The sequence below is a fragment of the Reyranella sp. CPCC 100927 genome (genome assembly GCF_007859315.1).
GTDB lineage: Bacteria > Pseudomonadota > Alphaproteobacteria > Reyranellales > Reyranellaceae > Vineibacter.
In genome coordinates this window covers 56,275-113,720 of sequence record NZ_VOHA01000010.1, presented here as the reverse complement: position 1 = coordinate 113,720, position 57,446 = coordinate 56,275, and the positions used below count along the sequence as shown (strand labels likewise).

General features: G+C 64.2%; 51 protein-coding genes and 1 tRNA gene (2 of these 52 only partly in view). 40 read left to right on the top strand and 12 right to left on the bottom strand.

All coding sequences use genetic code 11. The features are described from left to right. Both FQU96_RS24670 and FQU96_RS24665 read left to right on the top strand, forming a co-directional pair. Window positions 1–185 carry the end of a DUF6065 family protein gene (locus tag FQU96_RS24670; RefSeq protein ID WP_146544017.1) on the top strand. The gene continues 562 nt to the left of window position 1, outside the view, so the window shows 185 of its 747 coding nt (coding positions 563–747); the start codon falls outside the window, past its left edge; its stop codon occupies window positions 183–185. A 187-nt stretch (window positions 186–372) separates the two neighbouring features. Continuing rightward, window positions 373–1,251 (top strand): DMT family transporter, encoded by an 879-nt coding sequence (locus tag FQU96_RS24665; RefSeq protein ID WP_178130687.1) that lies wholly within the window; start codon window positions 373–375, stop codon window positions 1,249–1,251. A gap of 27 nt (window positions 1,252–1,278) precedes the next feature. On the opposite strand, the gene FQU96_RS24660 is transcribed toward FQU96_RS24665, so the two are convergent. Together FQU96_RS24660 and FQU96_RS24655 are read right to left on the bottom strand one after the other, a co-directional pair. Next, window positions 1,279–2,937: a murein L,D-transpeptidase gene (locus FQU96_RS24660; protein WP_146544015.1), complete on the bottom strand. Its 1,659-nt coding sequence runs from the start codon at window positions 2,935–2,937 to the stop codon at window positions 1,279–1,281. A 104-nt stretch (window positions 2,938–3,041) separates the two neighbouring features. After that, the gene (locus FQU96_RS24655) at window positions 3,042–3,959 is read right to left on the bottom strand and encodes a dienelactone hydrolase family protein (RefSeq protein ID WP_146544014.1); all 918 of its coding nucleotides are present in this window, start codon (window positions 3,957–3,959) and stop codon (window positions 3,042–3,044) included. Between the two features lie 286 nt (window positions 3,960–4,245). Here FQU96_RS24655 and FQU96_RS24650 point away from each other — a divergent pair, with 286 nt between their 5' ends. The 10 genes from FQU96_RS24650 to FQU96_RS24605 all read left to right on the top strand — a co-directional run bounded on the left by FQU96_RS24650 (window position 4,246) and on the right by FQU96_RS24605 (window position 16,856). Next, window positions 4,246–5,247, top strand: coding sequence for an RluA family pseudouridine synthase (locus tag FQU96_RS24650; protein ID WP_255468503.1), 1,002 nt, complete (start codon window positions 4,246–4,248; stop codon window positions 5,245–5,247). A 54-nt stretch (window positions 5,248–5,301) separates the two neighbouring features. Continuing rightward, the gene (locus tag FQU96_RS24645) at window positions 5,302–7,443 is read left to right on the top strand and encodes an AsmA family protein (RefSeq protein ID WP_178130686.1); all 2,142 of its coding nucleotides are present in this window, start codon (window positions 5,302–5,304) and stop codon (window positions 7,441–7,443) included. An 18-nt stretch (window positions 7,444–7,461) separates the two neighbouring features. Beyond that, on the top strand, window positions 7,462–8,190 hold the full coding sequence (locus FQU96_RS24640; RefSeq protein ID WP_146544012.1) for an ATP12 family chaperone protein: 729 nt from the start codon (window positions 7,462–7,464) through the stop codon (window positions 8,188–8,190). A 45-nt stretch (window positions 8,191–8,235) separates the two neighbouring features. Next, complete coding sequence (locus FQU96_RS24635) at window positions 8,236–9,123, top strand: glycoside hydrolase family 25 protein (RefSeq protein WP_178130685.1); 888 nt, start codon at window positions 8,236–8,238, stop codon at window positions 9,121–9,123. Window positions 9,124–9,210: 87 nt separating this feature from the next. Then, window positions 9,211–9,777 carry a phasin family protein gene (locus tag FQU96_RS24630; RefSeq protein ID WP_146544010.1) on the top strand — a complete coding sequence of 189 codons (567 nt, stop codon included), beginning with the start codon at window positions 9,211–9,213 and terminating at the stop codon, window positions 9,775–9,777. A gap of 215 nt (window positions 9,778–9,992) precedes the next feature. Beyond that, a complete protein-coding gene (locus tag FQU96_RS24625; protein ID WP_146544009.1) occupies window positions 9,993–11,525 on the top strand; it encodes an acyl-CoA carboxylase subunit beta in 1,533 nt (510 codons plus the stop codon). Between the two features lie 14 nt (window positions 11,526–11,539). Beyond that, window positions 11,540–13,633, top strand: a complete 2,094-nt coding sequence (locus FQU96_RS24620) for a S9 family peptidase (RefSeq protein WP_146544008.1) — start codon at window positions 11,540–11,542, stop codon at window positions 13,631–13,633. Window positions 13,634–13,656: 23 nt separating this feature from the next. Next, window positions 13,657–15,777, top strand: a complete 2,121-nt coding sequence (locus tag FQU96_RS24615) for an acetyl/propionyl/methylcrotonyl-CoA carboxylase subunit alpha (protein WP_146544007.1) — start codon at window positions 13,657–13,659, stop codon at window positions 15,775–15,777. A gap of 21 nt (window positions 15,778–15,798) precedes the next feature. After that, window positions 15,799–16,554: a sulfite exporter TauE/SafE family protein gene (locus FQU96_RS24610; protein WP_146544006.1), complete on the top strand. Its 756-nt coding sequence runs from the start codon at window positions 15,799–15,801 to the stop codon at window positions 16,552–16,554. Window positions 16,555–16,565: 11 nt separating this feature from the next. Beyond that, window positions 16,566–16,856 (top strand): acylphosphatase, encoded by a 291-nt coding sequence (locus FQU96_RS24605; protein WP_146544005.1) that lies wholly within the window; start codon window positions 16,566–16,568, stop codon window positions 16,854–16,856. Window positions 16,857–16,900: 44 nt separating this feature from the next. On the opposite strand, the gene FQU96_RS24600 is transcribed toward FQU96_RS24605, so the two are convergent. Together FQU96_RS24600 and FQU96_RS24595 are read right to left on the bottom strand one after the other, a co-directional pair. Continuing rightward, complete coding sequence (locus tag FQU96_RS24600; protein WP_146544004.1) at window positions 16,901–18,526, bottom strand: glycosyltransferase; 1,626 nt, start codon at window positions 18,524–18,526, stop codon at window positions 16,901–16,903. Between the two features lie 96 nt (window positions 18,527–18,622). Beyond that, window positions 18,623–20,869 (bottom strand): glycosyltransferase family 4 protein, encoded by a 2,247-nt coding sequence (locus FQU96_RS24595; protein WP_146544003.1) that lies wholly within the window; start codon window positions 20,867–20,869, stop codon window positions 18,623–18,625. A 382-nt stretch (window positions 20,870–21,251) separates the two neighbouring features. Between FQU96_RS24595 and FQU96_RS24590 the strand changes: the two genes are divergently transcribed. The 5 genes from FQU96_RS24590 (at window position 21,252) to FQU96_RS24570 (ending at window position 26,909) form a co-directional block, all read left to right on the top strand. Further along, entirely contained in the window at window positions 21,252–22,022 is a 771-nt protein-coding gene (locus FQU96_RS24590; protein WP_146544002.1) for a class I SAM-dependent methyltransferase, read from the top strand. Between the two features lie 49 nt (window positions 22,023–22,071). Beyond that, window positions 22,072–23,229, top strand: a complete 1,158-nt coding sequence (gene gmd / locus FQU96_RS24585) for a GDP-mannose 4,6-dehydratase (RefSeq protein WP_146544001.1) — start codon at window positions 22,072–22,074, stop codon at window positions 23,227–23,229. Between the two features lie 99 nt (window positions 23,230–23,328). After that, a complete protein-coding gene (locus tag FQU96_RS24580; protein WP_146544000.1) occupies window positions 23,329–24,186 on the top strand; it encodes a bifunctional 2-polyprenyl-6-hydroxyphenol methylase/3-demethylubiquinol 3-O-methyltransferase UbiG in 858 nt (285 codons plus the stop codon). A gap of 69 nt (window positions 24,187–24,255) precedes the next feature. Beyond that, on the top strand, window positions 24,256–25,416 hold the full coding sequence (locus tag FQU96_RS24575; RefSeq protein WP_146543999.1) for a class I SAM-dependent methyltransferase: 1,161 nt from the start codon (window positions 24,256–24,258) through the stop codon (window positions 25,414–25,416). A 122-nt stretch (window positions 25,417–25,538) separates the two neighbouring features. Further along, window positions 25,539–26,909 (top strand): TMEM43 family protein, encoded by a 1,371-nt coding sequence (locus FQU96_RS24570; protein WP_146543998.1) that lies wholly within the window; start codon window positions 25,539–25,541, stop codon window positions 26,907–26,909. A 10-nt stretch (window positions 26,910–26,919) separates the two neighbouring features. Here FQU96_RS24570 and lipB read toward each other — a convergent pair whose 3' ends face one another. Further along, complete coding sequence (gene lipB, locus FQU96_RS24565) at window positions 26,920–27,627, bottom strand: lipoyl(octanoyl) transferase LipB (RefSeq protein ID WP_146544146.1); 708 nt, start codon at window positions 27,625–27,627, stop codon at window positions 26,920–26,922. Window positions 27,628–27,774: 147 nt separating this feature from the next. On the opposite strand from lipB, the gene FQU96_RS24560 reads away from it, so the two are divergent. After that, window positions 27,775–27,859, top strand: a tRNA-Leu gene (locus tag FQU96_RS24560). A gap of 88 nt (window positions 27,860–27,947) precedes the next feature. Continuing rightward, entirely contained in the window at window positions 27,948–30,230 is a 2,283-nt protein-coding gene (locus FQU96_RS24555; protein WP_146543997.1) for an NADP-dependent malic enzyme, read from the top strand. Between the two features lies 1 nt (window position 30,231). Here FQU96_RS24555 and FQU96_RS24550 read toward each other — a convergent pair whose 3' ends face one another. Then, a complete protein-coding gene (locus tag FQU96_RS24550) occupies window positions 30,232–30,570 on the bottom strand; it encodes a hypothetical protein (protein ID WP_146543996.1) in 339 nt (112 codons plus the stop codon). Between the two features lie 210 nt (window positions 30,571–30,780). On the opposite strand from FQU96_RS24550, the gene mgtE reads away from it, so the two are divergent. Together mgtE and FQU96_RS24540 are read left to right on the top strand one after the other, a co-directional pair. Beyond that, entirely contained in the window at window positions 30,781–32,163 is a 1,383-nt protein-coding gene (mgtE, locus tag FQU96_RS24545) for a magnesium transporter (protein WP_146543995.1), read from the top strand. Window positions 32,164–32,204: 41 nt separating this feature from the next. Beyond that, window positions 32,205–33,323, top strand: coding sequence for an esterase-like activity of phytase family protein (locus FQU96_RS24540; protein WP_146543994.1), 1,119 nt, complete (start codon window positions 32,205–32,207; stop codon window positions 33,321–33,323). 18 nt (window positions 33,324–33,341) lie between these two features. On the opposite strand, the gene FQU96_RS24535 is transcribed toward FQU96_RS24540, so the two are convergent. Then, window positions 33,342–34,220, bottom strand: coding sequence for a LysR family transcriptional regulator (locus tag FQU96_RS24535; RefSeq protein WP_146543993.1), 879 nt, complete (start codon window positions 34,218–34,220; stop codon window positions 33,342–33,344). Between the two features lie 104 nt (window positions 34,221–34,324). On the opposite strand from FQU96_RS24535, the gene FQU96_RS24530 reads away from it, so the two are divergent. The 3 genes from FQU96_RS24530 (at window position 34,325) to FQU96_RS24520 (ending at window position 36,914) form a co-directional block, all read left to right on the top strand. Beyond that, a complete protein-coding gene (locus FQU96_RS24530; RefSeq protein ID WP_146543992.1) occupies window positions 34,325–34,783 on the top strand; it encodes a PaaI family thioesterase in 459 nt (152 codons plus the stop codon). Between the two features lie 143 nt (window positions 34,784–34,926). Continuing rightward, on the top strand, window positions 34,927–36,099 hold the full coding sequence (locus FQU96_RS24525) for an isovaleryl-CoA dehydrogenase (protein WP_146543991.1): 1,173 nt from the start codon (window positions 34,927–34,929) through the stop codon (window positions 36,097–36,099). A 26-nt stretch (window positions 36,100–36,125) separates the two neighbouring features. Continuing rightward, entirely contained in the window at window positions 36,126–36,914 is a 789-nt protein-coding gene (locus tag FQU96_RS24520) for an enoyl-CoA hydratase/isomerase family protein (protein WP_146543990.1), read from the top strand. Window positions 36,915–37,062: 148 nt separating this feature from the next. On the opposite strand, the gene FQU96_RS24515 is transcribed toward FQU96_RS24520, so the two are convergent. Further along, on the bottom strand, window positions 37,063–37,491 hold the full coding sequence (locus FQU96_RS24515) for a VOC family protein (RefSeq protein ID WP_146543989.1): 429 nt from the start codon (window positions 37,489–37,491) through the stop codon (window positions 37,063–37,065). A 168-nt stretch (window positions 37,492–37,659) separates the two neighbouring features. On the opposite strand from FQU96_RS24515, the gene FQU96_RS24510 reads away from it, so the two are divergent. The 7 genes from FQU96_RS24510 to FQU96_RS24480 all read left to right on the top strand — a co-directional run bounded on the left by FQU96_RS24510 (window position 37,660) and on the right by FQU96_RS24480 (window position 44,663). Then, window positions 37,660–38,829 (top strand): acyl-CoA desaturase, encoded by a 1,170-nt coding sequence (locus tag FQU96_RS24510; RefSeq protein ID WP_146543988.1) that lies wholly within the window; start codon window positions 37,660–37,662, stop codon window positions 38,827–38,829. A 29-nt stretch (window positions 38,830–38,858) separates the two neighbouring features. After that, window positions 38,859–39,515 carry a TetR/AcrR family transcriptional regulator gene (locus FQU96_RS24505; protein ID WP_146543987.1) on the top strand — a complete coding sequence of 219 codons (657 nt, stop codon included), beginning with the start codon at window positions 38,859–38,861 and terminating at the stop codon, window positions 39,513–39,515. Window positions 39,516–39,523: 8 nt separating this feature from the next. Then, on the top strand, window positions 39,524–40,741 hold the full coding sequence (locus FQU96_RS24500) for an ABC transporter substrate-binding protein (RefSeq protein WP_146543986.1): 1,218 nt from the start codon (window positions 39,524–39,526) through the stop codon (window positions 40,739–40,741). A gap of 56 nt (window positions 40,742–40,797) precedes the next feature. Further along, window positions 40,798–42,327: an acyl-CoA synthetase gene (locus FQU96_RS24495; protein ID WP_255468499.1), complete on the top strand. Its 1,530-nt coding sequence runs from the start codon at window positions 40,798–40,800 to the stop codon at window positions 42,325–42,327. A 91-nt stretch (window positions 42,328–42,418) separates the two neighbouring features. Continuing rightward, on the top strand, window positions 42,419–43,093 hold the full coding sequence (locus tag FQU96_RS24490; protein WP_146543985.1) for a sulfite oxidase-like oxidoreductase: 675 nt from the start codon (window positions 42,419–42,421) through the stop codon (window positions 43,091–43,093). A gap of 44 nt (window positions 43,094–43,137) precedes the next feature. Next, window positions 43,138–43,542, top strand: coding sequence for a DoxX family protein (locus FQU96_RS24485; RefSeq protein WP_146543984.1), 405 nt, complete (start codon window positions 43,138–43,140; stop codon window positions 43,540–43,542). Window positions 43,543–43,691: 149 nt separating this feature from the next. Next, on the top strand, window positions 43,692–44,663 hold the full coding sequence (locus tag FQU96_RS24480; RefSeq protein ID WP_146543983.1) for an SDR family oxidoreductase: 972 nt from the start codon (window positions 43,692–43,694) through the stop codon (window positions 44,661–44,663). 89 nt (window positions 44,664–44,752) lie between these two features. Here the strand turns inward: FQU96_RS24480 and FQU96_RS24475 are convergent, their stop codons facing one another. After that, entirely contained in the window at window positions 44,753–46,240 is a 1,488-nt protein-coding gene (locus FQU96_RS24475) for an AMP nucleosidase (protein ID WP_146543982.1), read from the bottom strand. 122 nt (window positions 46,241–46,362) lie between these two features. Here FQU96_RS24475 and FQU96_RS24470 point away from each other — a divergent pair, with 122 nt between their 5' ends. The 4 genes from FQU96_RS24470 to FQU96_RS24455 all read left to right on the top strand — a co-directional run bounded on the left by FQU96_RS24470 (window position 46,363) and on the right by FQU96_RS24455 (window position 49,897). Beyond that, entirely contained in the window at window positions 46,363–47,262 is a 900-nt protein-coding gene (locus tag FQU96_RS24470; RefSeq protein WP_146543981.1) for a LysR substrate-binding domain-containing protein, read from the top strand. A gap of 208 nt (window positions 47,263–47,470) precedes the next feature. Further along, entirely contained in the window at window positions 47,471–48,460 is a 990-nt protein-coding gene (locus FQU96_RS24465) for an alpha/beta fold hydrolase (RefSeq protein WP_255468497.1), read from the top strand. A 65-nt stretch (window positions 48,461–48,525) separates the two neighbouring features. After that, window positions 48,526–49,350 carry an SDR family NAD(P)-dependent oxidoreductase gene (locus tag FQU96_RS24460; RefSeq protein WP_146543980.1) on the top strand — a complete coding sequence of 275 codons (825 nt, stop codon included), beginning with the start codon at window positions 48,526–48,528 and terminating at the stop codon, window positions 49,348–49,350. Between the two features lie 139 nt (window positions 49,351–49,489). Continuing rightward, on the top strand, window positions 49,490–49,897 hold the full coding sequence (locus FQU96_RS24455; RefSeq protein WP_146543979.1) for a hypothetical protein: 408 nt from the start codon (window positions 49,490–49,492) through the stop codon (window positions 49,895–49,897). Between the two features lie 93 nt (window positions 49,898–49,990). Here FQU96_RS24455 and FQU96_RS24450 read toward each other — a convergent pair whose 3' ends face one another. After that, a complete protein-coding gene (locus FQU96_RS24450) occupies window positions 49,991–50,917 on the bottom strand; it encodes an IclR family transcriptional regulator (RefSeq protein ID WP_146543978.1) in 927 nt (308 codons plus the stop codon). A gap of 276 nt (window positions 50,918–51,193) precedes the next feature. Here FQU96_RS24450 and FQU96_RS24445 point away from each other — a divergent pair, with 276 nt between their 5' ends. The 5 genes from FQU96_RS24445 to FQU96_RS24425 all read left to right on the top strand — a co-directional run bounded on the left by FQU96_RS24445 (window position 51,194) and on the right by FQU96_RS24425 (window position 56,831). Next, window positions 51,194–52,120: a histone deacetylase family protein gene (locus FQU96_RS24445; RefSeq protein WP_146543977.1), complete on the top strand. Its 927-nt coding sequence runs from the start codon at window positions 51,194–51,196 to the stop codon at window positions 52,118–52,120. A 20-nt stretch (window positions 52,121–52,140) separates the two neighbouring features. After that, on the top strand, window positions 52,141–52,398 hold the full coding sequence (locus FQU96_RS24440; RefSeq protein WP_146543976.1) for an exodeoxyribonuclease VII small subunit: 258 nt from the start codon (window positions 52,141–52,143) through the stop codon (window positions 52,396–52,398). A 13-nt stretch (window positions 52,399–52,411) separates the two neighbouring features. Next, on the top strand, window positions 52,412–53,344 hold the full coding sequence (locus tag FQU96_RS24435) for a polyprenyl synthetase family protein (protein ID WP_255468495.1): 933 nt from the start codon (window positions 52,412–52,414) through the stop codon (window positions 53,342–53,344). Between the two features lie 17 nt (window positions 53,345–53,361). Continuing rightward, window positions 53,362–55,308 (top strand): 1-deoxy-D-xylulose-5-phosphate synthase, encoded by a 1,947-nt coding sequence (gene dxs, locus FQU96_RS24430; RefSeq protein WP_146543975.1) that lies wholly within the window; start codon window positions 53,362–53,364, stop codon window positions 55,306–55,308. A 155-nt stretch (window positions 55,309–55,463) separates the two neighbouring features. Further along, window positions 55,464–56,831 carry an MATE family efflux transporter gene (locus FQU96_RS24425; protein WP_146543974.1) on the top strand — a complete coding sequence of 456 codons (1,368 nt, stop codon included), beginning with the start codon at window positions 55,464–55,466 and terminating at the stop codon, window positions 56,829–56,831. Window positions 56,832–56,836: 5 nt separating this feature from the next. On the opposite strand, the gene FQU96_RS24420 is transcribed toward FQU96_RS24425, so the two are convergent. Together FQU96_RS24420 and FQU96_RS24415 are read right to left on the bottom strand one after the other, a co-directional pair. Continuing rightward, a complete protein-coding gene (locus FQU96_RS24420) occupies window positions 56,837–57,106 on the bottom strand; it encodes a hypothetical protein (protein WP_146543973.1) in 270 nt (89 codons plus the stop codon). 11 nt (window positions 57,107–57,117) lie between these two features. Next, window positions 57,118–57,446 carry the final stretch of an MBOAT family protein gene (locus FQU96_RS24415; RefSeq protein ID WP_146543972.1) on the bottom strand. Its footprint extends 1,099 nt past the window's final position, so the window shows 329 of its 1,428 coding nt (coding positions 1,100–1,428); its start codon lies off the right edge, out of view; its stop codon occupies window positions 57,118–57,120.

The window sequence follows — 57,446 nt, the reverse complement described above, 5'->3', positions numbered from 1 at the left end:
ATCGCCAGCACTATGCCGACGATTTTTTGAACGCGATGCAGGTCGAGTCGGGGCTTCAATCGTTGTCGCCGGACGATTGGCACGCTTACGATCAGGCGGTTGTCGGGCCTAACAAGGACCCCAACCGTCCGCTCGGCAAGTACGCGGTCGCGGCACGAAAACGGCGGACCAAGGAAGGACTATGAAGAGCCCGTGCTGTGCTGGTTTGTGATGACCGTGCAGCAGCTTCTATTCGCAATAGAAACAGCAACGCTTCACACGTGACGGTGCCATCGTGTTGCAGCCCTCATCGCTGGGTGGAGTCAGGGGCGCACGGTCGATGGCGGGCGACGCCATAGTTTTGGGCGAGCGATGGCGTGGTGGAGCGAGGCGATGAACGGTCTCCGCCTCGCCGGTCTCCTGATGGTGGCGCAGAGCGTACTCTTCACAATCGAAACCGCCATGATCCATCACATCGGCAGTGGCGCGAGTGTGATGCAATTGGCGTTGATGCGTGGCATCGGGGGCGTTTTGCTGGTTGTGGTGTTAGCCAGAACCGTGGGGTGGGCTGTCGTCAGAACCAATCAGCTCGGCCTGCAGTTGCTGCGTGGCGTCGTGGCGATCTGCTACGGCTGGGTTTTGATGTATTCGTTCGGTCAGCTGCCCTTCGCCGATGCAACGGCGATTTCCTTTACGGTGGTGCCGTACATCACGATGTTCTCGGCGCTGATCCTCCATGAACGCATTACGGCGCTGCGCTGGATGGCTAGTGCCGCCGGCATGATCGGGGCGTTGCTGATCATCAAGCCGGCGTTTGCTGAGTGGAACACCGTCTATGTCGTTGCTCTCGTCGGGACCAGCCTGAACGGTCTTGCGTTCGTCCTGAACAAGTACGTTCAGCGACCGGGCGGTGATAGCGAGCTGACGACCATGTTTTATGCCAACGCGGTGATGATCGTGGGGAACTTGCCCACTGTGATCCTGGAAGACCTGCCCGCGCAGTCGGTCTGGCCCTGGTTGTCCAGTGTCCTCGTGTTTGGGCCGATCGGCATGTATGTCGGCATTGTCGCGTTAAGACATGCCAGTGCCTCGTCGCTGGGACCGCTGACGCTGCTCCGCTTGGTGTTCGCCATGATCGGCGGTGTCGTTGTGTTCAACGAGATTCCCGACCTGGTGACCGGTATCGGCGCGGTTTTGATCCTCGCAAGCTGCTGGGTGGCCATGCAGCCGGCATCGCCGGAAGTCGCGCAGGATCCCAAGCCCACGTCATAAGCGGTGTCAGCATCGACTGGGCTGTGTTCACTTCGCCCGCTCGAACATGCGCGTCTTGCGCATGGCGGCGAAGACCTTGCGGTCGCGGCCGTAGATATCGTCGCGGAACTGGATCTTGCCGTGATCGTCGGCGAACACCGTCTGATAGGTGACCTGGATCGTGATTGGGGCCGGGAAGCCGAAGTTGGCCCGCTGACCGGAGTTCGCCAGCGTCTCGACGCGGGCGCGGCTGACGCTGCTGGAGCCCTTGACGGCGGCTTCGATGAAAGCGAACGGGTTCTGCAGGCGGATGCAGCCATGGCTGAAGTTGCGGCTGCCCTCGGTGAACAGGAAGCGGCTCGACGTGTCGTGCACGTAGATGCCGTACTTGTTGGAGAACGGAAAGAAGATGTAGCCCAGGGCGTTGCTGGCGCCGGGTTCCTGGCGGATGCGATAGGGGAACGCCTTGGGGTTGACGCTGGCCCAGTCGACCGTGCCCGGGTCGAGTTCGGTGTCGCTGCTCCAGTCGGCGAAGATCTTCATGTTCGACTTCTGCAGCGCGTAGGGGTCCCGGCGCAGCAGCGGCAGGTATTCCTCGCCCGCGATCGATGTCGGCACCGTCCAGTACGGGTTGGTCTGGAAGCTGTGCATCGTGCTGGTGATCTCGGGCGTCTGGTCCTTGGCCGTGCCGACGATCACCTTGGTCCGGAACGCCACCCGCCCGTCGTCCACGAAGACGGCTGAATAGTCGGCGGCGTTGATCAGCAGGTAGCGGTTGCCCGGCGCTTCCGGCGCCCAGCGCCGGCGCTCCAGATTGACGATGATCTGCTGCACCTTCTCTTCGATGGGGATGTTCAGTGACGCCGTGAACCGTGGGCCCACGACACCGTCGACACTCAGGTTGTGCGCCTCCTGGAAGCGCTTCACTGCCGCCACCAGGCCATCGTCATAGCAGTTGGCATCGCCGGCGGCCTTGGGCACGTCGGCCTCGGTCTCCGATAGCCGCTTGCGGATCAGCGGGACACGCGCGTCGCAGTTGCCGGGCCGCAGCAGATCGCCGCGCGGCACCTTGGTGTAGGTCTCGGTCTTGATGCGCTCGCGCCACTGCGCCAGGGCCTTTTTCAGCGCCGGATACTGTGTGCCCGCGGGCGCCATCGACTGGATGAAGTCCCTCGGATCGGACGCCGTCAGGCCCTCGCGCGCCAGCGCGCCGTAGTCAGGCCGGCGCTGGACGGGCGACATGTCCTTGTCGATGGCGGTGGCGTTGACACGGCCGCTCGACACGTCGGCGCCGGCCAGGATCAAGGCGCGGCTCATCAGGAAGTCGGCGCGCGCTTGATCGGCCGGCGCGTCGGAGCCCAACAGCTTCTCGATCAGCGAGACGTCGTAGTCCTCGGGCTCAAGGCCCTCGTCCTGCATCGATTTCAGCGCCTCGAGCAGCGCCTTGCCGCGGCGCGTCGGCCTGCCGCCGTCAAGCCACAGCAGCGCGTGCTCGCGCTCTGCATAGACCTTGCCGAGTGCCGCCAGCATCGGTTCGGAGCCGTCTGTCGCCGTCTGGATGGCGGCCCGGATCCTGTCCTTCAGGGCGACGATGACGGCATCGCCCTGCGCCTGGGCGGGAGCAAGGCCACCCAGGAGGGAGATTGCGAGAACACCACATACGCCCGTGCGATGAAGCCACGTTCTGCGAAGGACAGCCCTTAACACCAGCAATCTCCCAACTTTGTCCGCCTGTATAAGAAAAAATGAGCGGTTGCGGTAGTTGCATTGCTGCCACACTTGGGACAGTCAGCCCACGCGTTCGTGATCGGTCAGAACCCGTGGGTGCGCAGAAAGGCCATCAGGTCACCCGTCGCGCGTTGCTTGAGCGCGGCCGTGCCGCCACCGGCATGGGCGCCGTATCGCAGAAGGCCGGCCTCTCGCACCCAGGCCCGATAGTCGGCCTCGCTCATGGCATGGCCGGCCGCAGGGACATAGTGGCGACCGTCATCCTCGATCAGGTTGGTGCAGCCGGAGAAATTCTGCGCTTTGGGAATGTGATAAAGCGGCCCGATCGACTCCCAGCCGTGGTGGGCCTTGTAGACCTTGATCCGGATCTGCCGGTTGCCGGTCGCACGCATGCGGCCGGCATAGCTGAGGGCGAAATGGGCCGGTGTGTAGTCGTCGTACTCGGCCAGCATCATGAACAGGGGCACGCCCGTTGTGGTCGCGTCGCGATGCTGCGCCACGCAACCGGGGCAGATGGCGACGTGCAGGGCAAAGATGTCGTCGATGCCGCGCCATCGGCGGCGGACCGCGATGGCGCTGTTGACCACCGCGACACCGCCCTTGGAGACGCCCATGACGCCGATCCGCGTCGGGTCGATCCGATCGTCGCGTTGCAGCCACTGCAGGGCGGCGTGCGCGTCGCACTCCATCTGAAAGGCGCTCACCAGACTTTGGTCGGCGACGGTCGAGCGCACGCCGCGGGGCCCGAAACTGTCCACGACACAAGCTGCGACACCCGCCCGCGCCAGCGCATCGGCATAGAACAGTTCACGGTGCTTCTGGATGCCGGCGCTGCTCGACAAGATCACCATCGCCGGCGCCGGTGAACCCGTCGCCGGTCGAAAGAGCTGCGCGCACACAGTCTGCGCCGGCACCGCGATCGGCGACAGCGGCGACAAGGAGGGCAGGGCTATCGCCTCTACCGTCACATCGGCAGGGCTCTGGAAGAGTGTAGCGGACATCGCCAGCGGGCTGGTTTTACTATGAGGAGCCGGAATTCACCGCTGATTTGTTGAGGCTCGAACACGCGAAATATCTTGTTCTCGATACGAGAATTCGTTACATTGCTTGTGAGCCATGCGAACGGTCGGCGACTTGCGGACGGCGTGTGTTTCATGACCCAGGGGCCGGACATTCTGTCGGATTTTGTCGCTTATCTGTCAGTGGAGATATATATCATAATCTATTGTAATAATGAAGAAATTGTCTTTTTGTCGTTTTTGTCATGCCAGACACTGATAGCGTGCGATGATGAATGAGACGATGGTCGTGGCCGTGGTCGCCGTACAGGACGACGAGGCTGGGCTGAGGCTGGATCGCTGGTTCCATCGGCGCTATCCGATGCTTTCTCACGGCCGGCTGGAGAAGCTGCTGCGCACCGGCCAGGTCCGGGTCGATGGCAGGCGCGCCCAGGCGGGCGATCGTCTGGCTGGCGGCGAACAGATCCGGGTGCCGCCGCTGCCGGCGGGCCAGGGGGCCGCCAAACCCGCGGCGGATCCAGCGCTCGATCCGCGGGCGGCGGCGGCGCTCGTTGCCAGTGTGATCTACCGGGACGACTTCGTCCTGGCGCTGAACAAGGAGCCAGGTCTCGCCGTACAGGGCGGCAGCGGTACGCAACGCCACGTCGACGGGCTGCTCGATGCGCTGCGCTTCGGGGCGTCGGAGCGGCCGCGCCTCGTGCACCGGTTGGACAAGGATACCAGCGGCCTGCTGGTGCTGGGGCGCACCGCCTCGGCGGCCGCCCAACTGGCGGCGGCATTTCGCGAACGGGCGACCCTCAAGGAGTACTGGGCCGTGGTGGTCGGTGTGCCCAAGGTGTCCCAGGGAACCATCGATCTGCCGCTGGCCAAGGCAACGGGCGGCGCCTACGGCCGCGAGCAGATGGTGGTCGACAAGGCAGCCGGCGATCGGGCGATCACAGACTATGAAACGGTCGACGTGGCCGGCAAGAAAGCGGCACTGCTCATTTTGCGGCCGCTGACCGGTCGTACGCACCAGCTGCGGGTGCATTGTACCGCGCTTGGAACGCCGATCCTGGGTGACGGCAAGTATGGCGGCGATCGCGCCGTCATCGATGCGCCGGGTATCGCCCGGCGTCTCCACTTGCATGCGGCGCGCCTGGCCCTGCCGCGCCTGGATGGCGGCAAGGGCACGCTGCGCCTGGTTGCCCCGCCGCCGCCGCATTTTGCGGCGACGGTCACCGCATTGGGATTTGAGATGCCGCGCGACGGGCAGGCGCATTCTCGGTAAAAGGGGCCACCGCCCATCTGATTGGCGGCAAGGCTTGCGACGTCAGGTGAAAGAGTGAAGCGTTTCCTGTGGATCACGGTAGGGACATTGGCAGTGCTGCTGTTGGCACCGGCCGGGCTCTATCTGTGGGCCAGCAGTCGCGATCTCAGCCGCTACCAGAGTCAGATTGCCGAGCAGGTACGCAAGGCCACGGGCCGCGAACTGGTGATGAAGGGCGGCCTGCGAGTCAACTTCACGCTCTCGCCGTCGGCCGTGGCCGAAGATGTCGTGCTGGCCAACGCCGCCGGCGGATCGCGGCCCGAGATGGCGCGCATCAAGCGCCTGGTGCTGCACCTGGACCCGTTCTCGCTGCTGCTGGGCGAGATCCGCATTGGCCGCCTGCAGCTGTTCGGCGCCGATATCCTGATCGAGCGCGATGGCGAGGGACGCAGCAATCTGGCGATGGAGGCACCGGTCGAAGGCTCAGGTCCGCATCCCAGCGAGCATCAGTCGCTGCGCATCAAGAACACGCCGAGCCTGCCCTGGATCAGCCGCATCGAGGTTGAAGGGTCGACCGTGACCTTGAAGGAGACGGCTGAACGGCCGGCCGTTGTGATTGTCGTCGATCGCTTCATCGGCACCGCCACACAGGCAACAGCCCCGATCAGCGGCGAGTTCCTGGGCCGGATCAACAGCAGCGAGGCCCTGGCACTGAGCCTGAAGAAGGCTGGAACATTCGATGGCTGGCTCAAGGGTGTGCCGGGCGATCTCGACATGCAGGGAACCCTTGGCGGGTTGCCGGTCGCCGTCACGGGGCAGGTCGCGGCGCGACGGCTCGAGATGGGGGTTGAGGTCGAAGGCCGCAGCCTGGTGGCGCTGGGGCATATTCTCAACCTGCCGCTGCCGGAAACGGCGCCCTACGGGTTGAAGCTCAAGCTGACCAATCCGCGAACGGGCCCCAAGCTGGATATCGCCGAACTCAAGATCGGTGACAGTGTTCTGCGTGGTGATATGGTCTTCCGCACCACCAAGGCCGGCAAATCGGTCATCGTGGCCAACCTCGCGGCCGACAAGTTCGACCTCGCCGATCTCAAGCCGCGGCCGGCCGCGCCCCCACCGCCATCCAACGGCGGTACGGCGCCCGCGGCGTCAGGGCCATCGGGCACGGCCCAAGCGGCTGCACCGCCGGCGGCGCCACCACCACCCGCGCCGCCGCCCGCTCCCGCATCCCACCCGGCGGCGAGCGATGGGCGGGTCATTCCCGGCGATCCCTATCCGATCGAGGCGATCAAGAAGTGGAACGGCTCTTTCACGCTGCGCGTCGCCGAAGTGGTCGGCGCGGCCGTGAAGATGCAGGGCCTGTCGGTGACCTTGACGCTCAACGACGGCAAGCTGACGCTGCGGCCGGCTGCCACCATCGGCTCGGGCCAGCTCGGCATCGACGCCCAGATCGACGCCAGCGGAGCAGGTCCGGTGCTGACCCTGACGGCGACGGCCGCCAAGGTGCCTCTGGAAGACATGATGACATTGCTGGGCATATCGACCGGCGTGAAAGGCGCGTCGATCGATATGGAGGTGAAGCTGCGTGGTTCCGGTCGATCGCTGCGCGAGTCGCTGGGGCTGGCCGTGGGCAACATGGATTTTGTCATCGGTTCGGCGCAGATCACGAAGGAAGCAGCCCACCTGCTGACGCCGGAGTGGATCCGCATGCTGGGCCTGGGTGATCGTCCGGCGACGCTGAACTGTGCCGCCGGCAAGATCGAGTTCGGCGGCCGGCCCGAAGGTGAGCGTGGCGCCGCCAACATCCGGAAGCTGGTCATCGATGCCCAGCGCTTCACCGCGATCGGTGGTGGCTATATTCACCTGCGCAACGAGCAGATTGGCCTCCTGATGTGGCCCGAACCGCGCGATCTCGCCCTGATCGGCGCGGCAGTGCCTCTGCGGCTGAAAGGATCGCTGGCCCAGGCCAGTGCCGAGTCCGATGCTGCCGCGGCCCGGTCGGCAGCGGGCGCGGTCCCCGGTACCCGCGTGGCGAGCCTGACAGCAGCCATCACCACCGCGGGGCGGGCTGCCGCTTCCGCGTCGCTCAACGCCTGCGGTACCGTGCTGGCGCGCCTCGACAGTCTGCGTCCCAATCTGCGGGCGCAGCTGCCGCAGCCGCCGTCGGTGCAGCCGGAATATCGGCCGCCGCGGGCCGCGCCGCGTAGGGGCCGCTAGGAATCGTCTGAGTTTCCCATGTCCGTCAGTGTCCTGAAGCGCTTCTACAAGACCGTTGCCATCGAGCCCGCCGACGGCGGCTTCGAGGTACGGTTGGATGGCCGTCCGATCCGCACCCCGGCCGGCCGGCCGTTGACGGTGCCCACGGAAGTCCTGGCGGCAGCCATCGCGCGCGAGTGGGCCGAACAACCCGAGAAAGGGGAGATCAAGCCGCTCGACATGGCCATGATGCGCCTGGCGGCGACGGCGATCGACCGCGTCACGGTGCAGCGGCGCAAGGTGATTGACGATACGGCCAAATACGCCGGCTCTGATCTGCTGTGCTATCGCGCCGATGCACCCACCGACCTCGTGGTGCGCCAGGTGCGAGTCTGGCAGCCGCTGCTCGATTGGGCCGCCATGCATTATGGCGCACGGCTGGAGGTGACGGCAGGTGTGCAGCATCGGCCGCAGCCGGCGTCATCGCTGACGGCCCTGACCGAAGCCGTCGCCGGCCATAGCGATTTCGGCCTGGCGGGGTTGTTCAACCTGACGGCGGCCATGGGGTCGGTGGTGCTGGCGTTGGCAGTGTCGGAGCGGCACCTCGCGCCATCCGATGCCTTCGCGGCAGCGGAACTCGATGCCCTGTATGAGATCGAGAAATGGGGTGAGGATTCCGAGGCAACGCTGCGCCTCCAGCGCCTGCGCCGTGATGTCGACGCCGGCGCGCGTTTCCTGGACCTCCTGGGAAGAGCGCGCCTTCTGTAGTATAGAGCTCGCAGTTCGCGTTCAGCGTGAGTACAGGAGATGCCGGTGGTCGGCAGAGTAGTGACCTTGTTTGTCGCATTGCTCGCCAGCCTGCCGGCCCTTGCACAACAGCGTCCCGTCGCCGCGCCACGGCCGGTTGCCGCGGCGCCCTTGCACCCGCGGGACTACCCGTCGGTCGTGCTCGATCTGTCCAGCCACAACACCATCCCGATCGATAACACCCTGAAGAGCCGGCACGGCATCGGCTTGGTGATTCATCGCGCGACCCTGGGCCGTGACACGGGTAGCCCCAACGACATCGATACCGTCTTTCCGGATCGCGCGCTGCAGGTTGCCCGCGCTGGCCTGCGCCTGGGTGCGTATCATTGGGCGACACCGACCGACACCGGCGATCGGCAGGCCGATGATTTCCTGCGCGTGGTGAAGGCGATGTGCGACATGCTGGCACCATCGCAGCGGCGCGTGGTGCTGGCGATCGACTGGGAGCCGCACGGCAACAATCCCGACCATTATATGCGGGCGGCCGAGGTCGACCGGTTTCTGCGCCGGGCCATGGCGCGCACCGGCCGTAGCGTGCTGGTCTATGCCTATGAGAACTTCATCCACGAGCAGCGTGACGAGATCGCCAACACGCCGGGCCTGTGGAGCCTTCTGGGCCGCAACCCGCTGTGGATCGCCAACTACAAGGTCAGCACCGACGCCATGGGCAACCCCCTGCGCGGTGGCATGATCCTGCCTCGGCTGGCCGGCTCGCCGTGGGCCAACTGGAGCCTGTGGCAGTACACCAGCGGCGACAACGGCCCGATCGCCGACTATCCCGCGGGTAAGATCGCGGGTGAACTGGTCGACCGCAGTGTGTTCCGCGGCGCCCGGGCCGACTTCGATCGGTTCCTGAATAACCACAGCTGGGACTGTGCCTATCGCAAATCCTGATGCTCGTCGGGCTTGACTTCTTGCGGCGCAGCATTCAAATGCTGCGATGCAACATAATATGCCCATCCAGCAAGAAGGAAGTCAGCCATGAGCCCGTTTCAAACTGCCTGGGTTGATTTCAAGGTGCCGTCGTTCAACGTCGAGGCCTTGCTCGAAACGCACCGCAAGAATGCGGCCGCCCTCAGCGCTGCGCATCAGATTGCGTTCGATAGCCTGAAGGCCCTGGCGCAGCGGCAGAGCGAGCTGATCAAGGCGACGGTCGATGACTACAGTCGGGTTGCCAACGACGTGCTGACCGCCGTCTCCCTTGAGGAGCGGGCGGCCAAGCAGGCTGATGCGGCGCGGCACGCCTACGTCGCGACGGTGAGCAATGTGCGCGAGCTGTCCGATATGGCGCTGAAGGCCAATGTCGCGGCCGCCGATATCCTGAACGCCCGCGTCACCGAAGCCTTCGACGAGGTCAAGGCGTTGTTCGCGGTACCGCTCGCCGCCGCCCCCGTGGCGTTGGCCGCGCCCGTCGCGGTTGTCGTCGAGTCCCCCGCCGTGGTTGAGCCGGTCGCCGTGGTGGTAGAGCCGGTGCCGGCGGCCGAGGATGCACCCGTCGTCGCTGCACCCAAGCCGCGGACGCCCCGGCGCACACCGCCGCGCCGCTGATACGGCGTTCGTACTGCGAAAACGAAGCCGCTTAAGGGTGATCGACCGGGGACAAAGCGCCGCTTTTGTCGCGTGATCCTCAGAATCCTGCTTAGCAACCTGTCCAGCCAAGTGCTATGGGCAACGGCCGTTTCGACGGACTGTGCCGCGCCCCCGGCGTTCACCGGGCGGCCGGCCTTTTGCGTGAACCGACCGACCTGTGCGGGGACAACACGATGCAGGAAATCCTCCAGCTCCTGGAGAACAAGCGCGCCGCGGCGCGACTGGGTGGCGGCGAGCGCCGCATCGAGGCGCAGCATGCCAAGGGCAAGCTCACCGCGCGCGAGCGGCTGGAGGTCCTGCTTGACGAGGGCTCCTTCGAGGAGTTCGACATGTTCGTCGAGCACGGCTGCACCGATTTCGGTATGGAGAACCAGCGGATCCCCGGTGACGGGGTGGTCACCGGCCACGGCACGATCAACGGCCGGCCGGTCATGGTCTTCAGCCAGGACTTCACCGTGTTCGGCGGCGCGCTGTCGGATGCGCATGCCCAGAAGATCTGCAAGGTCATGGATACGGCGGTGAAGAACGGCCTGCCCGTGATCGGCATCAACGACTCCGGCGGTGCACGCATCCAGGAAGGTGTCGACAGCCTGGCGGGCTACGCCGATGTCTTCCAGCGCAACGTCACCAGCTCGGGCGTGATCCCGCAGATCTCGATGATCATGGGTCCGTGCGCCGGCGGTGCGGTCTATTCGCCGGCCATGACCGACTTCATCTTCATGGTGAAGGACAGCTCCTACATGTTCGTCACCGGACCTGACGTGGTGAAGACGGTCACCCACGAGACAGTCACGCAGGAGGACCTGGGCGGCGCGGTCACCCACACCACCAAGTCGGGTGTCGCGGACCTGGCGTTCGAGAACGACGTCGAGGCGCTGCTGCAGCTGCGTCGCTTCTACGACTTCCTGCCGCTCAACAACCGTGAGAAGGCGCCGCCACGGCCGACCGCCGACGGCACGGCGCGCGATGACTATTCGCTCGACACCCTGGTGCCGGCCAACCCCAACAAGCCGTACGACATCAAGGAGCTGATCATCAAGGTCGCCGACGAGGGTGACTTCTTCGAGCTGCAGCCCGACTATGCCGGCAACATCGTGATCGGCTTCGGCCGCATAGGCGGCGACACCGTGGGCTTCGTCGCCAATCAGCCGATGGTGCTGGCTGGCTGTCTCGATATCGATTCGTCCAAGAAGGCGGCGCGCTTCGTGCGCTTCTGCGACGCCTTCAACATTCCGATCGTGACGTTCGTCGACGTCCCGGGGTTCCTGCCGGGCACGGCGCAGGAATTCGGCGGCATCATCAAGCACGGCGCCAAGCTGCTCTATGCCTATGCTGAGGCCACCGTGCCCAAGGTCACGGTGATCACGCGCAAGGCCTATGGCGGCGCCTATGACGTCATGGCCTCCAAGCACCTGCGTGGCGATGTGAACTATGCCTGGCCGGGCGCCGAGATCGCCGTGATGGGTGCCAAGGGCGCGGTGGAAATCATCTTCCGATCCGACATCGGTGATGCCGACAAGATCGCGGCACGCGAGAAGGAATATCGCGAGAAGTTCGCCAACCCATTCGTGGCGGCCAACCGCGGCTTCATCGACGACGTGATCATGCCGCACGGGACGCGCCGACGCGTCTGCAAGGCGCTGGCGCTGTTGAAGAACAAGAAGCTCGACAACCCGTGGCGCAAGCACGGCAACATCCCGCTTTGAACCGGGCGACCGGCATGTCTTCCCAGCGCGCTTTCCGTCAGTCGGCCTTCACGCCACCGCCGCGTGCGCGGCAGATGCCGTTCCGGCATGCCGACGGGCGCGACGATCCGTTCCAGTGGCTGCGCGATCCGGGCTATCCCGATGTGCGTGACCAGGCGGTGCTGGATTATCTCAAGAGCGAGAACGCCTACGTCGATTCCGTGCTGGGCGGTTCGGATGATCTGCGGCCGGCGCTGCTGGAAGAATTCAAGGCGCTGGTCATTCCCGACGAAAGCCCGCCGGCGGAGTGGGTCCACGGCCGCTGGTATGGTGTTCGCTACGAACCGGGACGGGAATACCCGTTGTGGTACAGCAAGACCGCACCCGATGCGCCGGAGACGACCATCCTCGATGCCAATCGCGAGGCCGAGGGGCAGGGCTTCTACGCGGTGCGCGATTGGGCTGTCTCGCCGGACCATCGCTTTCTGGCCATCCTCGACGACATCGATGGTTCGGAGCGCCTGCGTCTGCGCATCCGCACCCTCGCCGACGGCAAGGACGTGCACACCGCGACGGCGCACTGCTCGCCGGGCCTCGGCTGGTCGAGCGATTCGAGCACGCTCTTTTATACCCGGCAGGACGACAAGCAGCGCCCGCGCTGGGTGCATCGTCACCGCGTCGGTACGGCCGGCGATGACCCGCTGATCTACGAGGAAACCGACCCGGTCTACTTCCTCGGCATCGGCGAGGGCGCCTCGGGACGCTTTCTGCACATCGAGTCGGCGGCCAAGAACAGCAGCGAAACCCGCCTGCTGTCGCTCGCCGAGCCCGATGGCGCACCGCGGCTGGTGCTGGCGCGCCGACCAGATCATGAATACGACGTCGTCGATCGCGGCGAGGACCTGCTGATCCGCACCAACGATCGGCACCCCAACTTCCGTATCGTGCGCGCGCCGCTGGATGATCCGCGCGAGTCGCGATGGCAGGAGGTCGTCGCGCCGTCGGACCTGGCCCTGATCAGCGGACTGGGCGTCGCACGTGACTTCTGGTGGCTGGTCGAGCGCTTCGAGGCGCAGAAGCGCGTGCGCGTCGTGCCGGGCCACCACCGGGATGCCGCGGCGGGGCAAGTCATCACCTTCCCCGATCCCGCCTATACGATCTCGGCGTTGGACGGGCATCAGTGGGATCGCCGCGCGCTGCGTCTGATCTACGAATCGCCGGCGCGGCCACGGACCTGGTACGACTACGATGTGGCGGCAGCCCGCCTGGACGCCGTGCAGCACACCAGCGTGCCCACCCACACACCTGATGACTATGTCGTGGAACGGCATTGGGCCACGGCCAGGGATGGCGTGCGGGTGCCGATCTCCCTTGTGCGTCATCGCGCGGCGGCAGGCAGTTCGGCAGCGCCGGTGGTGTTGTACGGTTATGGCGCCTACGGCATGTCGATGGATGCCGGCTTCTCCGCCAACCGCATACCGTTCCTGCGTCGCGGCATGATCTGGGCGATCGCCCACATCCGCGGCGGCCAGGAGATGGGGCGCGCCTGGTACGATGACGGCAAGCTGCTGAACAAGCGCAACACCTTCGACGACTTCATCGCCTGTGCCGAATACCTGGTCGATGCCGGTATCGCGGCGCCCGACAAGATCGCGGCGATGGGTGGCAGCGCCGGCGGCATGCTGATGGGCGCGGTTGCCAATCAGCGACCGGACCTCTTTGCCGCCATCCTGGCGATGGTGCCCTTCGTCGATGTGCTGTCGACCATGCTGGATGCCAGCCTGCCGCTGACGCCGCCCGAGTATGTCGAATGGGGCAATCCGGCTGAGCCGGTGTTTCGCGATTACATGGCAAGCTATAGCCCGTACGACAACGTTGCCGCCAAGGCTTATCCGGCGATGCTGATCAGTGCCGGATTGTACGATCCGCGGGTGACCTACTGGGAGCCGGCGAAGTGGGCAGCGAAGCTTCGCGCGGTGAAAACGGATGATAACGTGCTGCTGCTGCACACCGAGATGGAAGCCGGGCATGGCGGCGCGTCCGGGCGCTACAAGGCGCTGGTCGAGGTCGCCGAGCGCCTGGCATTCGTGATCCGCGCCCTTGGCCTGCCGGCACAGCCGGCGCATTGATGATGTCTGTGAAGGAGAGTGGGATGGCCACCGCCCGCAAAGAGGAAGTCGCAAAGAAACCAGCCGCCAAGGCCAGCAAGCCGGCTTCCGCGAAGGCAACGAACGGCCAGCACTCCACCGCGGCCGCGGCCAAGGCGGCCGCGACCCGTCCGGACAAGCCACCGTTCAACAAGATCCTGATCGCCAACCGCGGCGAGATCGCCTGCCGCGTGATCCGCACGGCGCGCCAGCTGGGCATCAAGACGGTCGCCGTCTATTCCGAGGCCGACGCCGACGCGCTGCATGTGCGTGAGGCCGACGAGGCCGTATTCATCGGCCCACCGCCGTCGGCGCAGAGCTACCTGCTCGTCGATCGCATCGTCGAGGCGTGCAAGAGTACCGGCGCCCAGGCGGTTCATCCGGGTTATGGCTTCCTGTCGGAGAAACAGGAGTTCCAGGCGGCGCTGGCCAAGGCGGGCATCGTCTTCATCGGCCCCGACTCGCATGCCATCCACGCCATGGGTGACAAGATCGAGTCCAAGATCCTGGCGAAGAACGCCAAGGTCAGCACGGTGCCAGGTCACCTCGAGGTGATTCCCAACGCCGACGAGGCGGTGAAGATCGCCCGCAGCATCGGCTATCCCGTGATGATCAAGGCCTCGGCCGGTGGCGGCGGCAAGGGCATGCGCCTGGCGTGGAACGATGCCGAGGCGAAGGAAGGTTTCGTCTCGGCTACCAACGAAGCCAAGTCGAGCTTTGCCGACGATCGTGTCTTCATCGAGAAGTACGTCGAGGAACCGCGCCACATCGAGATCCAGGTGCTGGCCGACGGCCATGGTAACTGCGTCTATCTCGGCGAGCGCGAATGCTCGATCCAGCGCCGGCACCAGAAGGTGATCGAGGAGGCGCCGAGTCCCTTCCTCGACGCCAAGACCCGCAAGGCGATGGGTGAGCAGGCCGTGTCGCTGGCCAAGGCGGTGAATTACAAGTCGGCCGGCACGGTCGAGTTCATCGTCGACAAGGATCGCAACTTCTACTTCCTGGAGATGAACACGCGCCTGCAGGTCGAGCATCCGGTGACCGAACTGGTGACCGGCCTTGACCTGGTGGAGCTGATGATCCGCGTGGCGGCGGGCGAGAAGCTGCCCTTCACGCAGGACGACGTCGAACTCAAGGGCTGGGCGATCGAGGCGCGTGTGTACGCCGAGGATCCGTTCCGCAATTTCCTGCCGTCGACCGGCCGCGTCGTGAAGTACAGGCCGCCCGATGTTTCGTCCGGCGATGTGCGCGTCGATACCGGCGTGTACGAGGGCGGCGAGATCAGCATGTTCTACGATCCGATGATCGCCAAGCTGTGCGCCTATGGTCCCGACCGCGCGGCGGCCACCGATCGCATGCTGCGGGCGCTCGACGAGTTCTATATCCGCGGCCTGAACCACAACATCAGCTTCCTGTCGGCGCTGATGGCGCATCCCCGCTTCGCGTCGGGCAAGCTCACCACCAATTTCATCGCCGAGGAGTTCAAGGGCGGTTTCTCGGCCAAGGACCTGCCGCCGAAGGATCCGGCGATTCTTGCCGCGATCGCGGCCACGATCGACCAGATCACGACGCTGCGCGCCGCCCATGGCCGCGCCGCGGGCGATACACCCTCGTTGGAGGAGGACGTCGTCGTGGCGCTCAACAAGGAGCACCATCGCGTCCATGTCGCCGGCGGCGGCAGTTCGTTCACGGTGCGCGCCGGCGACCGTACGCTGGATGTGGAGACCAGCTGGAACCCCGGTGACCCGCTGTTCCGCGGTCGCGTCGATGGCAAGCATGTCGTGGCGCAGGTCGATGCCAAGGGCGCCGGCCTGTCGCTGTTCCACGCCGGCGGCCAGGCCGATGCGCTGGTGCTGACCGTGCGTCGTGCCGAACTGCTGAAGCTGATGCCGGAGAAGGCGCCACCCGACACCTCGAAGTTCCTGCTGTCGCCGATGCCCGGCCTGTTGGTCGCGCTCGAGGTCCAGGAAGGCCAGGACGTCAAGGCCGGCGAGGCGCTGGCCAAGGTCGAGGCCATGAAGATGGAGAACGTGCTGCGCGCCACGCGCGACGGCGTCGTGCTGAAGGTGCATGCCAAGCCCGGCGACAGCCTGCGGGTCGACCAGAAGATCCTGGAGTTCGCCTGACGCCTGTTGTGATGCGTCGTCATGGCATCGATCGACCTGATCTTTCTGGTGGTCGGGGCCCTCGTCGCGGCCTTCGTGTCCGGCCTGTCAGGCTTTGCCTTTGGGCTGGTCTCGCTGTCGTTCTGGATCTGGCGTTTTCCGCTGGCTGAGGTGTCGGCGCTGGTGATCTTCGGGTCGCTGGTATCGCAGGCCACGGCGATGCCGAGCGTCCTGCGTCACCTCGACGTCAAGCTGCTGACGCCATTCATCCTGGGCGCCATTGTCGGTCTGCCGATGGGCACGGTGCTGATCGCCCATATCGACCTCGGCTGGTTCCGGCTGGGCGTCGGTTTGCTGCTCATGGCCTTCGCGTTCTTTCAGCTTGTGATCGGTCCGCGGTTGCGGCCTCTTCAAGGGGGTGGTTTCGCCATTGAAACGGCGATCGGCTGGATCAGCGGCGTCCTGGGTGGTCTGGTGGGTCTCAGCGGTGTGGCACCGGCCATGTGGGCGGTGGTGCGCGGCTGGGGCAAGGACCGCCAGCGCGGCCTGTTCTTGGCCTTCAATAGCTTTTGCCACGTCGTGGCGCTCATTGGCCTCGCCGTCGCCGGTTACATCACCGCAACGACGCTGCAGCGGTTCGCACTCCTGCTGCCTTGCCTCATCGGCGGCGCCTGGCTTGGCACCCGGGCCTACGGGCGGGTATCCCCCGAGCAGTTTCGCCGCATCGTGCTGATGCTGTTGGCGGCTTCCGGTATCGTGCTGACGGTGCAGAACGGCTGGCAGGCGCTGTCGGGCTAGGAGGCGCGGCAATGACAGACAGTGACATCGTTGCCGTCCGGGTGCGCATTCGTGGTCGCGTGCAAGGCGTAGGGTATCGCGACTGGACGCAGCGGCGGGCCGTTGGGCTGACGTTGCGTGGCTGGGTGCGCAACCGCACGGATGGCTCGGTCGAGGCATTGTTCATCGGCGCGCGCAGCGCCGTCGACCGCATGGTCGCCGATTGTTGGCATGGACCGTCGTTGGCGCGTGTTCAGGTAATTGATACTGATCCGGAGGCCGTGCCGGCTTGTGATAGCTTCACACGTAGACCGACCACATGACGACATCGGCGCGCACGGGTTAGCCTTCAGTACCTTTTGAAGGCTTACCATATGTCGAGCGCGCAATCATTCCGGTCTCGTGGCAGATGCGGACTGTAGTGAGGGTCGGCGTCAATTTCGCTGGCCCAACGGGCCCTGAATGATTGCGCGTCGGCCTCATTGGGGGCGTTGCGAGTCAAGCTGGACGCCTCGAAGTGATAGAGCTCGGCAAAAGGTGTGTAAACGACCCGATAGCCGGCCTTGCGCACCTTCAAGCAAAAGTCGATATCATTGTAGTCAATGGCAAAGCCTTCATCGAAACCGCCGACCTCACGGATTACCCCTAAGCGGGTGGCGAGCACTGCAGCGGTTACGGCAGAATAATTTCGCACTATGTGCGAAAATCCGCAGTAGGCAATGTGATCACCCGGCCAGTGGTGAAAAATGTGACTTGCGGCGCCCTGGACGCCAAGAACAACGCCGGCGTGCTGAACGGAACCACTCGCAAAGAGGAGGCGAGCGCCGGCAGCGCCGATCTCTGGCCGGCGTGACTGTTCAAGCAATGCTTCAACCCAATCCGGCGAGATAACTTCCAGATCGTCATTGAGAATGATGACGTCCTCGGTTTCCACCAGTGTCAGTGAATAGTTCAGCTTATGAGGAAAGTTGAAGGTCCCCTCGAGAGGGTACTGCCGCACGACGACGCCGCGCGCAATCAGGTCGCTGCGAACGTCCGACGGCATCTTTCCATCGTCAACAACGAGGATCCGAATGCTCGGATAGGTTGTCTTGGCCAAGATGCTGTGAATGAAGTTCTCAACGAGCAGAATCCGCCCGCGTCCCTCGATGTCGCGGAAGCGGCTGTTGGTGAGAATCAGCAGCGTAACGGGCCGCTCATTGTTGATTGGCCAGCGCACGCGAAAGCTGCCCGCAAACAAACCACCCTCGACTGTCGCGTCGTATGGTTTGACGAAATCAGCAAGTGCCGCGCCTGCTTTGACGAGAGCCTGCGGCTTGGCTTCGAGTGCCGCTGCTGCCGACCCTTCGATCTTCCGCCAATGATAGAGAACACGTGGAATATGAACTACACGGCGTGCCCGAGTTGTAGCGCGCAGAGCCAGATCGTAGTCCTGTGCACCCGAATAGGCGCTTCGCACACCGCCAAGATCGAGAAACAGCGATTTGCGTAGCACAAACATGTGCAGCAGGTACATCACGGACATCAGATGCTCAGGTGACCAGTCCGGCTTCATATATGGCTCTGAGTACGAGCCGTTCGGCTCGATCTTGTCTTCGTCGGTATAGAGCACATCAGCGTCAGGATTGGCGTGAATCGCCATGACAATCTGTGCAATGGCATCAGGATCGATCGTGTCGTCGTGATCAAGGAAGGCGACGAAGTCGCCAGTTGCAAGTTCTGCGGCGGTGTTGGTTGCCTCGGCGATGCCGAGGTTTACAGATGCCTTAAGTATTTTGATGCGGTGGTCGAAGCCTTTGAATTTCTCAAGGCTGCGATGGGTTTGCGGAGATGTTGATGCGTCGTCGCATATGCAGAGCTCCCAGTCGGCGTACGTTTGACACAAAACTGAACGTATCGCGGCCTCCAATACATCTGGTGGCGTATTGTAAACAGGCATAAGGATTGAAACTGAAGTATTGACTAAATTATGTCTTGAATTCAATGCAATCACGCTCGCCCCCAAAAGCTAGATCGTTTAGTAAGGGTCCGCGACGGTTGGCTATTGTTTTCCGCTAGCGGCAGATAATCGCCCTTACAATTTTGATGCCTATTCCCTGATGTTGGCGGACACGCGCCCGAGTTCGGCCGCAAGCGCTTCGCCAGTTCGCGTGGGCGAGAACAGGCGGTCAATAATTGCGCGACCTTGCATACCCTTCACCTGCGCAGCTCGCCGGTCCTCAAAAGCAGCGCGCATGCACTGCCGCAGCGAGGACTGAATTGGGTCAGCCCAGATGTAGCGTGGCCGATAGGGAGCATTACCTTCGCCGACCTCGATCAGTTTATGGTCGACGATGAAGCTCGTGTCCGGAGTCACAAAATCGGTAACCCCGCCGTACCGCACGGCAATGACTGGCTTTGCGGCGGCCATTGCTTCGATAATCGTCAAGCCTAGTCCTTCGGAACGGTGCGGTGATACATAGCAATCGATGTGATTGAATAGATCGGCGATCTCATCGGAAGCGAATATGCGCTCTACGAGGATAATATCCGGTCGTCTCTCGGCAAGTGATCTTATAGCCTCTATCGCGGGCAAACCGGCGGGCGCATAGCCAATTTTGACGAAGCACACGGCCCCTTCTTGTGCATGAAATTCCTCGATGTAGGCCTTGACGAAAGCGAGAGGATTCTTGCGCCCGACAACGCTGCCAACGTCAAACATGTAGGCGAAAATATACTTGTCTTCCGGTAACCCGAAGTGATGCCGAGCTCGTTGCGGTGGGTCGGACGAGAAAGCGATTGCCGGTCGAACGACCCGAACCGGCTTGGCTGAAATGGCCTCGAAGGTGCGGGCCATGAAAGAGCTGGCGCACCAGATCTCGTCGAACTGTGTGATGGTCTCAAACCACTCAGGTGCGATGGCAGCGAGTTCCCAGTAGACGATTGCGATATTATATCTATCGGCCGTGACGAGTTGCGGCAGGACCGACATGTCAATCAAATGGGATTGCGTAATCAGGTCGAGATTCAAGTGAACAAGATTGATCGGCAAGGGCTCGCACTGGTCAAACGTCAAGGTGTCAATCTTATCAACGCGTTCGAAGCCGATAGTCCACGGCACGACATTGACGGTAATGTTGGCGCACTTCATGGCCTTCAGATAACCGCGAGCACTCGTTCCGAGGCCGTTGACGCAAGCGACAGGGCCGATGAAGTTGGCTCCGGGTGCTGATCCGCGGGAGCGTTTCTCGTGTGGCGCTGGTGAACGCCTGCTACTGATGGGTGGTGGGCTGGTGCGACGGCCTTCAGCACTACCCCGAAGAACGTAATGGACCAATGGATTGAGATTGGCCGCGGCAACCTCCGGGTATTCCCGCAGATACCAAGCCGTATCGAAAGATGGGCTTGGGTTGCATCCGCTGGCAGCACCGCGGCGCATGAAGTGCTCCAACGGATTTGCGCCGGGTTCGACGTCACGTCCGTACTGTTGGACATACCAGCGCGTGTTGAACAGCGGATGCGGGCTACGCCCTTCGGCAGCGCCGTGGGCTACAAAGTGGCACAACGGATTCATGCCGTTGGCAGCCACATCCGGGTATGTCGCTAGATACCATGCGGTCTCGAAGAGCGGATGCGGCTTGCATCCGCTCTCGGCACCACTTTGCAGGAAATGCTCCAATGGATTTTTGTCGTCGGCAAGTTCGTGGCGGTACTGTTGAACATACCAGCTGGTGTTGAACAGTGGATGTGGATTGCGTCCTTCGGCGGCGCCGTATGCCATGAAATGCCACAGTGGATTGATGCCAGATGCGGCGACGTCTGGATTGTTAACCAGATACCAATGCGTGCCGAAAAGAAGGTGGGGGTTACTACGGTTTCCAATGCCCGAGAGCAGATAGTGGGTAAGCTCGGTTTGCGCACCTGAGCGATCGATGGCTGGATTCTGTGTGAGATAATACTCGGTCTCGAAAAGTGTGCTCGGATTTCGTCTCTCGATCGCTCCCCATTGCACGTAGTGATACAGGGGGTTTGTCCCGCTTGTTCGCACGTCCGGATAGCGTGCGAGATAGAAGAAGCTATCGAATATTGGGTTTGGTCGCAGTCCTTCGTAGGCACCTATGGTCAAATAATGATGCAATGGCTTTTTGTAATACCGATGCGACTTCAGATATAGATCGGCATACCATCTGGCAGCGAAAAGTCCGGATCGGCGGACAACAGACGTCTGGTGTCCTACCGAAGTGCTGCGAGTGCCGAATGACATGAACCGGATGAAGGAGTTTCTTGCTCCGAAACGCGCATGCGGACGGGGCGACGAACTTACCGCTGGCGTGCCATGCTGAGATTCGGAAGTCACCAAGGACGCTCCTCGTTACCAATCCGATTGATCCGTCATTCTCGCGATGAAGCGACCCGCACTCTCACGCGAAAGCTATGCCCTTCGACTACAATAACGTTCAATGAATTGGTTCACTGTGAACTGAACCTGCGGGAAATTCATTGTGTGTGCACGCCACAGAAATTCTACTGGAGATAGCTGAGGGGTAAATCCGGCCACTATTGTCGATGAACTGCATGCGCCGAGAATATCTGCCTATGTGGCGCGCCGTTCTTTGCGGCGTTTGAATTGCGTCTGGATAAAGGAGCTGGGCGGCCAGTGCTCACTCAGGCTGGTCAGGCGTATTCTGGTGCCGTCGTTCTAACGACGGGCAAGAGTTCCGGTTGCGCGCGAGAGTTCGATGATGAGGGATGCTGACGTAGGCATTGCGACACTTTCGCTTGGGCCGCTTCCGCCGTCCGCGCTGCGTGAGCGTGTCGCGGGAACCAGTGATGCCAAATGGTTCGACGAGTCGGGAGCGAGAACCGTCGAGGAATGGCGCCAAGCACTTGCTGTTGCAGGCCGCCGTTTGAGCGATTTTGGAACGATCCTCGACTTTGGTTGTGGCTGTGGGCGCGCGCTTCGGCATCTTGAAGCAAATCTTCTGCCCACGCAGCGTTTGATCGGGCTGGATGTCGATGCCCAGGCAATTGCGTGGCTTGCGGCGTCATACCCACGTGTGACCAGTCTGCCGCTTGAGGCGATGCCACCCACGTCACTCGCTACTGGCAGCGTAGATCTGATTGTCGCGCACAGTGTATTCACACACTTGCCTGAGGACATTCAATTCAAGTGGCTTGGCGAACTCTCGCGCGTGCTGCGAAGCGACGGTGTTTTCGTGACGTCTGTGCACGGCGCGAAAGTGATTCGCGAATACCGGCACGCTCTGCAGTCACAGGGCCGACACAACGAAGGCGGAAGCTTTGATGCCACAATGTATCTGAAGGGTTTCTGCCATGTTCGGGGCCGGACCCAGGCCGAGATGACTCTGCCCGAGTACTATGGTGCTGCTTTTCACGATATCCGCTACATCGTGGATCACTGGCAGCAAGCCTTTGAGCTTCTGGCATGGCTGCCGACATTTGCCCTCGGTCATCAGGATGTGGTCGTTCTGCGTCGTAGGGCCGGCTAATTACCCGAGCAGTGGAGTAGACGGGAGTTGTCTATTGGGGGGTATTTTGATGAAAACGGCCTTTGTTTCGGGTGTTACGGGCCAAGATGGCGCGTATCTTGCAAAATTTCTCCTGGAAAAAGGGTACACTGTTTATGGAGGGTGCCGCAGGACATCGACGCCGAATTTTTGGCGTCTCGATGAACTGCGGATCCGTGACTCCGTGAAATGCGTGGCGTTTGATTTGGCCGACGCCAGCAACGTTCAATGGGCAGTTTCCACGATTAAACCAGACGAATTCTATAATCTCGCAGCTCAAAGCTTCGTCAGTACGTCATTCGATCAGCCGATCTACACGGGCGACGTCGATGGGTTGGGAGTGGCGCGTATCCTGGACGCGATCCGCCAAAGCTCGCCGGCGACTAAATTCTATCAGGCGTCTACGTCCGAGATGTTCGGTAAGGTTCAAGAGACGCCACAGACTGAACGAACGATGTTTTATCCGCGCAGCCCCTATGGGGTGGCGAAACTGTATGCTCACTGGATGACCGTCAATTATCGTGAATCTTACAATCTTTTCGCTGTCTCAGGCATCGCCTTCAATCACGAATCCCCTTTGCGTGGCGTAGAGTTTGTCACGCGCAAAATCACCTACAATCTGGCTCGCATCAAGATCGGCCTTGAGGAGAGGCCTCTGCGGTTGGGTAACCTGGATGCACGCCGCGATTGGGGATACGCCAAGGATTACGTGAAGGGCATGTGGCTCATGCTGCAACAGGACAAGCCGGTTGACTGCATCCTGTCGACAGGGGAAACGCACCCGGTTCGATCGTTTGCCGAGAAGGCGGCGGCGGCCATGCACATGAAGATCGAGTGGATCGGCAAAGGCAGAGATGAAGTTGGAGTGGATCAAGCGTCTGGTAGAAAGGTAATTGTCATAGATCGCGAATACTATCGACCGGCAGAGGTTGATCTACTGCTGGGCAGCGCTGACGTCGCGCGCACTCAGCTCGGCTGGGCATCCGAAATGTCTTTCGAAGGGTTGGTGCAGTTGATGGCAGCTGAAGACTTGTCGCGGGCACACAAGGCACTGGCGAGGCGCCAGTCTGTCGTCCAGCAGGATGACAGGGACGTCGAAAGCGAAGAGCCGGAAGTGCACGGATGCGGAAATTTAAACCATGCATCCATGAGTTGCCCGCCGGCAAACGGACTTGTCCGCCCGACATGAAGCTGTAAGGCAGTGGTGACGCTTATTGCATCAATCTGAATTGTTCTTGGATCGACCCAGCATCAGCGCTGCGGTGGCAGAGCAATAGGATCAGCGTATATGATTAACTTGGTAGATTATTATCAGAAACATCCAGGCCAGCTTGCGGCCTGTATGGGGCAATGTAGTGCTGCCTTCCAGGCAGCACTTGAAAATCACCATCATGGCCTTACGCCAGAGGCTTGCGATTTCTACCACACGATAGAGACACGTGATGGAATCTATCAAGGTGATTGGGATTTGCGCGGGCACGAGGATGAGTATCTTGGTCATCAGGTTTTTGAGGGTCGCAGAGTCGTTGAACTCGGTCCTGCCAGCGGCTGGCTTTCGGCGTACATGGCGCGCCGGGCGGCAGACCTGGTTGTTTTCGACTTGCCGTTCGGTGCCGGCCCCGAACTTGTACCTCACCCTGATGCCGACATGGATCAGGTCACCGCGAGCGGCATTCGCTCAGTAACACGCCTTCGCAACAGTTGGTGGTTTACCAAACGTGCGCTCGGATTTCGAGCGACCGCAGTGTATGGTGACATATACAATCCTCCAGCGGATATCGGACGGTTCGATATCGCCGTTTTCGGTGCCATCCTGTTACACCTCTCGAATCCGTTCCGCGCATTGCAGCAGATTGCTGAGATCACATCCGAGACAATAGTCGTAACCGACGTTCATTCGGCATCTGTGGCCGCGGGAATGCCGACTGCTGTGGCTTTCAATCCAACGCCGCCACCGAACGGTCACGTTCATTGGTGGGCACTGTCACCTTCGGTGGTGGTGCACATGTTGGCGTTGTGCGGGTTTACAGATGCGGTTGTAACACATCACACCCCGGAACGAATGAGCGAGAGGCCTCCGATGTTTACCGTGGTAGCTCGACGGCGAGCCAAGCTTCTGTCCGGGACGCAACGGCAGTCTATGTAACGTGCGGCCGCGAGGCATAGCAAAAGGCATTACACGGGGCGGTTGCGGTCTGTATTGGAGATATGCTGCATGCCGTTGTTTCTGGACCTTCCTGAATCACAAGTAGAACAGCCGGTTTTTAAGATTGCAGGGTGGGTAGCGGGAGGATCGCCCGATATCCCGATCAACGTGAGCATCAACGGCTGCTCCGTGGCGCATGAGGTGGAGGAATCGTCCGAACTTGCGGCTGCTTTGCCAGGATTTGCCTATGTACGGCGCGTAATTGCGCACGGAGACATCAGCGATTGTGGCGCGGCGGCCGGTGGCGAGATCACCCTTCGATTTGGCGACGAGGTGATACGAAAGCGGATCAGCTTCGCACCAACCGTACGCGATGCTGCATCACAAGAAGTAAAACTGCGAGATAAGGCCAGGGCTTGGTGCTTGATCAACTTGCAGTGTCCGTTGTGCTCTTCGAGAGAGATGCGCGCCGCAGCCGATCTAGTGAGTTGTTGCTCGTGTGGAGCGGAATTTCCTCAGGCAAGCCAGGCTCTCAATCTCATTGCGCCGGAGTTGCGGCTGCGATCGAGCATCGTTGAAACGGCGAATATATCGAACAATCCGTACACTCCCCTGGCACGGGAGCTGATCGACAATACTGTTCGAAGGAATGGCTGGGTTCTCGACTGCGGGGCAGGGGCGAGAGCGGAGCGTATTGAGAACGTAGTCAATGTCGAGGTCGTTGACTACTTGTCCACGGACGTCCTGGCAGTGGGGGAGGCTCTTCCGTTTGCCAGTGAGAGTTTTGATGCTGTGTTGTCACTGGCGGTCCTGGAGCACGTGAGGGATCCCTTCACCTGTGCTCGGGAATTGATGCGCGTCCTTAAACCGGGCGGAAGCATCGTTGCCGACGTTCCCTTCCTTCAGCCGGTGCATGGCTACCCCAATCACTTCTTCAACATGACGCGATCAGGCCTGTCCAGCTTGTTCGATACCAATGGCGAGATCATTGCCTGCTATACGCCAGCCCATGGACACCCGATCTGGGCGTTGCAGTGGTTTGCCGGCGCTTATTTGCGTGGACTGCCTGCAGACATTCGCGAGCGGTTTGGAAATCGCACGCTGTTCGATCTGGCTAGACCAATTGACCCGTCTGACTTGGGGAAGCCGGAGGTAACTGAACTCGATTCCAGTACCCTAGAAACTCTGGCGTGCGTGAACACGGTTGTTGTTCGCAAGCATCTTCGGTGACGTTTGGCCGCACTTCTTAGTATAGTATGCGAGTGGTCACTTTATTGTGGACAATAGCAGGGGACAATGTAGAACCGTGTGGGGTGGAATCATGACGCCCGCATGGGATGGGGGATTCGACGATGGCCGACGACCAGTCGTCAGGATTTGATCCGGGCAGTTACAGCGGCGACAGCTTTACCGAGACCAGCCAGACCTCGTGGTTCGAGCGGCTGAAAGGGGCGATCGTCGGCGTTCTGATCGGGCTGCTGATGATCCCGGGCGCCGTCGGCCTGCTGTTCTGGAACGAGGGGCGGGCCGTGACCACGGCGCGATCGCTGACGGAGGGCGCCGGCCTGGTGCGGCCCGTGGCGGCGGAGCGCGTCGATCCGGCCAACCAGGACAAGCTGGTGCATGTTGCCGGGCCGCTGACCCTGGGCGGCTCGGTGTCCGATAGCGACTTCGGTGTTACCACCCAGGCCGTGCGCCTGATCCGCCGCGTCGAGATGTATCAGTGGAAGGAAGAGAGCAAGAGCGAGACCCGCAAGAAGATCGGCGGCGGCGAAGAGACGGTGACGACGTATAGCTACGTCCGCGAATGGAGCGAGCGCGTCCATGATTCCGCGCGCTTCAAGCAGCCCGGCAATCATCACAATCCGCAACCGCGCTATAGCGGCCGCAGTGTCACGGTGGCGAAAGCGACGTTGGGGGCATTCGAGGCATCGCCCGACGTTTTGGGACATCTGGGCGGCACCGAACCCCTGCCGGTCGACGCTTCAGCGGAGGCGCGGGCGCGCCAGACGGTCGGGGGACCGACGCGCGTCGTCGATGGTCGGATCTATGTCGGACGCGACCCGGACAGCCCGCAGATCGGCGATCTGCGGATTTCCTACGACGTGGTGAAAGCGTCGCAGATCAGCGTTGTGGCCCGGCAGGCCGGCAATGGTTTCGGCCCTTACCAGACGGCGGCAGGCGACCGGTTGCTGATGGTGGAAAAGGGGCTGGTGCCGGCAGCACAGATGTTCCAGGCAGCCCAGCAGGCCAACACGGTGCTGACCTGGATCCTGCGTGGCGTGGGCGCCCTGGTCATGTTCATCGGCTTCGTTCTGTTCTTCCGGCCCTTGAGCGTGCTGGGCGATGTGATCCCGTTCCTCGGCGACATCATCGGCCTGGGCACCGGTGCGATCGGACTGGCGATGACCGCCGTGCTGTCGGCCATCACCATTGCGCTGGCCTGGCTCTACTACCGCCCGGTCGTGGGCATCCTGGTGCTGGTTGCCGGCATCGGTATCGCGGTCGGCCTGTGGTGGCTTGGCCGCAAGCGGCGCGGTGCCCGCCAGATGGCAGCGCCGGCGGGCATGGCACCTGCGGCACCGGGCGGCTACACCATGCCGCCCCAAATGCCCATGGGGCAGATGCCATCCCCAGGACAATGGTCACAGCCGCAGATGCCGCCAGGACAATGGCAGCAAGCGCCGCAACAGCAGATGCCTCAGGGTCCGGTACAGCGATAGCCGGCTGTGCTCAGGCCGGCACCAGCGCGGCCTCGACCGGTTCCGCTGCGAACACCGAGTCGAACGTCGCGCGCAAGGCTGCGTCGACATCGTCCAGGCTGGCCGTCAGGCCGAGGTCGGCCAGCGATGTCACGCCGTGCTCGGCAATGCCGCACGGCACAATGCCCTCGAAGTGCGACAGATCGGGATCGACGTTGATCGAGATGCCATGGAACGCCACCCAGTGGCGCACCCGCACGCCCAGGGCCGCGATCTTGTCTTCCGCCGGATAGATCGTGCCGTCCGGCGCCCGTCGCGGCGGTTTGTCCGGTCGCGCGACCCAGACACCGATGCGCCCCTCGCGCCGCTCGCCCCTGACATTGAGCTCGGCCAGGGAGCGGATGATCCACTCCTCGAGGTGCCGCACGTAGCGGTGCACGCCGATCCGTCGGCGGCGGAGGTCCAGCATCGCGTAGGCCACGCGCTGTCCAGGGCCATGGTAGGTGTACTGACCGCCGCGCCCGGTTGCGTAGACCGGAAATCTCTCCGGCGTGAGGAGATCAGCACGCTTGGCGCTGGTGCCGGCTGTATAGAGCGGCGGATGCTCCAGCAGCCAGACCAGCTCGGGCGCGGTACCGGCCCGGATGGCCGCGACGCGTGCATCCATGGCCGCTAGCGCCTCGGGATAGGGCACCGAACGGTCCTCGGTCCGCCATTCCGGCTCGGTCGATAGCACCATGGTGCCAATATGGGCCGATGTTCGCCGTGCGTCCACGGTATTGCCAGGAGGTCGTGCCCAGCCTTGCCCTTGCCGGGTCGATTTGCTATTTCCCGCGCCGGCTCGTTGGATTCGCTCCAAGAGCCGCCCAAGCCGGCCGATCGGAATGCGGCCGTGGCGGAATTGGTAGACGCACTAGCTTGAGGTGCTAGCGGGTAACACCGTGGAAGTTCGAGTCTTCTCGGCCGCACCAATCCGGTCAACGCCGGCGCAGGGACAGTGACGAACGGGGCCGCCCATCGGGCGGCCCTTTCGTTCCCGCCGGCAAGGGGGAAACGACGATGACGGAAGATCTTGCCGACAGTGCCCTGCGGTACCATCGCCTGCCGAGGCCAGGCAAGATCGAGGTCGTCCCCACCAAGCCGCTCGCCACCCAGCGCGACCTGTCTCTGGCCTACTCGCCGGGCGTGGCGGCCGCCTGCAACGCCATCGTTGCCGATCCCGCTGCGGCGGCCGAGATGACGTCGCGCGCCAACCTGGTGGCCGTTGTCACCAACGGTACCGCGGTGCTGGGGTTGGGCGCGATCGGCCCGCTGGCCGCCAAGCCGGTCATGGAAGGCAAGGGCGTCCTCTTCAAGAAGTTCGCCGGCATCGATGTCTTCGACATCGAGATCGCCCAGAACGATCCCGACAAGCTGATCGAGATCGTGGCGGCCCTGGAGCCCACCTTCGGCGGCATCAACCTGGAAGACATCAAGGCGCCGGAATGCTTCGCCGTTGAACGCGCGTTGCGCGAGCGGATGAAGATTCCGGTCTTTCATGACGACCAGCACGGGACGGCGATCATCGTCGGCGCCGCCGTGCTGAATGCCCTGCAGCTGGTCGGCAAGGAGATCGGCCAGGTCAAGCTCGTCTGCTCGGGCGCCGGTGCTGCCGCCCTGTCGTGCCTGGACGTTCTGGTGAAGCTCGGCCTCGCGCTGGAGAACATCTGGGTCAGCGATATCGAAGGCGTGGTCTTCAAGGGGCGTACCGTCCTGATGGACCCCTGGAAGGAGCGCTACGCGCGCGACACCGCCCAGCGCACCCTGGGCGAGATCATTGACGGGGCCGACATTTTCCTGGGCCTGTCGGCCGGCGGCGTGCTGCGCCGGGAGATGGTGGCGCGCATGGCGCCCAAGCCGCTGATCCTGGCGCTGGCCAACCCGACACCGGAAATCCTGCCGGAAGACGTGAAGGCGGTGCGGGATGACGCCATCGTGGCCACCGGCCGCAGCGACTATCCCAACCAGGTCAACAACGTCCTGTGCTTTCCCTTCATCTTTCGCGGCGCGCTCGACGTCGGCGCAACCACCGTCAATGACGAGATGAAGATCGCCTGCGTGCGCGCACTGGCCCGCCTGGCGCACCAGGAGACGTCGGAGGTCGTGGCCAAGGCTTTCGGCCAGCACGCCGACGATTTCGGCGCCGAGCAGATCATCCCGCGGCCCTTCGATCCGCGCCTGATCGTCGAACTGGCGCCGGCTGTTGCCCAGGCGGCGATGGATAGCGGCGTGGCGACGCGTCCGATCGCGGACTTTGCGGCCTATCGCGACCGGCTGGGCCAGTTCGTCTTCCGCTCCGGCCTGATCATGCGGCCGGTGTTCGATCAGGCGCGGCGCGAAACCAAGCGCGTGATCTTCAGCGCCGGCGAGGATGACCGCGTGCTACGCGCCACTCAGGTGCTGCTCGACGAGAAGCTTTGCCAGCCGATCCTGATCGGGCGTCCCGACATCATCCGCCGCCGCATGGCGCGACTTGGGCTTCGCTTTCGTCCCGGCGTCGATGTCGATCTGGTCGACCCGTCGAGCGATCCGCGGTTCGACGCCTACTGGGGCCTGTATCACCAGTTGATGGAGCGGCGGGGCGTTACCGAGCCGACGGCGCGCAATCTCGTGCGTTCCAGCCCGACCCTGATCGGCGCCCTGGCCGTGCGCCGCGGCGATGCCGACGCCCTGATCGCTGGCGCCTTCGGCCGCTTTCGCACGCACTTCAATCATGTCCGCGATGTCATCGGCCTGCGGCCCGGTGTCGAGCGCATGGCCGCCGTCAGCCTGCTGGTGATGCCGGCCCGCTCGCTGTTCATCTGCGACACCTTCGTCAATGACGACCCCGACCCGGAGGAGATCGCCGACACCACGATGCTGGCGGCCGACGAAGTTCGCCGCTTCGGCATCGAGCCCAAGGTGGCACTGCTGTCGCATTCCAACTTCGGCAGCTCGGACAGCCCGTCAGCCGTCAAAATGCGCGCGGCCCTGAGCCTATTACAGGAGCGGGCACCCGATCTCGAGGTCGAGGGTGAGATGCAGGGCGATGCGGCACTGGACGAGGACATCCGGCATGCAGTCTTTCCGCGGTCGCGGCTGAAGGGTATCGCCAACGTGCTGGTCTGTCCGTCGCTGGATGCCGCCAATATCGCGTTCAACCTGCTGAAAGTCGCCGCCGACGGGCTGCATGTCGGCCCGATGCTGCTGGGCACGACACGGCCGGCCCATATCCTGACGCCGTCGGTGACGGCCCGCGGCATCGTCAACATGGCCGCGGTGGCCGCGGTGGACGCCCAGGACCAGACGCGGCGCGGGCCGTAGATCAGGAGCAGCGCGCGCCTATCGCGGAAATCAGCTGGGCCTTGTCGGCGGTGCGGGGCACCGTCGGTAGGCAGCGATGTGCCTCGAGAACCCGGCGGAGCAGGGCGCGGTCATACTGGCGCTGCTCGGCATCGCGGATCACGGCCAGCAGGCGCTGGTCTCCATCGGCATCGGTCTTGCTGCCGCACAGGCTGGACAATTCGACCAGCGCGGCCTGGCGGTTGCGGTCGGTCGCGGCCTCCCGCCAGTAGGCGTTCGTCCAGACCCGTACGTCGCCGCAGCCCAGCGCTACCGTGGACGACAGCATGATGACAAGCAGGGCAAGCGATAGCCGGCGCATGCGGAGAAAATAGTCTCACGCGGCGTCATCGACCATCATGCAAAGGTACTGTGACAGTCGGCACTGCGCGCGATGTCATTTTGCTTGACCCCAACCACCGGGTCGGCTCATGGAAAAGAGGTCTGCCGCATCGCGCGCGGACATCCTCGCAACAGCTGGATACCACGTTGCCGACCGATCGCGGACGGCAAAACCGGATCGGGACGGACCATGACCGACGCCGCGCGCGACACCGCTGACGCTCCGGCCACCCTGGATGAGGTGACGCCCGAGCTGGTTGCTGACATCCTCGAGCATCTCGATCATGGCCGGGTCGATGATATCCGCCGCGCCGTATCGGCCCTCAGTCCCATCGGCGTCGCCTGGCTGTTGGAGCAGGTGGCAGCTGAACCGCGGGCGCAACTGGTCGGCATCCTCAAGGACGACCTCGACCCCGAGACGCTGATCGAGCTCGACGCCGAGGTGCGCGACGAGGTCCTGGAAAACCTCGAACCCAAGGACATCGCCGCTGCTGCCCAGGAGCTTAACACCGACGACGCGGCCGAGATCATCGACGACCTGCCCGAAGTCGAACGCCGCGAGGTGCTGTCCGAGCTGCCCGCTGCCGACCGCGCCGTCATCGAGCAGACCCTGGCCTATCCGGAGGACAGCGCCGGCCGCCTCATGCAGCGCGACCTGGTGTCGGTGCCCGATACCTGGACGGTGGGCGAGGTCATCGACTACTGCCGCGACGCCACGGACCTGCCGGACGACGTGTACGATCTGTTCGTGGTTGACGGCGAGCGCCGGCTGCGCGGCAGCGTGGCGCTGGGCCGCATGCTGCGCACCAAGCGGCCGGTGCCGGTGGTCGACATCATGGACCCGGATATTCCCAGCATCCCGGTGACGGCGCACCAGGAAGAGGTCGCCCACGTCTTTCGAGACCAGAACCTGGTGTCCTGTCCCGTGGTCGACGACGACCGTCGCCTGCTGGGCGTGATCATGGTCGACGACGTCGTCGACGTCATCGACGAGGAGGCCGAGGCGGACCTTGCCCATATGGGTGGTGTCAGCGGCATCGATATCCACGAGCCCGCTGCCCGCACGACCCGTTCGCGTTTCTGGTGGCTGTTCGTCAATCTCGGCACCGCGTTCCTGGCATCCTCGGTCATCGGCCGGTTCGAGGACGAATTGCAGAAGGTCGTGGCCCTGGCGGTGCTGATGCCGATCGTGGCGTCCATGGGCGGCAATGCCGGTACCCAGACTGTCACCGTGGCGGTGCGGGCGCTGGCCATGGGCGAGCTGACCGCCGCCAACGCGCTGCGCTTCGTCATCAAGGAGATCATCGTCGGCGGCGCCAATGGGTTCATGTTTGCGCTGATCGTCGGCGCCGTGACCTGGCTGTGGTTCCACGATCCACGCATCGCGCTCACGATCGCGGCGGCAATGGTGATCAACCTGTTGGCGGCAGCGCTGGCGGGGACGCTGATTCCGTTGGGCCTGCAGTGGCTCAAGATCGACCCCGCCGTGTCCTCGACCGTCTTCCTCACCACGGTCACCGACGTCGTCGGTTTTCTGGCCTTTCTCGGGCTGGCCGCCGTTATCCTGCTCTAGGATCGGCGGTCGGAACACATGGAGCGGGGAGGGGCGCGCTGATGGGCGGACGTCGCGGCGGTTGGATGCACAGGGGCGTGCTCGTTCTTGTCGGCCTGCTTGCGGCCTGCGCCGAAGGGCCGGTCGCGGGGCCGGTCGCCCGGATCGTCGCCGAGGGGATCATCGCCTGTCCGCCACCGACCGCCCGCTGCGAACTGTCGGGGGCGACGATCGCCGGTGGGCGGTTGCTGCTGGTCAATGATCGGGCCGTGAGCGCCAAGGCCAGCGACTCGATTTTGGCTCTGCCACTGTCCGGGTTTGCGCCGCGCGTCGAGGCGCGGTTCCTGCCGGGCCTGCCGCCGGTATCGGCCGAGAAGTTCGAAGCCATCACGACGACGCCCGATGGCCGGCACGTGTTCGCAACCACCGCCTTCGATCGCCACGATGCCGCGGCCACCGCACAGGATCAGTTCAACGTCCTGTTGACCTGGCCGGCAGAGCGGCCGCAGGCGGCGCGCGTGCTGGGCGCAGCATCGCCGAGGCCGCAGGCGTCGCTGGCCTTGCGTCAGCAATTGCGCGCGGCGCTCGCGTCGCCGTCGGACCCGGACGGACCGGGTCACTTCAAGATCGAGGGACTCGCCGCCTTGCCGGATCACCTGTTGATCGGCGTGCGCGAAACTGGGCCCAACTACCGCGATGTGCGTTACACCCTGACGGTCTTGTCACTGCCGTGGCATCTGGAAAACGGTCGGCCGGTTCTGCGGGAGGCGCCGCGCATCGTGTGGCGTATCGATCCGGCAAGCCTGCGCGGTTTGCCGAAGGCGCCGGTTGGCTTGTCCGACCTGGCTTATGATCCCGCGCACGATCGCCTGTGGCTGCTGACCAGCTTCGAGCGGGATGATGATGCCGTGGATTCGGTGGCTGGTTACCTCTGGAGTCTCGATCGAGCTGCATTCGAGCGCGGCGCGCCACCTGTTCTGGTACGTGATGCGCGCGGCAGGCCGCTGATGTTCAGCCATAAGCCCGAGGCCCTGGCGATTCTGCCGGATCGTCGCCTGCTGGTCGTGCACGACGATGATCGGCGCGCGACCATGGTGCCTGATCCTGTATCGGGCACGCCGCGTCCCCGGCTGCAGAGCGAGGCGCTGTATCACATCCTGGCCGTCGAAGAGGCTCGGTGAGGCTGATACACGGATGACCTAGTGTGCCGTCATGGCGGCGGGGCGCGGCGGCATCCACGGCAGGGCGCGCGTCGCATCATGCAGGGCGTCGACGACATCGGCGTCAAGGCCACCCCTCAGTATCAACCCAAGTCGACGCTCCAGCCGCAACTCCGCTATGGCAACGGCGCCGACGCTCGCGTCGATCAGGCTTTCGGGCATCAGGCATGCGCCGGTTCCAGCGCCGACAAGCGCAAGCGCGCGGCTGTCCGAGGCGGTGCGAGCGGTGACGGGTGGCCGCGCATTGTGTGCTGCGAACAGCCGTTGCGCCTCGGGGTGGGCTTCGCAATGCAGCCGCAACACGAAAGGCGTGGCGGCCAGATCGGTGATCGTGATCCGGCTGCGACCGGCCAGCGGGTGATGGGGTGGCACGGCCACGACGTAGGCTTCGCGATGCAATGCCCGTCCACGCTGTCCCGGTGCAGTCGACGGCAGGACCGTCAAGGCGGCATCGAGCTGGTTGCGCTGCAGGCGTGTCCGCAATGCCTCGCCATGGGCTTCCACCAGCTCGATCATTCGTCCCGCCAGGCGTGTCGTGAGTGCCAGCACGACGCGATCGGGTAGGGTCGGCAACACGCCCAGCCGTACCGGCCGGCGCGACGTCGGCATCTGCCGCAGGTCGGCGCGGGCGCCAGCCCAGGCCTCGGTGATGGCTCGGGCCTGGGGCAACAGACGCCGGCCGGCTTCGGTCAGCATGACGGCGCGTTGCCGGTTGAAAAGTCGTGCGCCCAGTGAGTCTTCCAGCCGCGCAATGCCGGCCGACAAGGTCGGCTGCGTGACGTTGAGGCGCTCGGCGGCGCGCGTGAAATGGCCTGCCTCCGCAACGGCCAGGAAGTAGTTCAGGAACGTCAGGTTCACGGATAGACGATATCTATCAGATCGATCAAATCAATCAATTTCCGTCATGATCATCCCATGTCTATGGTTCTGCCCGTCGAGGCACCACGGCGGGAGCGGGACGCATGACCAGTGGTATTAGCGATCCGGGTTATGCTGATCGCGTGCGCGCCAGCTTTGCGCGCCAAGCGTTCATGGATCACCTGGGCGCTCGCCTGACTCAGGTGGAGCCGGGCCGGTGCGAGGTCGTCGCGGCGCATCGACCGGAACTGACGCAGCAGCACGGCTATTTCCATGGCGGCGTGATGGCGTCGCTGGCTGACAGCGCGGCGGGCTATGCGGCCTATAGCCTGATGCCGGCCGACTCCACCGTGCTGACGGTCGAGTACAAGCTGAATATTCTGCGTCCCGGCCAGGGCGAGCAACTGGCGGCGCGGGCTCATGTCGTCAAGCCCGGCCGCACGCTGACAGTGGTTCAGGCAGATGTCTTTGCCGTCCGGGACGGGCGGGAGACGCTGTGTTTGACCTCGCTGCAGACGCTGATGCGGTTGGACGGCCAACCTGACGACGCCCGTCGTGGCTGAATTGGACGGCGGTGCTCGCACCGCAGCCTTCGCAATCGGTCGGGCGCCGGCTATCGTGCCGGACCAGGGGAGGGACAGGTCCGTTCGCACGCCGCCTCGCGTATGCATTGCCAGACGACTTTGCGCCTGCAGGAGCCAATGACATGATTCCCAACGCTTTGCCGCCATTCGACTTCGGCCTCGGCGAAACAGCGGATGCCGTCCGCGATCAGGTCGCGCGCTTTGCCGCCGATGAAGTGGCACCGATCGCCGCCGAGATCGACAAGACCGACCGGTTCCCGCGCGAGCTGTGGCCGCGCATGGGCGAACTGGGCCTGCTCGGCATCACCGTCGAGGAGGAGTATGGCGGCGCCGGGCTCGGTTATGTCGAGCAGGCCATTGCCCTGGAAGAACTGAGCCGGGCATCCGCCGCGGTCGGTCTGAGCTATGGCGCGCATTCCAATCTCTGCGTCAATCAGATCCGTCGCAACGCCAGCCATGAACTCAAGACTCGCTACCTGCCCAAGCTGATCTCGGGTGAACATGTCGGCAGTCTTGCCATGAGCGAGACTGGCGCCGGCTCTGACGTTGTCTCCATGAAGCTGCGCGCCGACAAGAAGGGTGACCGTTACGTGCTCAACGGCACCAAGATGTGGATCACCAACAGCCCCGACGCCCAGGTCGTCGTGGCCTATGCCAAAACCGATCCCACCGCCGGTCCACGCGGCATCACCGCGTTCATTATCGAGACCGGCTGGAAGGGATTCAAGGTCGCCCAGAAGCTCGACAAGCTCGGCATGCGCGGCTCCTCGACCGGCGAACTGGTGTTCGAGGATTGCGAGGTGCCGGCGGAGAATGTGCTGGGCTCGATCGGCAAGGGCGTCAACGTTCTCATGAGCGGCCTCGACTATGAGCGCGCGGTGCTCGCGGCCGGTCCGCTGGGCATCATGCAGGCGTGCATGGATGTCGTGGTGCCCTATGTGCACGAGCGCAAGCAGTTCGGGCAGCCGATCGGGACCTTCCAGCTCATCCAGGGCAAGCTGGCCGACATGTACACGATCATGAATGCCTGCAAGGCGTACGTGTACGCGGTCAACAAAGCCTGTGATGCCGGGCGTACGACGCGCAAGGATGCCGCCGGCGCCATCCTCTACGCCGCGGAGAAGGCAACCCTGCTGGCGTTGGATGCCATCCAGATCCTGGGCGGCAACGGCTACATCAACGACTATCCGACCGGTCGCTTCCTGCGTGACGCCAAGCTCTACGAAATCGGCGCCGGCACCAGTGAAATCCGCCGCTGGCTGATCGGCCGAGAGCTGTTCGAGGAGACGGCCTAGCGACGGCTCAAGGGAAGGGGGATGCCATGGATCTCACGACGATAAAGTATGAAGTGCGCGCCGGGGTTGCGCATGTCCGGTTGGCCCGGCCGGAAGGGGCCAACGCCGTGAATCCGGCTTTTTCGCACGATCTTCGCGCGGTCATGGTCGCCATCGAGTTTGATGACGCGGTCAAGGCCGTCGCGGTGACGGCCGAAGGTCCGATCTTCTGTGCGGGCGGCGACCTCAAGGCGTTCCATGCCGCCGGTGATGGGTTGCCCAAGTTGGCTGCCGACATGCTGATCGACTTTCACGGCGCCCTCTACAAGATGAACCGGGTGCCGAAGCCGTTCGTGGCCGGCGTCAGGGGTGCTGCCGGCGGTGCAGGCTTGTCGTTGGTCGGCGCGTTCGACCTCGTCGTCTGCGGCGCAAGCACCAAGTTTACACTGGCGTACACGCGCGCCGGCGTTACCCCCGATGGGACGGCGAGCTACTTCCTGGCGCGCCATATCGGCCTGCGCCGCATGCTGGATCTGACACTGACCAACCGGACTCTGACGGCGAGTGAGGCGGAAGCGTGGGGCCTGGTGAACCGGGTTGTCGAGGACGATCAGGTCGATCACGCAACAGCGGCGCTGGCACAGCAGCTGGCGGATGGACCGTCGTGGGCGCTGGGACAAGCCAAGCGGTTGATCTATTCGGGCTACGACATGCCGCTGGAACAGGCGGGCGAGATTGAAGGTGTTACCATCACCACCGCCATGGGGCGGCGCGATGCACGGGAAGGCATTGCAGCATTCGTCGAGAAGCGGCGAGCCACCTTCACGGGCAAGTAGAGCAGTTCACTATGCCGATGGATTCACTGCTCTTGTCGTCCTGAGCGCAGCGAAGGACCTTGCGGTGGGTGGTGCAAGGAACGTCGGCGCTGGTGACTCATCTGCGCCGACAGAGTGAATGCCAAGACCGCAAGGTCCTTCGCTGCACTCAGGACGACGGTGATGGCTCGGCCCACGGATCGTAGCTGCCGAAACCCCAGACATGGCCCTCGATGTCGCGGCACATGTAGAGCTTGCCGCCGTAATCCTGTTCGGCCAGTTCCGCGACGATGTCCGCGCCCGCCTGCTTGGCGTGGGCGTAGTGCGCATCGATGTCGGCGACCACGACATAAATGCTTTGCGTCGAGCCGCCGGCCTCGGTCGGTTGACGCATGAGGCGCCCGTACGGCGAGTCATAGATGGACCCCAGCATGATCATGCTGTTGTCGCGCGTGAGTTGCGCGTGCGCGATCGTGCCATCCTCGTCGCCGGGAACCACCAGGTGCTTTTCGAATCCGAAGACGTCGCACAACCAGTCGATCGCGCGGGGTGCATCGCGATAGCGCATGGTGGGAATGATGGCGGCGGTGGCGCGCATGGATACCTCTGGGGCGCTTCGATGGGTGGGTATGCTATACCCGCCGGGATCGTGACGGATAGCCAATCACTCCACGGTATGTGACGCATGAAATATGCGGCGATTGGTGGAACTTTCCATCTGTCGGTCGATTGAAGCCGTTCGACGTCATACCCATCTCAGCGCGCGATGTTGCGCGCAGATACCGATAAGTCGTCGGCCGTTGGAACAGGTGTTCTCGCCGAGTCGCCTTCCAGCGGGCAGAAGATCAGGTTTCGCGGCAGCAGGAATCCCGGCTTTGCGAGAGAGGTCAGGCGTCGCGTGACGGCGTATCTCTCCGCATCCGGGACCACGCGATATGCCGACGGGCGCCTATGGTTCAAGGCGGTGCTGTATGCCGCGATTGCCGTCGCCGCCTACGGTGCGATTCTGTCGAACCAGTTCAGCCCCTGGCAGATGCTGCTGATGGCCAATGTCGCAGGCGCCGCCGTCCTGTTGTTGGCCATCAATGTGGCCCACGACGCAGCTCACGATGCGCTCACCCGGCATCGATGGCTGAATCAGATCATACAGACAGTCATATTCACGCTGCTGGGCGCCAGCGCCTATCTCTGGCGCCTGCGCCACGTGAAGTCGCACCACATATTTCCCAATGTGAACGGGTGCGACATGGACATCGATGAGAACCCATTCCTGCGGTTGTCCCCGAACCACCGGCGGCGCTGGTATCAGCGTTTCCAGCACCTCTACGCGCCATTCGTTTTCTGGCTCGTCGCGCTACATACGGTTTTCTACCAGGACTTCGTTTATCTGGCGAAGAAGCGCCTGGCGAACATGAGCGATATTCGCCATCCCGGTCATCAGTACGTGACGTTCATCGCGTGCAAGATGGCGTACCTCGCGATCGTCGTCGGCATCCCGATGATGGTCCTCGACGTGGCGTGGTGGCAGGTCGTGATCGGCGCCATGGTGATGAGCATCTCGGCTTCGGTTCTGTTCGTCATGCTGTTGATCGGCACGCATTTTGCCGAAGAGGCGCAATTCCCACATGTCGACGCCGACGGTTATCTGGGACATGACTGGGCTGAGCACGCGTTGCTGACGTCGGTCGACTGGAGCCCGCAGAGTCGTCTGGCATCGTTCATCGCCGGTGGCGCGAACTGTCACGTCGCACACCACTTGTTTCCCACTGTCTCCCACGTCCACTACATCGCCATCAGTCGTATCATCCGACAGACGGCGATCGACTTCGGCCTGCGCTACCATTGCACGACGCTGCCGCGGCTGGTGCGCTCGCATTTCCGATTTCTCAAGCGCATGGGCACTATTGACCGGCACGATGCACTGCCCTACGGTTAAATTCACGCCGTGAAAATTACGGATGGGCCGTGCCGAAGATCCTGACGGACGACGATATCGCCGATTTCCGCGCTGAACTCTGCCGCGTCGCGACGGAGCGCTTCGCGAAGTACGGCTACGATGGCGTGACCATGCGGCAGCTCGCCGATGAGCTGGGCTGCAGCCCCAAGACGCCGTACCGCTACTTCCAGGACAAGGCCGACATCCTGGCGACGGTGCGGGCTGCGGCCTTCGGGCGTTTCGCTGACGCGCTGGAGGCCGCGGCCGCGTCCAGCGCCGATCCGGCGGAACGCTCCTCGCGTGTCGGACGCGCTTATATCGATTTTGCCCTCGCCAACCCGGCGGCCTACCGGATCATGTTCGATCTCAATGTGCCGGAATCGATGAACCACGCCGAGTTGCGCCGCGAGTCGGCGCGCGCACGGCAGTTCATCACACGCCAGGCGGAGGATCTCTCTCGCGCCGGCTTGATCGAAGCCGATCCCCAGGTTGTCGGCTGGTCGATGTGGGCGGCCGTGCACGGTCTGGTCGTGTTGAAGCTGGCCGGCCTGCTGCGCGAGGGGCCGGACTTCGACGTACTGCACAAGACCATGATGCGCCTGATCGTCGAGGGCGCGCGGACGAAGCATGCCCCCGTAAGCGAGCGGCGGAAACCGGCAGCCGAACAGGCGCCCATGAAAAACTAGGAGGAAACATGACGAAGGTGGTGCACCGCGTCTGCGCGGTGGCGGTGATGATCGCGGCGTTGACTGCGACTGGAGCGGCTCTGGCGCAGAAGAAGTACGGCCCCGGTGCCAGTGACACCGAGATCAAGCTCGGCCAGTCGTTGCCCTATAGCGGCCCACTATCGGCGCTGGGGCTCGTGGGCAAGGCGGAACAGGCCTATTTCCGCATGCTCAACGATACGCAGGGCGGCATCAACGGCCGCAAGGTGACACTGCTCAGCCTTGATGACGGCTACAGTCCGCCCAAGACGGTCGAGATGACGCGTCAGCTCGTCGAGAAGGAACAGGTGCTGGCGATCTTCAGTACGCTGGGCACGCCCACCAACACCGCCATCCACCGTTACCTCAATCAGAAGAAGGTGCCGCACCTCTTCATCCTCAGCGGCGCGGCCAAGTGGAACGATCCCGCCAATCATCCCTGGACCATGATGGGCATGCCCGCCTATCGGACCGAGGCTGGTGTGTACGCCAAGCACATTCTCAAGACACGGCCGACCGCCAGGATCGCGGTGCTGGTGCAGAACGACGATTTCGGCAGGGACTACCTGGAGGGTTTCAAGGCGGCCCTGGGTGACAAGGCGAAGACGATGATCGTCGCCGAGGCCACCTACGAGAGCACGGATCCCACGGTCGAATCCCAGATGATCCAGCTGCAGAACAGCGGTGCCGACGTGCTCTTCAATATCGCGTTGGGCAAGCACCAGAGCATGGCGATCCGAAAGGCCGGCGAGGGTGGCTGGAAGCCGCAGATCTACGTTCCCGCCGGCGCCAGTTCGATTCCCGGCGTCCTGCGGCCAGCGGGTGCCGAGAACGCCGTGGGAGCAACGACCGTTGCGCTGGGCAAGATTCCGGGCGATCCGCAGTGGGATAGCGATCCGGGCATGAAAGCCTATTTCGCATTCATGCAGAAATATCTGCCCGGCGAGAATCCGCTCGATGGCTCGGCCTCTGGCGGCTACGGCTACGGTGCGTTGCTGGCACACGTGCTCCAACGGTGCGGTGATGATCTGTCGCGCGAGAACGTGCTCAGCAAGGCCGCCAGCGTCCAGGCCTTCGTCGGTCCGCTGGCCCTGCCGGGTGTCGTTGTGAACACCGCGCCGGACTCATACCTGCCTTACCGGCAACTGCGCTTGCAGCGGTTTGATGGCACCACCTACAAGGTGTTGGACGACGTCCTGGGCGACTGACCGGACGCATGAACGATGACGCGCAGGCGCTCATGCCGCGCGCACGGGAGGAAAACGTGAGCATCATTGCGGGTGATCGGATACTGACTTTTCCCGATCTCGGCGCGCGTGCGCTGAAAGCGGCAGGCGGTCTGGCGGCATTGGGCGTCGGCGAGGACGATTCCGTGGCGCTGATGTTGCGCAACGACTTCGCCCTGTTCGAGGCCAACATTGCGGCCGGCATGCTGGGCGCCTACGCCGTACCCATGAACTGGCACGCGACCGCCGACGAGGCCGGCTACATCCTGCGCGACTGTGCGGCCAAGGTGCTGGTGGTGCATGCCGACCTGCTGCCGCAGATCGTGTCGGGGATCCCGGAGACGACGCGCGTTTTCGTCGTACCGACGCCGGCCGAGATCGCCGCAGCCTATCACGTCACGTCGGACGCGGCGGCGTTGCCTGCGGGGCGCGCATCCTGGTCCGGTTTCGTTGACGCCAGCGCGCCGTTGGCGGTGCCGCCCAAGATCTCGCGCGGCAGTATGATCTATACGTCGGGTACCACCGGGCGGCCCAAGGGCGTGCGGCGGCGGCCGCCGACACAGGAACAGATGGACGCGGTGGCCCAGCAGATCGGTGTGCTCTGGGGGCTGCTGCCCGACCCGACGGCCGTGATCCTGATGAACGGTCCGATGTACCACTCGGCACCGGCGGGCTATGGCATGTCGGCGATCCGCCATCAGCTGACCACGGTGCTGCAGCCGCGTTTCGATGCCGAGGACATGTTGCGGCTGATCGACAAACATCGCGTCACGCACATGCACATCGTGCCCACGATGTTCGTGCGCCTGCTGCGCCTGCCGGACGAGGTGAAGCGCAAGTATGACCTGTCGTCATTGCGCAACGTCACGCATGGCGCGGCGCCATGCCCACCTGACGTCAAGCGGGCGATGATCGCGTGGTGGGGGCCCGTGATCAACGAGTACTACGGCGCCACCGAGACCGGCATCGTGGTGTGGAACACGTCGGCGCAAGCGCTGCATAAGCCGGGCACCGTCGGTCAGCCTGTAGAAGGCGCCGTCGTGCGCGTCGTCGATGCACAGGGCAAGGACGTGAAGCAGGGCGAGATCGGCGAGATCTACGTGCGGGCGCCCAACCTGTCGGATTTCACCTACAACAATGCCGACGAGAAGCGCCGCGAAGTGGCTCTGGGCGATCTCGTGACGGTCGGCGACATAGGCTATTTCGACAACGACGGCTACCTGTTCCTGTGCGACCGCAAGCGCGACATGATCATCTCGGGCGGCGTCAACATCTACCCGGCCGAAATCGAAAGCCAGCTCATCGATATGCCGGGCGTCCGTGATTGCGCCGTCTTCGGCATTCCCGACGAGGAGTTCGGCGAGGCGATCTGCGCCGTCGTGCAGCCCGACGCGGGCAGCAACCTGGGGGCCGACGACGTGCGTGCCTTCCTGCGCGAACGGGTCGCCCGTTTCAAAGTGCCCAAGGTGATCGAGTTCCAGGACGAGCTGCCACGCGAGGATTCGGGCAAGATCTTCAAGCGCAAACTGCGTCAGCCCTACTGGGAAAAGGCTGGCCGGTCCATTTGACCCCAGCGGTGGTGTGGTTCTCTCACCCTTGCCTTCTTCAGGCCCCTGTGGTGGGTAACGCCTTGTAATCGCATAGCGGCGAGGCGCACCCATGTCCGACGATGGTGTTGGCCTGTTTGGCAAGTTGAAGGAGAAGCTGGTCGAGAGCAAAAAGCGCTGGGCCGAGGACGGGCGGTTGCTGACCGGCGCGCCCGATCCGCGCCGCGCCCAGCGCTTGCCGCCCGGGCAGCGACAGGTCACCAACTGGCCGGTGCTGGACCTGGGGATCCAGCCCGAGATTCCGCTCGACATCTGGCGCATTACCGTCGACGGGCTGGTTGAAAATCCCACGGTGTGGAAGTGGGGCGACTTCACCGATGAGCCGATGGTGAGACGCACCAGCGACATCCACTGCGTCACGGCGTGGTCGCGCTATGACAACGACTGGGAGGGCATGAGTGCCCGGCATCTGTTGTCGCTCGTCAAGCCGAAGTCCGACGCGCGGTACGTGATCTTCCATTCCTACGATACCTACACCACCAACGTACCGCTGGCTGATTTCGACGCCGACGACGTCCTGCTGGCGGTGAAGTGGAACGGCGAGCCGATCGTGCGCGAGCATGGCGGGCCGGTTCGTGTGGTGATGCCCAAGCTCTACTTCTGGAAGAGCGCCAAGTGGATCAAGCGCATCGAGTTCTCACTGCACGACAAGCCTGGATTCTGGGAGGTGCGCGGCTATCACAACTACGGTGATCCCTGGCTTGAGCAGCGCTATGATACGGACTGAGGCGGGCAGGTGACGGCCCGGCTGCCAAAGGGGGACTTTTCACAATGAATTTTGACTCGATCGGCACATCATTGCGGCCCCATGCGCTGAGCGCGCTGCGCATCATGACGGGACTTCTGTTCCTGCAGCATGGGACTGCGAAATACCTGAAGTTTCCCCGAATTGCGTCGATGGAGAATCTCCAGACGTTCTCGCCGTCAGGGATCGCCGGCATCTTCGAACTGGTCGGCGGTGCCCTGATCATCATCGGACTGTTCACGCGGCCTGTGGCCTTCGTCTTGTCCGGATTGATGGCTGTCGCCTATTTCATGGCGCACGCCCCGAGAGGATTTTTCCCGATCCTGAACGCGGGAGAACTCGCGATCCTCTACAGCTTCGTCTTTCTCTACCTGGCCTTTGCCGGCGGCGGCCCGTGGAGCGCCGACTTCATCATCCGCAAGCGGTCGTAACGCTGGCCGCAACATTACGGGCAATCCGCCTCTCGCATCACGTCGCGAAATGAGCGCGCGGATGAGGGTGACGCGGGCGCGGTTGATATTGAACCGCGTGGCGCGTCCCGACACTATCGCCGCGCCATCTATCAGAGAGAGACGCGACCATGGATGATCTTGCCGGACGGATCGCCGTCATCACGGGCGGCGGTACGGGAATGGGCCGCGAGCTGGCGCGCCAGCTCGTGGCTGAGGGATGCCACGTTGCGATGTGCGACGTTTCCGGCGCCGCCATGGCCGAAACGCGACGCCTGTGCGAAGCCGACGGGCTGCCGCAGGGCTTGCGCGTTACATCGCATGTCGCCGATGTGGCGGACGAAGCGCAGATCCTGAAGTTCCGCGACGAGGTCGGCGCGACGCACGGCACCGACAAGATCCATCTGCTGTTCAACAACGCCGGGATCGGCGGCGGCGGCAGCATGATCGCCAATACGCGCGAGGAGTGGGAGCGCACGTTCAACATCTGCTGGGGCGGGGTCTACTACGGCGTCCGCGCTTTCCTGCCGATGCTGCGCAACGCCGACAAGGGGCACATCGTCAACACCAGCAGCGTCAACGGTTTCTGGGCCTCGATCGGCCCTGGCGTCGCGCACACGTCCTATTGCGCCGCCAAGTTCGCGGTGAAGGGATTCACCGAGGCGTTGATCACGGACCTGCGGGCCAACGCACCGCACATCAAGTGCTCGGTCGTGATGCCCGGCCACATCGGCACCTCCATCGCCGCCAACTCCAGCAAGATGCATAGCGGCAACGAGTCCGGCAAGCTGAACGAACGACAGCTCAGCCAGATCCGCGCGCAGATGGCACTGGGGGGCACCGACGTTGCCAAGGTGACCGACGACGACATCCGCCGCCTGGTGGCCGAACGGGCACGGCGCTTCCTCGAAGAGGCGCCGACCACGGCGGCACAGGCCGCGAAGATCATCCTTGACGGCGTCAAGGCCGGCCGCTGGCGGATCCTGGTGGGCGCCGACGCGCAGCGGCTTGACGAGCGCGTGCGCGAGACACCGGAGCAGGCCTACGAACTGGACTTCTTCCAGAGCGTGGCGGCCGAGATCGGGTGGCGGCTCGGGCGATAAGGCTCCCGGGAGCGGGCGTCCCGCCCGCTCATATCAGGCGAAGCAGCGATATTGTCTGGCGCGGGCAGGACGCCCGCGCTCCCCGGGCACTACTGGAACGCCGTCTCCATGAAGCTGCGCAGCTTCCGTGAGTGCAGCCGTTCCGACGGCATGGCGCGCAGCTTCTCCAAGGCTCGGATCCCGATCTCCAGGTGTTGGTGCACCTGACGCCGATAGAACGCGGTGGCCATGCCCGGCAGTTTCAGTTCACCGTGCAGCGGCTTGTCCGACACGCACAGCAGCGTGCCGTAGGGCACGCGGAAGCGGAAGCCGTTAGCGGCAATGGTGGCCGACTCCATGTCGAGCGCAATCGCGCGCGACTGGGAGAAGCGGCGCACCGGCTCGCTGTGGTCGCGCAGTTCCCAGTTGCGGTTGTCGATCGTGGCCACGGTGCCGGTGCGCATGATCTTCTTCAACTCCCAGCCCGACAGGCCGGTGACTTCCTCGACGGCGTCCTCCAGCGCCACCTGGACCTCGGCCAGCGGCGGCACCGGTACCCAGGTCGGCAGGTCGGCATCGAGCACGTGATCCTCGCGCACATAGCCGTGCGCCAGTACATAGTCGCCGAGCTCCTGCGACGTGCGCAGGCCGGCGCAGTGGCCCAGCATCAACCAGGCATGCGGACGCAGCACGGCGATATGGTCGGTGATCGTCTTGGCGTTCGACGGCCCGACGCCGATATTGACCAGGGTGATGCCGGAATGGTCGGGGCGCACCAAGTGATAGGCCGGCATCTGCGGTTGACGCTGCACCGGCTCGGCCGGATCGGGCGACGCGGCACCACGCCGCGTCATGACATTGCCGGGTTCGATGAAAGCCGAGTAATCCTGCGTGCCGGCGGCCATCAGCGCGCGGGCGCGCTGAGCGAACTCATCGACGTAGAACTGGTAGTTGGTGAACAGGACGAAATTCTGGAAATGCTCGGGCAGCGTCCCGGTGTAGTGCAGCAACCGGTGCAGCGAGAAATCAACGCGTGGCGCGGTGAACGGCGCCAGGGGCATGGGATCGCCTTCGCGCGGCGTCCAGGTGCCGTTCACGATGGCATCGTCGGTGATGGCGAGGTCGGGCACGTCGAACACGTCGCGCAGCGGTCGCGGCAACGCCTCGGGCACCGTGCCCTCGAGGTAGGTGCCTTCGTGAAAGGCGAAGTGCAGCGGGATCGGCACATCGGACTCGCCGATCTCGACCGACAGGCGATGATTGCGCATCAGCAGGCCGATCTGTTCGGTGAGATAGGCAACGAACAGCTCGGGCCGCGACACGGTCGTCTGGTAGGTGCCAGGGCCGGGCACATAGCCATAAGCCAGCCGCGAATCGATGGGGTCGAACGACGTCGTGGTGATCCGGATCGTCGGATAGCAGGCGCGTATCCGGCCCTGCGGCACGTTGCCATTCAGCATCCGTTCGAAATTCTGGCGGATGAACCCGGTGTTGCGCTGGTAGATCTCGATCAGCCGTTGCACCGCCGCGGCCACGTCGTCGAACGCCTGGAACGTCAAAGGCGGGGTCGGCTGCAGGACGGGAATGGGCTCGCTCACAAGACTCGACTTCCGGCGTGGTGCACTACAGCTATCATCGATCGCTGCCGTGCTGCAACGGAGATGGGCACCACGGCGTCCGCATGCAAATATGGCGGCGTGGGAGGAGCCCGGCCCGAGCCATGATCGACCTCCGTCTGTTGCAACAGTTCGTGGCCGTCGCCGAGGAACTGCATTTCCGTCGTGCCGCCGAGCGGCTGCACATGGCACAGCCGCCGCTCAGCCAGGCCATTCGCAAGCTGGAGACGGAGCTGGGCTCGGCGCTGTTCGTGCGCACCCGGCGGCAAGTGACGCTGACACCGGCCGGTGCAGCGCTGCTTGAGGTGGCGCGGCGTACGCTGGCAACGCTGTCGGATGGCATTGACCAGACCCGGCGCGTGGCGGCCGGCCTGGCTGGACAAATCACTATAACGTTCCTCGACATGTCCTTCGCCGAGCGACTGCCCGCGATCCTGCGCCGCTTTCGCACGGCATTCCCGCATGTGGAGTTGCGCCTGCAGGAGGGCACCACCTCGGAACAGGTCGAGGCGCTTCTGGGCGGCAGCGCGGATGTCGGCTTCATGCGCCGGCCGGGCATCGTCGTTCCGAACCTGGAGGTCGAACTGGTGATGCGCGAACCCATTCGGGTGGCGTTGCCGCGGACCCATCCTTTGGCGCGCCGCGCGTCGGTGCCCCTGGCGGCACTGGCGTCGACCCCGCTTGTGATGACGCCGCGCGAGAAGGGACCCGGGTTTCACGACCAGGTGCTGGGCCTGTGCCGGTTGGCTGGCTTCTCGCCGATCGTGGTGCAGCAGGCGCGCCAGATGCAGACGGTGGTCGGTCTCGTGGCCGCTGGATTCGGCGCCGCGCTGGTGCCGGACTCGGTCGCGGCTGCGAAACGACGCGGCGTCGTCTTTCGACCCGTCCGTGTCGATGCGCCCGACGATGCCGTCCACCTCGATCTGATCATGGCGTGGGACGGCCGCCGCCCATCGGCCGTGCGTGATCGGTTTCTCGATACGGTGCGGCGGATGAAGTCCTAGTGTCCGCATCTGATATGCAGATCATATCAATCCAACCTTAAGGATATATTTCACAACACGCGCCTGAATCCCGACACTGCACGCGGTGTCGACGGAGGATCGGGCCATGTCTTGCGCAGTTTCTCGCCGTCGCGCGGCCGGCACGGCTGCGGCTGCTGTCATGCTCGCGATCTGCGGTCGGTCGGCCATTGGCCATACGGAGGATGTGATGCGCGAGGATTTCTTCGTGAAGACGGCGGATGGCTATGACATCGCGGTGCGTGCCGTGGCGGCGGCACCCGGCGCATCGCGTCCGCCGGTGATCCTGGTGCACGGTGCGCGGGTGCCGGGTATCGGTTCCTTCGATCTGCCCGTCCCGGGTGGGTCGCTGGCGGCCGATCTCGCGCGCGCCGGTCATGCCGTCTACGTCATGGACGCGCGCGGCTATGGTCGTTCGACCCGGCCGGCGGCCATGGATGTGCCGGCCGCGGGACAGGCGCCGCTGGTCCGTGCCTGGGCCGTGATGCGGGACATCGATGCCGTGGTGGCGACCGTACGCCAGCGCGCCGGCGTGAGCATGGTTGCGCTGCTGGGCTGGGCCACGGGCGCCATGTGGTGCGGCATGTACGCGGCGCTCAACCCAGACCGGGTGGGCCATCTCGTCTATTACAACGGACTCTACGGCGGGTCGGCGCAGCATGCGATGCTGGGTCTTGGAACTTCGAACGAGGATACGGCCCATCCTGGACGCTTCAATCGGGCGGGTGCTGGCGCCTGGCGTCTCAGCACCGGACCCGATCTGCTGCGGGCCTGGGACGCCGTGATCCCGGTCGAGGACAAATCGCAATGGCGCGATGCCCGGGTTGCCGAGGCCTACGTGAAGGAGGCGCTGGCCAGCGATACGACGGCGGCATCGCGCAATCCTGCGAGTTTCCGCGCGCCCAGTGGCGCCATGGAGGACAGTTTCTACCAGGCAACCGGCCGGCAGCTGTTCGATGCCGCGTCGATTGCGGCGCGCGTGCTCGTGCTGCGCTCGGCGCGCGATTTCTGGAGCCGGCCGCAGGATGCCGAGACCCTGGCGCGGCATCTCGACCGCGCCGCCGCGGTGCAGGTCAGGACCATCCCTGACGCCACCCATCACGTTCATCTCGATCGGCCGGAGCGCGGTCGCGATGTCTTCCTGCAGAGCGTCGTGGGCTTCCTCGCCGAAGGCTATTGACGGCCGCCGCGATCTTTGTGCGCATGGTGCCTTGCTGTCGAGGCATGATGAAGCAGGAGGATCGCATGGCGCGGTTGGCGGGGCAGGTCGCGTTGGTGACAGGGGCGGGCCGGGGTATCGGTGCCAGCCTGGCGCAACAGCTGGCAGCGGAAGGCGCTCAGGTCGTGGTCAACGACCTCGATGCCGAGCCGACCCAGCAGACCGTCGACGCGATCGTGGCCGCCGGCGGCAAGGCGGTCGCCTGTCCTGGTAACGTCACGGCCGGCGACTTTCCGAAGCGGTTCGTGGGCTGCGCGCTGGAGACGTTCGGCGGCCTGCACATCATCGTCAACAACGCCGGCTACATCTGGAACGGGCCCCTGCACAAGATCACGGACGAGCAGTGGGACGCGATCCAGGACGTCCACCTGAAGGCACCGTTTCGCATCCTCCGCGAGGCCTTTTCCTACATCCGCGACCAGGCCGCCACGGAAGCTGCCACCCAACGGCGCGTGCAGCGCAAGGTCGTCAACATCTCATCCATCTCGGGCACGCGCGGCTCGGCGGGGCAGGCGAACTACGCCGCGGCCAAGGCCGGCCTGGTCGGCTTGACCAAGACGCTGGCCAAGGAGTGGGGACGCTACAGCGTCAATGTCAACTGCGTGGCATTCGGCTTCATCGAGACCCGATTGACGCAGGAGATCAAGGGCGAGACAGCCATTGCGATCGAGGGGCGACAGCATCGGGTCGGGCTGCTGGCGGAAGGGCGTGCCGCCACGGTGGCCCAGATCCCGCTGGGGCGGGTCGGCACGCCGCGGGAGGCGGCGGGCGGCGTCCTGCTGCTGTGCCTGCCGGAGGCGGATTACATCACCGGCCAGGTGCTGGAGGTCAGCGGCGGGCTCACGATGTGAGCAGCGGTGGGCCTTTTCCATCCGGTGCTTCCCGGTTGTCGCCCGTTGCGGTACTCTCAATCCTGGCGGGCGGCTGAGGGGCTTCCCGCCAGTTGACGTTTGGATCAAGGGATATTGCGGCCATCGCGGGAGGGCTACGATGGGGTTGGTTGAGCGCAGGGCGGCGGCTGATTTTCAGGAACGCCACCTTCCGGCACTGATGAAGAAGGTGCATCAGGCTGCCGGATTTCCCGTCACTGTCGAAGTCAAATGGGACACGTTGTCGATCGAGGGTCAGTCCGATCAGTATGCCAAGTGTTGGCCCGATACGTATTTCGAACCGCTGATCACGGGTCTGGCCCGGATCGCGAAGGACGACATGGGGCGTGCGGTGCTCAAGGCCGGCGTGAAGAAAGTCGTCATCCAGAATGAGGCCGACAACAAGCGCCCCGACCGCTGGGCAACGTTCAAGGACGGCGTGCTGACGCTGGATTATCTGCCCTTCAACGTCCACGACCGGCCCTTGCGGGCTGACGCCTTGGCAACCTTGCTGGAAAACAAGCTCTGATGAGGCGGTGGCCGGCCGGTGCGTCGGTCACGGCGTCAGCACCTGACAACGCAAGACCCGCACGGACGGTGCGGGTCTTCGTTTTTTGAGGCTCTAGCTGCGGCCGGCCGGACGATGGCCGTTGGGCGTGGAGGCGCGGCCGGCAAGGCCGTTGCGCACTTCGCGGGCGAGCCGGACCAGGCGCGGGCCCCATTCCTGCTCCAGCCGTTCGCGCGAAACCTGGTAGATCGGCGCCGATACACCGAAGCCGAAGAACGTCTCGCCGTCGGGGCTGCGCAGCGGCGCGCCGACGCCGCACAACTCCGGCACCCAGTCGGCCCAGCTGAGGCAGAAGCCGCGCTCGGCGATTTCCTTCTCGGCCTTGTCGATTCCCGCCTTGGTCTTGGTCCAGTCATCGCGCCAACGCCGGCGGATCGAGTCCAGGAGGCGGCTCTTCTCGGGCTCGGGCAGCACGGCGAGATAGGCCCGGCCCATGGCCGTCGAGGCGATCGGCATACGTGAGCCGACGTCAAAGGTGACGCCGACGGCCGAGGGACCACGGTGCGACTCGAGCCAGATCATCGAATGCCGGTCGCGCCCGCCCAGGGCAACCGAGCAGTTCAGTGCCTGTGCCATCTGCTGCATCGGGCCGCGCGCGACATGGCGCACATCCATGTTGGCCAGCGAGGCATAGCCCAGCGCCAGCACTGACGGCCCCAGTTCGTACTTCCGGAACCGGCGCATGTAGATCAGATAGCCCAGCTCCGTGAGCGTGTGAGTCAGGCGCGCCACGGTGGGCTTGGGCAGGCCGGTGCGGGCGGCAATTTCCTGATTGCCCAGCATGCCGTCGCCGGCATGGAAGGCGCGCAGAATGTCGAGGCCACGGGCCAGCGCCGTGACGAACTGGCGATCCTTGCTGCCATCCTCCTCGAGGGCCGGCGTGTGCGCGGCCGGCGCGATGGCCTTGGAGGCACGGGCGGCGGCCGCGTTCGGCGGGACGGGAACGGTGGGACGGCGGGCGCCCAGGATCTGCTGGCTCATTCGGTTCCTCCGGAATGTTGTTTCGCGAAGCGAGGGGTATCTGCCACGATGAATGCGGCAGCGCAACATGCCAGGAATAATCTTCTGCTATGCGCTGCTGGCGGGTGCGCAATTTAATTTCCCTGTTTACGCAAGGGAGCCAGTCCAACAAGGCGCTTGAAACAGTCAGGCGCGCCGTGATGTCGGCCCACCGCCGAAGCAGTGCTTTCTTTCCCCTGTCGTGGTCGCTATGACCGCGCAAGCGCTGACAATGCACGCGGCGCTGAGGAAACAGCCATGGCGACGCTGCTTTACACTCACCCCGCCTGTTTGGCGCACGACACCGGCCCGGGACATCCGGAGCGGCCGGCACGCCTGCAGGCCGTCCTGGCGGCACTGGACGATCCTGAGTTCGCTGCACTGCAGCGGCGTGAAGCACCGTTGGCGAGCACCGAGGACCTGATGCTCGCCCATCCGGCGCGCCATGTGCAGGCCGTCATGAGCGCCATACCGCAGGACGGACTGAGTATGCTGGATGGTGACACGCTGGTCTCGCCTGGCAGCCGAGAGGCCGCGTTGCGGGCAGCCGGCGCGGTCGTCGCGGCGGTCGACGCCGTCGTCGGCGGTGCGGCGTCGAATGCCTTCTGCGCCGTGCGTCCGCCGGGCCATCACGCCGAGCCCGATCGCGCCATGGGGTTCTGCCTGTTCAACAATGTCGTCGTCGGCGCACGCCGCGCGCAGCAGGCGCATGGCTTGTCGCGAATCGCGATCGTCGACTTCGATGTGCATCATGGCAACGGCACCGAGACCCAGGCGCTTGCCGACCAGCGGCTGTTTTACGCCTCCACGCACCAGAGCCCGCTTTATCCGGGGACCGGCATGGGCAACGACCCGGGCCATCCCAATGTCATCAATGTACCGCTGCCGCCGCGCGCCGGATCGCCGGAATTCCGGGCGGCCATGATCGACGGTGTCCTGCCGGCATTGCGGGCGTTCAAGCCTGAATTGGTGATCATCTCAGCCGGTTTCGATGCACATCGTGACGATCCGCTGGCGGAACTGCGACTGACCGAAGCCGACTATGCCTGGGCAACGGAAGAGCTGCTGGCCGTGGCCCGTGACTGCGCCGGCGGACGACTCGTTTCGGCGCTGGAAGGCGGCTACAACCTGGAGGCGTTGGCCCGCTCGGCGGCGGCGCATGTCAGGGCCTTGATGGCCGCGTGAGAGTCGAGGAAGGAATTCGTATGGCCGAAGGTAAGAATGCGCTGCCGGCGGAAATCGCTGCACTCTCGTTTGAGGAGGCGTTGCGCGAGTTGGAGGCCATCGTGCAGCAACTCGAGCGGGGGCAGGTCAAGCTCGACGAGGCGATCGCCTGCTACGAGCGCGGTGCTCTGTTGAAGCGCCACTGCGAGGCCCGGTTGGCCGAGGCCAAGGCCAAGGTGGAAAAGATTGTGCTGACGGCCGGTGGTGCCGTTTCGGCCGAAGGTGCTGGCTTAAGCTGATCGGAAGCGTAGATTGCGTACAGTACCGACACAGCTGCATCCGATGCCGTTGATCGACCAGCCCGATATCCGTTCCGCCCTCGACTTCACGACGCTGACGGTCGAGCGGGCGATGGATCGCCTGCTGCCCAAGGGGGACGATCCGGAGGCCAGGCTGTTCGAGGCCATGCGCTACTCGGCGCTGAGCGGCGGCAAGCGCCTGCGCGCCTTTTTCGTGATGACCGGTGCTGCGTTGTTCGGCGTCTCCACGCAGGCGGCGCAGCGCGTGGCGGCGGCGGTGGAGTTCGTCCACGCCTATTCGCTGATCCATGACGACCTGCCGGCCATGGACGACGATGATTTCCGCCGCGGCCAGCCGAGCTGTCACAAGCGCTTCGACGAGGCCACGGCGATCCTGGCTGGCGACGCGCTGCAGTCCCTGGCGTTCGAGGTGTTGGCGCACGAGGACACACACGGTGATCCGTCCGTGCGGATCCAGCTGATCAGCGGTCTGGCCCAGGCCATCGGTCCGCACGGCATGGTGGCAGGCCAGATGGTCGACATGGACGCATCCGGCAAGACCCTGTCGATCGGCCAGATCACCCGCCTGCAACGCCTCAAGACCGGGGCACTGATCTCCTATGCGTGCAGCGCCGGTGCTCTTCTGGGCAAGGCGTCCGATCCGGCGCGCCATGCGCTGGTCGCCTATGCTCATGATGTCGGATTGGCGTTCCAGATCGCGGACGATCTGCTCGATGTCGAAGGAACGCACGAGGAGATCGGGAAAACGCCCGGCAAGGATGTCGTCACCGGCAAGGCAACTTTCGTTTCATTGTTGGGTCGCGGGCGTGCCCGCGACCAGGCGTCGCTTCTGGCGGACCAGGCCGGACGCCATCTTGACATGTTTGGCGACAAGGCTGAACTGTTGAGACAAGCGGCGCGTTACGTCGTCGACCGTCGGCGATGACCGGCGGAAGAGGGAGCATGTCAAACCCCCCAAACGATACAACTCGACCCGCAACGCCGTTGCTCGATACGGCGCCCCTGCCGGCTGACTTGCGTCGGCTGCGGCCCGATCAGTTGCGGCAATTCGCCGACGAATTGCGCCAGGAAACGATTTCGGCCGTGTCGGTGACCGGCGGTCATCTTGGCGCCGGTCTTGGTGTCGTCGAGCTGACGGTGGCGTTGCACTACGTGTTCGATACGCCGCAGGACCGCATCATCTGGGATGTCGGCCATCAGGCCTATCCGCACAAGATCCTGACCGGCCGCCGCGAGCGTATCCGCACGCTGCGTACCGAGGGTGGGCTGTCCGGCTTCACGCGGCGCAGTGAAAGCGAATACGATCCGTTCGGCGCCGCGCACTCCTCGACCTCGATTTCTGCTGCCCTTGGCATGGCGGTCGCGCGTGACTTCGACAACAAGCGCCACAATGTCGTGGCGGTCATCGGCGATGGCGCCCTGAGCGCCGGCATGGCCTACGAGGCGATGAACAACGCCGGCCATCTGCGCAGCCGTCTGATCGTCATCCTCAACGATAACGACATGTCGATCGCGCCGCCGACCGGGGCGCTGTCGGCACATCTGTCGCGCCTGATTTCGTCGCGGCCCTACCTGTCGCTGCGCCAGCTCGGCAAGGCCTTCGCCGAGACGCTGCCGCGGCCGTTGGAACAGGCGGCACGCCGCGCCGAGGAATTTGCACGCGGCTTCGTGCAGGGCGGCACCTTGTTCGAAGAACTGGGTTTCTACTATGTCGGCCCAGTCGACGGGCACAACCTCGAGCACCTGCTGCCGGTGCTGCGCAATGCCCGCGACAGCGAGGTCGACAAGCCGATCCTGATTCACGCCGTGACCCGCAAGGGCAAGGGCTATCCGCCGGCCGAGGCCAGCGCCGACAAGTACCACGGCGTGGTGAAATTCGACGTCATCACCGGCAAGCAGGCCAAGGCGACCAGCAACGCACCCAACTACCAGTCCGTATTCGCCAAGGCACTCATCGCCGAGGCGGAAGTCGATCCCAAGGTCATCGCCATCACGGCGGCGATGCCCAGCGGCACCGGGCTCGACGTGTTCGGCAAGCGCTTCCCGCAGCGTTGCTTTGACGTCGGCATCGCCGAGCAGCATGCCGTGACGTTCGCGGCTGGCCTGGCATGTGATGGCTATAAGCCGTTCGCGGCGATCTACTCGACGTTCCTGCAGCGCGCCTACGATCAGGTCGTGCACGACGTGGCGATCCAGAAACTGCCGGTGCGGTTTGCGATGGATCGTGCCGGCTTGGTCGGCGCCGACGGCGCCACGCACGCCGGCAGCTTCGACATCACCTATCTGTGCTGCCTGCCGGATTTCGTGGTCATGGCGGCGTCGGATGAACTGGAACTGATGCACATGGTGGCCACGGCCGTGGCCATCGACGACCGGCCATCGGCGTTCCGCTATCCGCGCGGCGAGGGTGTCGGCGTCGAGTTGCCGGCCAAGGGCACGCCGCTGGAAATCGGCAAGGGCCGCATCGTGCGTGAAGGCAGCAAGATCGCGTTGCTGAGCCTGGGCACGCGCCTGCAGGAATGCCTGAAGGCGGCCGATGAATTGGCGGCCAAGGGGCTGTCGACCACGGTCGCCGATGCGCGTTTTGCCAAGCCGCTGGACACGGCCCTGGTCGACCGGCTGGCGCGCGAGCATGAAGTGCTGATCACCATCGAGGAGGGCGCCGTCGGCGGCTTCGCAGCGCAGGTGATGCAGCATCTGGCGACATCGGGCGCGCTGGATCACGGCCTCAAGATCCGACCGATGATCCTGCCCGACCGGTTCATCGACCACGCCGCGCCCGTGCGTCAGCATGACTGGGCCGGGCTCAATGCCCGGCATATCGTGGCCACCGTCCTGCAGGCCCTGGGACAAAGCGTGAGCGCGGCGGACGCGCCGGCCCGCGCCTGAGGTCTTTTCCTTGCGCGCAACGTTCCTCGGAAGGACATAACTGAAAATCCGTGCGCTGCCGCGCGCGGATCGGGTGAAACGCACGGCACGTCTGCTCGAAAAAAGAGCAGGATGGACTGGCCGTGGCCGGCGCGAGTCGATATGACAGCGCCCCCATGATTCTGAAGGAAGCGCGCGCCACACTGGCCCTGGCACTGCCGATCGTCGGCACCCAGCTCGCCCAGATGGCGATCCACACCACGGACGTCTTCCTGCTGGCGCGGCTGTCGGAGCGCGCGCTGGCGGCGGCGGCGCTTGCCACCTCGATCTACGGCTTCTTCATGGTCATGGGCATGGGCCTGTCGATGGGCACGCCGGCGCTGGCGGCGCAGGCCCTGGGTCATGACCGCGCCGATCGCGAGAGCGTGCGGCGTGCGGTCCATGACGGCTTGATCATCAGCGGCATTGGCGCGGCCTTCGCCGTGGTGGCGCTGTGGTTCGCCGGGCCGCTGCTGCTGTTGGCCGGCCAGGACCCGGATCTCGTTGCCGAAGCGGTGCCGTTCCTGCGTGCGCTCAGCATCGGATTTCCGGCGGTGATCTGGTTCGCCGTGCTGCGTGGATTTACCGCAGCGCTGGAGCGACCGCGGCCGGCCTTGGTGCTGATGGTGATCGCGGTGTTGCTCAACGTCGGCGTTAACTACGGGTTGATCTTCGGCGCCTATGGATTGCCGCAGCTGGGGCTGGTCGGCGCCGGCATCGGCTCGAGCATCGTCAACATCAGCATCCTCATCGCCCTGGTGCTGTACATTCGCGCCGATGCGCAGTTTGCCGCCTATCATCTCGCACGGGGCTGGTGGCGCAGCACCGCCGCGCGCCTGGTGCGCTACGCCCGCATATCGGGGCCGATTGCGCTGACGTTCGCGTCGGAGGTGGGCCTGTTCTCGGCCGCCGCCCTGCTGATGGGCCGTCTCGGCGCCAACGAGGTCGCGGCACACCAGATCGCGCTGCAATGGGCTGCCATCACGTTCATGGTGCCGATGGGCATTTCGCAGGCTGCCACGGTGCGCGTCGGTCTGGCGGCCGGTGCCGTCGATGCTCCCGGCATACGCCGCGCCGGCTGGATCGCCATCGTGCTGGGTATGGGCTTCATGGCGATTGCCGGCCTGATCTTCTGGCAGTTTGGCGACGGGCTGATCTCGGTGTTCGTGCCCTCGCCGTCGTCGCCGGTGCACATGCTGGCCGTTGCCTATCTGTCGTGGGCAGCGCTGTTCCAGGTCGTGGATGGCGCCCAGGCCGTGGCCAATGGCAGCCTGCGCGGCGTGCATGATACGACCGTGCCGATGCTGCTCGCCGCCGGTGGCTACTGGCTTGCGGCCCTTCCCGCGGCGATCTGGCTCGGACTGTTCACGTCGCAGCGCGGCGAGGGCGTCTGGGCCGGCCTCGCCATCGGCCTCGCCTTGGTGGCGGTCCTGCTGCTGTGGCGGTTTGCCGCCAAGACCAGCGGTACCATCGCCCCGACTGCGGCGCCGGCTGTCGCGGAATAGGGCGCCTAGCGCAGGTCGATTTCGATCGCCTGCTTCACGGCCTCGAACAGGCGCGCCGGCCCGGCCGCGGTCATGGCGTCGTGCCAGACGTTGGCGGCGTCGGACAGGGCGGTGTTGAACGTGCTGGGCGGCAGGTTCTGCGTCCATCGCACGAGGCCGGCGGAATTGAACACGAACAGCAGGCCGACGGTGATCGCCATGATCGGGATGACCGCCGTCATGCGCGAGGGGCGCATGCCCGCTTCCAGATCATGTGTTCCCAGCGACGTGTCCATCGCGGCCTCCGTCAGAACTGGAAGTAGATGAAGGGTGCGGCGCCGTCGCCGCTGATCGCTTCGATCACCAGCAGCACCACGCCGCACAGAACGCCGACGCCCCAGACGGGCAGGCGGTGGTAGAGGCGGTCCAGCCGCTGCGGCGTGTCCTGCGGCGTGAACTGGATCGCCATGCCGAAGGCGATCAGCGCCAGCAGGAACACGCTCAGCAGCTCCACCGGCTGTGACCAGTTCGCGAGGCCCGTCAGCAACTCGAACGCGCGCGACAGGTCCTCGGCCCGGAAGAAGATCCAGCACAGGCAGACGAAGTGGAAGATCACCACGATCGATATCGTGCGGA

Excerpts from the sequence above, each read along its gene's own strand:
- FQU96_RS24445 (WP_146543977.1), top strand. The coding sequence starts at position 51,194 with ATGGCGACGCTGCTTTACACTCACCCCGCCTGTTTGGCGCACGACACC.
- FQU96_RS24650 (WP_255468503.1), top strand. The coding sequence starts at position 4,246 with ATGATGAATGAGACGATGGTCGTGGCCGTGGTCGCCGTACAGGACGAC.
- gmd (WP_146544001.1), top strand. The coding sequence starts at position 22,072 with ATGAAAACGGCCTTTGTTTCGGGTGTTACGGGCCAAGATGGCGCGTAT.
- FQU96_RS24465 (WP_255468497.1), top strand. The coding sequence starts at position 47,471 with ATGCGCGAGGATTTCTTCGTGAAGACGGCGGATGGCTATGACATCGCG.
- FQU96_RS24655 (WP_146544014.1), bottom strand. The coding sequence starts at position 3,959 with ATGTCCGCTACACTCTTCCAGAGCCCTGCCGATGTGACGGTAGAGGCG.
- FQU96_RS24640 (WP_146544012.1), top strand. The coding sequence starts at position 7,462 with ATGTCCGTCAGTGTCCTGAAGCGCTTCTACAAGACCGTTGCCATCGAG.
- FQU96_RS24425 (WP_146543974.1), top strand. The coding sequence starts at position 55,464 with ATGATTCTGAAGGAAGCGCGCGCCACACTGGCCCTGGCACTGCCGATC.
- FQU96_RS24630 (WP_146544010.1), top strand. The coding sequence starts at position 9,211 with ATGAGCCCGTTTCAAACTGCCTGGGTTGATTTCAAGGTGCCGTCGTTC.
- FQU96_RS24470 (WP_146543981.1), top strand. The coding sequence starts at position 46,363 with ATGATCGACCTCCGTCTGTTGCAACAGTTCGTGGCCGTCGCCGAGGAA.
- FQU96_RS24620 (WP_146544008.1), top strand. The coding sequence starts at position 11,540 with ATGTCTTCCCAGCGCGCTTTCCGTCAGTCGGCCTTCACGCCACCGCCG.
- FQU96_RS24460 (WP_146543980.1), top strand. The coding sequence starts at position 48,526 with ATGGCGCGGTTGGCGGGGCAGGTCGCGTTGGTGACAGGGGCGGGCCGG.
- FQU96_RS24530 (WP_146543992.1), top strand. The coding sequence starts at position 34,325 with ATGACCAGTGGTATTAGCGATCCGGGTTATGCTGATCGCGTGCGCGCC.
- FQU96_RS24580 (WP_146544000.1), top strand. The coding sequence starts at position 23,329 with ATGATTAACTTGGTAGATTATTATCAGAAACATCCAGGCCAGCTTGCG.
- FQU96_RS24575 (WP_146543999.1), top strand. The coding sequence starts at position 24,256 with ATGCCGTTGTTTCTGGACCTTCCTGAATCACAAGTAGAACAGCCGGTT.
- FQU96_RS24490 (WP_146543985.1), top strand. The coding sequence starts at position 42,419 with ATGTCCGACGATGGTGTTGGCCTGTTTGGCAAGTTGAAGGAGAAGCTG.
- FQU96_RS24450 (WP_146543978.1), bottom strand. The coding sequence starts at position 50,917 with ATGAGCCAGCAGATCCTGGGCGCCCGCCGTCCCACCGTTCCCGTCCCG.
- FQU96_RS24550 (WP_146543996.1), bottom strand. The coding sequence starts at position 30,570 with ATGCGCCGGCTATCGCTTGCCCTGCTTGTCATCATGCTGTCGTCCACG.
- FQU96_RS24520 (WP_146543990.1), top strand. The coding sequence starts at position 36,126 with ATGGATCTCACGACGATAAAGTATGAAGTGCGCGCCGGGGTTGCGCAT.
- FQU96_RS24615 (WP_146544007.1), top strand. The coding sequence starts at position 13,657 with ATGGCCACCGCCCGCAAAGAGGAAGTCGCAAAGAAACCAGCCGCCAAG.
- FQU96_RS24625 (WP_146544009.1), top strand. The coding sequence starts at position 9,993 with ATGCAGGAAATCCTCCAGCTCCTGGAGAACAAGCGCGCCGCGGCGCGA.
- FQU96_RS24540 (WP_146543994.1), top strand. The coding sequence starts at position 32,205 with ATGGGCGGACGTCGCGGCGGTTGGATGCACAGGGGCGTGCTCGTTCTT.
- FQU96_RS24420 (WP_146543973.1), bottom strand. The coding sequence starts at position 57,106 with ATGGACACGTCGCTGGGAACACATGATCTGGAAGCGGGCATGCGCCCC.
- FQU96_RS24500 (WP_146543986.1), top strand. The coding sequence starts at position 39,524 with ATGACGAAGGTGGTGCACCGCGTCTGCGCGGTGGCGGTGATGATCGCG.
- FQU96_RS24590 (WP_146544002.1), top strand. The coding sequence starts at position 21,252 with ATGATGAGGGATGCTGACGTAGGCATTGCGACACTTTCGCTTGGGCCG.
- FQU96_RS24525 (WP_146543991.1), top strand. The coding sequence starts at position 34,927 with ATGATTCCCAACGCTTTGCCGCCATTCGACTTCGGCCTCGGCGAAACA.
- dxs (WP_146543975.1), top strand. The coding sequence starts at position 53,362 with ATGTCAAACCCCCCAAACGATACAACTCGACCCGCAACGCCGTTGCTC.
- FQU96_RS24555 (WP_146543997.1), top strand. The coding sequence starts at position 27,948 with ATGACGGAAGATCTTGCCGACAGTGCCCTGCGGTACCATCGCCTGCCG.
- FQU96_RS24440 (WP_146543976.1), top strand. The coding sequence starts at position 52,141 with ATGGCCGAAGGTAAGAATGCGCTGCCGGCGGAAATCGCTGCACTCTCG.
- FQU96_RS24480 (WP_146543983.1), top strand. The coding sequence starts at position 43,692 with ATGGATGATCTTGCCGGACGGATCGCCGTCATCACGGGCGGCGGTACG.
- FQU96_RS24665 (WP_178130687.1), top strand. The coding sequence starts at position 373 with ATGAACGGTCTCCGCCTCGCCGGTCTCCTGATGGTGGCGCAGAGCGTA.
- FQU96_RS24605 (WP_146544005.1), top strand. The coding sequence starts at position 16,566 with ATGACAGACAGTGACATCGTTGCCGTCCGGGTGCGCATTCGTGGTCGC.
- FQU96_RS24485 (WP_146543984.1), top strand. The coding sequence starts at position 43,138 with ATGAATTTTGACTCGATCGGCACATCATTGCGGCCCCATGCGCTGAGC.
- FQU96_RS24455 (WP_146543979.1), top strand. The coding sequence starts at position 49,490 with ATGGGGTTGGTTGAGCGCAGGGCGGCGGCTGATTTTCAGGAACGCCAC.
- FQU96_RS24515 (WP_146543989.1), bottom strand. The coding sequence starts at position 37,491 with ATGCGCGCCACCGCCGCCATCATTCCCACCATGCGCTATCGCGATGCA.
- mgtE (WP_146543995.1), top strand. The coding sequence starts at position 30,781 with ATGACCGACGCCGCGCGCGACACCGCTGACGCTCCGGCCACCCTGGAT.
- FQU96_RS24570 (WP_146543998.1), top strand. The coding sequence starts at position 25,539 with ATGGCCGACGACCAGTCGTCAGGATTTGATCCGGGCAGTTACAGCGGC.
- FQU96_RS24510 (WP_146543988.1), top strand. The coding sequence starts at position 37,660 with ATGTTGCGCGCAGATACCGATAAGTCGTCGGCCGTTGGAACAGGTGTT.
- FQU96_RS24610 (WP_146544006.1), top strand. The coding sequence starts at position 15,799 with ATGGCATCGATCGACCTGATCTTTCTGGTGGTCGGGGCCCTCGTCGCG.
- lipB (WP_146544146.1), bottom strand. The coding sequence starts at position 27,627 with ATGGTGCTATCGACCGAGCCGGAATGGCGGACCGAGGACCGTTCGGTG.